At 73.8% G+C, this 55680-nt stretch carries 58 protein-coding genes and 1 riboswitch (2 of these 59 cut by a window edge); of the genes, 29 read left to right on the top strand and 29 right to left on the bottom strand.

The annotated features are described in order from the left end of the window. Positions 1-1233, top strand: the 3' portion of a protein-coding gene (locus IE108_RS18190; RefSeq protein ID WP_064728556.1) for an ATP-binding protein. Its footprint begins 2328 nt before the window's first position; only the last 1233 of its 3561 coding nucleotides appear in the window; its start codon lies beyond the left edge, outside the window; the stop codon is at positions 1231-1233. 19 nt (positions 1234-1252) lie between these two features. Here IE108_RS18190 and IE108_RS18185 read toward each other — a convergent pair whose 3' ends face one another. The 3 genes from IE108_RS18185 to IE108_RS18175 all read right to left on the bottom strand — a co-directional run bounded on the left by IE108_RS18185 (position 1253) and on the right by IE108_RS18175 (position 4948). After that, on the bottom strand, positions 1253-2134 hold the full coding sequence (locus tag IE108_RS18185; protein ID WP_064728555.1) for an aminoglycoside phosphotransferase family protein: 882 nt from the start codon (positions 2132-2134) through the stop codon (positions 1253-1255). Positions 2135-2213: 79 nt separating this feature from the next. Then, positions 2214-3719: an MFS transporter gene (locus IE108_RS18180; protein WP_064728554.1), complete on the bottom strand. Its 1506-nt coding sequence runs from the start codon at positions 3717-3719 to the stop codon at positions 2214-2216. A gap of 62 nt (positions 3720-3781) precedes the next feature. Next, a complete protein-coding gene (locus IE108_RS18175; RefSeq protein WP_064728553.1) occupies positions 3782-4948 on the bottom strand; it encodes an FAD-dependent oxidoreductase in 1167 nt (388 codons plus the stop codon). Positions 4949-5100: 152 nt separating this feature from the next. On the opposite strand from IE108_RS18175, the gene IE108_RS18170 reads away from it, so the two are divergent. Next, entirely contained in the window at positions 5101-5793 is a 693-nt protein-coding gene (locus tag IE108_RS18170) for a pentapeptide repeat-containing protein (protein ID WP_064728552.1), read from the top strand. A gap of 16 nt (positions 5794-5809) precedes the next feature. Here the strand turns inward: IE108_RS18170 and IE108_RS18165 are convergent, their stop codons facing one another. Beyond that, entirely contained in the window at positions 5810-6310 is a 501-nt protein-coding gene (locus tag IE108_RS18165; RefSeq protein WP_064728551.1) for a hypothetical protein, read from the bottom strand. A gap of 40 nt (positions 6311-6350) precedes the next feature. On the opposite strand from IE108_RS18165, the gene IE108_RS18160 reads away from it, so the two are divergent. Continuing rightward, entirely contained in the window at positions 6351-7313 is a 963-nt protein-coding gene (locus IE108_RS18160) for a bifunctional GNAT family N-acetyltransferase/NUDIX hydrolase (protein ID WP_064728550.1), read from the top strand. 14 nt (positions 7314-7327) lie between these two features. Here IE108_RS18160 and IE108_RS18155 read toward each other — a convergent pair whose 3' ends face one another. Together IE108_RS18155 and IE108_RS18150 are read right to left on the bottom strand one after the other, a co-directional pair. Further along, positions 7328-8731, bottom strand: a complete 1404-nt coding sequence (locus IE108_RS18155) for a M1 family metallopeptidase (protein WP_064728549.1) — start codon at positions 8729-8731, stop codon at positions 7328-7330. Between the two features lie 78 nt (positions 8732-8809). Continuing rightward, positions 8810-9379, bottom strand: a complete 570-nt coding sequence (locus IE108_RS18150) for a GlcG/HbpS family heme-binding protein (RefSeq protein ID WP_064728548.1) — start codon at positions 9377-9379, stop codon at positions 8810-8812. Positions 9380-9676: 297 nt separating this feature from the next. Here IE108_RS18150 and IE108_RS18145 point away from each other — a divergent pair, with 297 nt between their 5' ends. Both IE108_RS18145 and IE108_RS18140 read left to right on the top strand, forming a co-directional pair. Further along, positions 9677-10939 carry a sensor histidine kinase gene (locus IE108_RS18145; RefSeq protein WP_064728547.1) on the top strand — a complete coding sequence of 421 codons (1263 nt, stop codon included), beginning with the start codon at positions 9677-9679 and terminating at the stop codon, positions 10937-10939. After that, positions 10936-11601: a response regulator gene (locus tag IE108_RS18140; RefSeq protein ID WP_064728546.1), complete on the top strand. Its 666-nt coding sequence runs from the start codon at positions 10936-10938 to the stop codon at positions 11599-11601. Before IE108_RS18145 ends, IE108_RS18140 begins: the two co-directional genes overlap by 4 nt. Before the next feature lie 94 nt (positions 11602-11695). On the opposite strand, the gene IE108_RS18135 is transcribed toward IE108_RS18140, so the two are convergent. Next, entirely contained in the window at positions 11696-12271 is a 576-nt protein-coding gene (locus IE108_RS18135; protein ID WP_064728545.1) for a TerD family protein, read from the bottom strand. A 158-nt stretch (positions 12272-12429) separates the two neighbouring features. Between IE108_RS18135 and arfB the strand changes: the two genes are divergently transcribed. Then, positions 12430-12867: an alternative ribosome rescue aminoacyl-tRNA hydrolase ArfB gene (gene arfB / locus IE108_RS18130; RefSeq protein ID WP_064728544.1), complete on the top strand. Its 438-nt coding sequence runs from the start codon at positions 12430-12432 to the stop codon at positions 12865-12867. A gap of 103 nt (positions 12868-12970) precedes the next feature. Here arfB and IE108_RS18125 read toward each other — a convergent pair whose 3' ends face one another. Further along, positions 12971-13441, bottom strand: a complete 471-nt coding sequence (locus IE108_RS18125) for a GNAT family N-acetyltransferase (protein ID WP_064728543.1) — start codon at positions 13439-13441, stop codon at positions 12971-12973. 47 nt (positions 13442-13488) lie between these two features. Beyond that, the gene (locus IE108_RS18120) at positions 13489-14088 is read right to left on the bottom strand and encodes a flavin reductase family protein (RefSeq protein WP_079163555.1); all 600 of its coding nucleotides are present in this window, start codon (positions 14086-14088) and stop codon (positions 13489-13491) included. A gap of 312 nt (positions 14089-14400) precedes the next feature. On the opposite strand from IE108_RS18120, the gene cdgB reads away from it, so the two are divergent. Continuing rightward, positions 14401-16065, top strand: a complete 1665-nt coding sequence (gene cdgB / locus IE108_RS18115) for a diguanylate cyclase CdgB (RefSeq protein WP_064728541.1) — start codon at positions 14401-14403, stop codon at positions 16063-16065. 117 nt (positions 16066-16182) lie between these two features. Continuing rightward, complete coding sequence (locus tag IE108_RS18110) at positions 16183-17160, top strand: CBM35 domain-containing protein (RefSeq protein WP_064728540.1); 978 nt, start codon at positions 16183-16185, stop codon at positions 17158-17160. A gap of 16 nt (positions 17161-17176) precedes the next feature. On the opposite strand, the gene IE108_RS18105 is transcribed toward IE108_RS18110, so the two are convergent. The 3 genes from IE108_RS18105 to IE108_RS18095 form a co-directional block, all read right to left on the bottom strand. Next, positions 17177-18109: a 1-phosphofructokinase family hexose kinase gene (locus tag IE108_RS18105; RefSeq protein WP_064728539.1), complete on the bottom strand. Its 933-nt coding sequence runs from the start codon at positions 18107-18109 to the stop codon at positions 17177-17179. A 105-nt stretch (positions 18110-18214) separates the two neighbouring features. Further along, positions 18215-19360, bottom strand: a complete 1146-nt coding sequence (gene nagA / locus IE108_RS18100) for an N-acetylglucosamine-6-phosphate deacetylase (RefSeq protein ID WP_064728538.1) — start codon at positions 19358-19360, stop codon at positions 18215-18217. Beyond that, entirely contained in the window at positions 19360-20331 is a 972-nt protein-coding gene (locus IE108_RS18095) for an ROK family protein (RefSeq protein WP_079163554.1), read from the bottom strand. The genes nagA and IE108_RS18095 overlap by 1 nt, the downstream gene beginning before the upstream one ends. Positions 20332-20429: 98 nt before the next feature. On the opposite strand from IE108_RS18095, the gene IE108_RS18090 reads away from it, so the two are divergent. The 3 genes from IE108_RS18090 to otsB all read left to right on the top strand — a co-directional run bounded on the left by IE108_RS18090 (position 20430) and on the right by otsB (position 22897). After that, a complete protein-coding gene (locus IE108_RS18090; RefSeq protein ID WP_107420199.1) occupies positions 20430-21695 on the top strand; it encodes an extracellular solute-binding protein in 1266 nt (421 codons plus the stop codon). Between the two features lie 30 nt (positions 21696-21725). Then, positions 21726-21950 (top strand): DUF3263 domain-containing protein, encoded by a 225-nt coding sequence (locus IE108_RS18085; protein WP_064728537.1) that lies wholly within the window; start codon positions 21726-21728, stop codon positions 21948-21950. Between the two features lie 77 nt (positions 21951-22027). Continuing rightward, on the top strand, positions 22028-22897 hold the full coding sequence (otsB, locus tag IE108_RS18080) for a trehalose-phosphatase (protein ID WP_064728536.1): 870 nt from the start codon (positions 22028-22030) through the stop codon (positions 22895-22897). Between the two features lie 104 nt (positions 22898-23001). Here otsB and IE108_RS18075 read toward each other — a convergent pair whose 3' ends face one another. Continuing rightward, positions 23002-24390: an alpha,alpha-trehalose-phosphate synthase (UDP-forming) gene (locus IE108_RS18075; RefSeq protein ID WP_064728535.1), complete on the bottom strand. Its 1389-nt coding sequence runs from the start codon at positions 24388-24390 to the stop codon at positions 23002-23004. Positions 24391-24452: 62 nt separating this feature from the next. Next, positions 24453-25397 carry a glucosyl-3-phosphoglycerate synthase gene (locus IE108_RS18070; RefSeq protein ID WP_064728534.1) on the bottom strand — a complete coding sequence of 315 codons (945 nt, stop codon included), beginning with the start codon at positions 25395-25397 and terminating at the stop codon, positions 24453-24455. Positions 25398-25551: 154 nt separating this feature from the next. Next, positions 25552-25699: riboswitch (SAM riboswitch) on the top strand. Positions 25700-25716: 17 nt separating this feature from the next. Between IE108_RS18070 and thrC the strand changes: the two genes are divergently transcribed. The 7 genes from thrC to IE108_RS18035 all read left to right on the top strand — a co-directional run bounded on the left by thrC (position 25717) and on the right by IE108_RS18035 (position 33653). Continuing rightward, on the top strand, positions 25717-27009 hold the full coding sequence (thrC, locus tag IE108_RS18065) for a threonine synthase (protein ID WP_064728533.1): 1293 nt from the start codon (positions 25717-25719) through the stop codon (positions 27007-27009). Positions 27010-27097: 88 nt separating this feature from the next. Next, a complete protein-coding gene (locus IE108_RS18060) occupies positions 27098-27373 on the top strand; it encodes a MoaD/ThiS family protein (protein ID WP_064728532.1) in 276 nt (91 codons plus the stop codon). Between the two features lie 437 nt (positions 27374-27810). Further along, positions 27811-28014: a cold-shock protein gene (locus IE108_RS18055; RefSeq protein WP_004929928.1), complete on the top strand. Its 204-nt coding sequence runs from the start codon at positions 27811-27813 to the stop codon at positions 28012-28014. A gap of 331 nt (positions 28015-28345) precedes the next feature. Next, positions 28346-29971: a chaperonin GroEL gene (gene groL / locus IE108_RS18050; RefSeq protein WP_064728531.1), complete on the top strand. Its 1626-nt coding sequence runs from the start codon at positions 28346-28348 to the stop codon at positions 29969-29971. 223 nt (positions 29972-30194) lie between these two features. Further along, a complete protein-coding gene (locus IE108_RS18045; RefSeq protein ID WP_064728530.1) occupies positions 30195-31325 on the top strand; it encodes an NADH:flavin oxidoreductase in 1131 nt (376 codons plus the stop codon). A 43-nt stretch (positions 31326-31368) separates the two neighbouring features. Next, on the top strand, positions 31369-32904 hold the full coding sequence (locus tag IE108_RS18040) for a carboxylesterase/lipase family protein (RefSeq protein WP_064728529.1): 1536 nt from the start codon (positions 31369-31371) through the stop codon (positions 32902-32904). Further along, on the top strand, positions 32901-33653 hold the full coding sequence (locus IE108_RS18035) for a translation initiation factor IF-2 (protein WP_159394614.1): 753 nt from the start codon (positions 32901-32903) through the stop codon (positions 33651-33653). Before IE108_RS18040 ends, IE108_RS18035 begins: the two co-directional genes overlap by 4 nt. A gap of 10 nt (positions 33654-33663) precedes the next feature. Here IE108_RS18035 and IE108_RS18030 read toward each other — a convergent pair whose 3' ends face one another. Next, positions 33664-33927: a DUF397 domain-containing protein gene (locus IE108_RS18030; RefSeq protein WP_064728528.1), complete on the bottom strand. Its 264-nt coding sequence runs from the start codon at positions 33925-33927 to the stop codon at positions 33664-33666. Beyond that, the gene (locus IE108_RS18025; protein ID WP_064728527.1) at positions 33911-34750 is read right to left on the bottom strand and encodes a helix-turn-helix domain-containing protein; all 840 of its coding nucleotides are present in this window, start codon (positions 34748-34750) and stop codon (positions 33911-33913) included. The genes IE108_RS18030 and IE108_RS18025 overlap by 17 nt, the downstream gene beginning before the upstream one ends. A gap of 118 nt (positions 34751-34868) precedes the next feature. Here IE108_RS18025 and IE108_RS18020 point away from each other — a divergent pair, with 118 nt between their 5' ends. Continuing rightward, positions 34869-35258 (top strand): hypothetical protein, encoded by a 390-nt coding sequence (locus IE108_RS18020; RefSeq protein WP_064728526.1) that lies wholly within the window; start codon positions 34869-34871, stop codon positions 35256-35258. Here IE108_RS18020 and IE108_RS18015 read toward each other — a convergent pair. After that, on the bottom strand, positions 35255-35881 hold the full coding sequence (locus IE108_RS18015; protein ID WP_064731821.1) for a TetR/AcrR family transcriptional regulator: 627 nt from the start codon (positions 35879-35881) through the stop codon (positions 35255-35257). The two genes, IE108_RS18020 and IE108_RS18015, sit on opposite strands and share 4 nt — an antisense overlap. Positions 35882-35976: 95 nt before the next feature. Between IE108_RS18015 and IE108_RS18010 the strand changes: the two genes are divergently transcribed. Beyond that, positions 35977-36729, top strand: coding sequence for an SDR family NAD(P)-dependent oxidoreductase (locus tag IE108_RS18010; RefSeq protein ID WP_064728525.1), 753 nt, complete (start codon positions 35977-35979; stop codon positions 36727-36729). Positions 36730-36738: 9 nt separating this feature from the next. On the opposite strand, the gene IE108_RS18005 is transcribed toward IE108_RS18010, so the two are convergent. The 4 genes from IE108_RS18005 to IE108_RS17990 form a co-directional block, all read right to left on the bottom strand. Continuing rightward, positions 36739-37323 carry a TetR/AcrR family transcriptional regulator gene (locus IE108_RS18005; RefSeq protein WP_064728524.1) on the bottom strand — a complete coding sequence of 195 codons (585 nt, stop codon included), beginning with the start codon at positions 37321-37323 and terminating at the stop codon, positions 36739-36741. A 1-nt stretch (position 37324) separates the two neighbouring features. After that, on the bottom strand, positions 37325-37894 hold the full coding sequence (locus IE108_RS18000) for a hypothetical protein (protein WP_064728523.1): 570 nt from the start codon (positions 37892-37894) through the stop codon (positions 37325-37327). 55 nt (positions 37895-37949) lie between these two features. After that, on the bottom strand, positions 37950-38885 hold the full coding sequence (gene murQ, locus IE108_RS17995; RefSeq protein WP_064728522.1) for an N-acetylmuramic acid 6-phosphate etherase: 936 nt from the start codon (positions 38883-38885) through the stop codon (positions 37950-37952). 129 nt (positions 38886-39014) lie between these two features. Further along, positions 39015-39971: a MurR/RpiR family transcriptional regulator gene (locus IE108_RS17990; RefSeq protein WP_079163553.1), complete on the bottom strand. Its 957-nt coding sequence runs from the start codon at positions 39969-39971 to the stop codon at positions 39015-39017. A 55-nt stretch (positions 39972-40026) separates the two neighbouring features. Here IE108_RS17990 and IE108_RS17985 point away from each other — a divergent pair, with 55 nt between their 5' ends. Together IE108_RS17985 and IE108_RS17980 are read left to right on the top strand one after the other, a co-directional pair. Further along, entirely contained in the window at positions 40027-40404 is a 378-nt protein-coding gene (locus IE108_RS17985) for a DUF8819 family protein (RefSeq protein WP_064728520.1), read from the top strand. Between the two features lie 10 nt (positions 40405-40414). Further along, positions 40415-40714 carry a DUF4031 domain-containing protein gene (locus IE108_RS17980; protein ID WP_064728519.1) on the top strand — a complete coding sequence of 100 codons (300 nt, stop codon included), beginning with the start codon at positions 40415-40417 and terminating at the stop codon, positions 40712-40714. Here IE108_RS17980 and IE108_RS17975 read toward each other — a convergent pair. Next, positions 40696-41775 (bottom strand): GNAT family N-acetyltransferase, encoded by a 1080-nt coding sequence (locus IE108_RS17975; RefSeq protein WP_107420197.1) that lies wholly within the window; start codon positions 41773-41775, stop codon positions 40696-40698. The genes IE108_RS17980 and IE108_RS17975 overlap by 19 nt on opposite strands. A gap of 9 nt (positions 41776-41784) precedes the next feature. After that, positions 41785-42444, bottom strand: a complete 660-nt coding sequence (locus tag IE108_RS17970) for an HD domain-containing protein (RefSeq protein WP_064728518.1) — start codon at positions 42442-42444, stop codon at positions 41785-41787. A 109-nt stretch (positions 42445-42553) separates the two neighbouring features. On the opposite strand from IE108_RS17970, the gene IE108_RS17965 reads away from it, so the two are divergent. The 3 genes from IE108_RS17965 (at position 42554) to IE108_RS17955 (ending at position 44683) form a co-directional block, all read left to right on the top strand. After that, a complete protein-coding gene (locus tag IE108_RS17965) occupies positions 42554-43201 on the top strand; it encodes a TetR/AcrR family transcriptional regulator (RefSeq protein ID WP_064728517.1) in 648 nt (215 codons plus the stop codon). Between the two features lie 33 nt (positions 43202-43234). Further along, positions 43235-43918 carry a maleylpyruvate isomerase family mycothiol-dependent enzyme gene (locus tag IE108_RS17960; RefSeq protein ID WP_064728516.1) on the top strand — a complete coding sequence of 228 codons (684 nt, stop codon included), beginning with the start codon at positions 43235-43237 and terminating at the stop codon, positions 43916-43918. Between the two features lie 75 nt (positions 43919-43993). After that, a complete protein-coding gene (locus IE108_RS17955; protein ID WP_064728515.1) occupies positions 43994-44683 on the top strand; it encodes a copper homeostasis protein CutC in 690 nt (229 codons plus the stop codon). Between the two features lie 96 nt (positions 44684-44779). On the opposite strand, the gene IE108_RS17950 is transcribed toward IE108_RS17955, so the two are convergent. Further along, positions 44780-46846, bottom strand: coding sequence for a HelD family protein (locus IE108_RS17950; protein WP_064728514.1), 2067 nt, complete (start codon positions 46844-46846; stop codon positions 44780-44782). Positions 46847-47120: 274 nt separating this feature from the next. Here IE108_RS17950 and IE108_RS17945 point away from each other — a divergent pair, with 274 nt between their 5' ends. Continuing rightward, a complete protein-coding gene (locus tag IE108_RS17945; protein WP_163016220.1) occupies positions 47121-47306 on the top strand; it encodes a hypothetical protein in 186 nt (61 codons plus the stop codon). A 13-nt stretch (positions 47307-47319) separates the two neighbouring features. On the opposite strand, the gene IE108_RS17940 is transcribed toward IE108_RS17945, so the two are convergent. The 3 genes from IE108_RS17940 to IE108_RS17930 form a co-directional block, all read right to left on the bottom strand. Beyond that, positions 47320-48966, bottom strand: a complete 1647-nt coding sequence (locus IE108_RS17940) for a DNA repair helicase XPB (RefSeq protein ID WP_064728512.1) — start codon at positions 48964-48966, stop codon at positions 47320-47322. A gap of 81 nt (positions 48967-49047) precedes the next feature. Then, the gene (locus IE108_RS17935) at positions 49048-49263 is read right to left on the bottom strand and encodes a hypothetical protein (protein ID WP_064728511.1); all 216 of its coding nucleotides are present in this window, start codon (positions 49261-49263) and stop codon (positions 49048-49050) included. Positions 49264-49675: 412 nt separating this feature from the next. After that, a complete protein-coding gene (locus IE108_RS17930) occupies positions 49676-52219 on the bottom strand; it encodes a helicase-associated domain-containing protein (RefSeq protein ID WP_064728510.1) in 2544 nt (847 codons plus the stop codon). Between the two features lie 138 nt (positions 52220-52357). Between IE108_RS17930 and IE108_RS17925 the strand changes: the two genes are divergently transcribed. Both IE108_RS17925 and IE108_RS17920 read left to right on the top strand, forming a co-directional pair. Beyond that, positions 52358-53374 (top strand): hypothetical protein, encoded by a 1017-nt coding sequence (locus IE108_RS17925; RefSeq protein WP_064728509.1) that lies wholly within the window; start codon positions 52358-52360, stop codon positions 53372-53374. 47 nt (positions 53375-53421) lie between these two features. Further along, a complete protein-coding gene (locus tag IE108_RS17920; RefSeq protein WP_064728508.1) occupies positions 53422-54078 on the top strand; it encodes an HAD family hydrolase in 657 nt (218 codons plus the stop codon). Here the strand turns inward: IE108_RS17920 and IE108_RS17915 are convergent. After that, on the bottom strand, positions 54033-54305 hold the full coding sequence (locus IE108_RS17915) for a hypothetical protein (protein WP_064728507.1): 273 nt from the start codon (positions 54303-54305) through the stop codon (positions 54033-54035). The two genes, IE108_RS17920 and IE108_RS17915, sit on opposite strands and share 46 nt — an antisense overlap. 173 nt (positions 54306-54478) lie before the next feature. Here IE108_RS17915 and IE108_RS35245 point away from each other — a divergent pair, with 173 nt between their 5' ends. Then, entirely contained in the window at positions 54479-54862 is a 384-nt protein-coding gene (locus IE108_RS35245; RefSeq protein ID WP_053132946.1) for a cold-shock protein, read from the top strand. Between the two features lie 13 nt (positions 54863-54875). On the opposite strand, the gene IE108_RS17905 is transcribed toward IE108_RS35245, so the two are convergent. Next, on the bottom strand, positions 54876-55680 hold the 3' portion of the coding sequence (locus tag IE108_RS17905) for a 1,4-dihydroxy-6-naphtoate synthase (RefSeq protein ID WP_064728506.1). The gene runs 44 nt beyond the window's last position; the window shows 805 of its 849 coding nt (coding positions 45-849); the start codon falls outside the window, past its right edge; its stop codon occupies positions 54876-54878.

Genomic DNA, 55680 nt, shown 5'->3' with positions numbered 1-55680 from the left:
GAGACCGGCCGCCACTCCCCGGAGCTGGTGGGCACCGCCGGGCAGGCCCTGCTGGTGCGGTACGCGGCGACGGCCGCGCTGATCTCCGCCGAGGAGGCGATGACCCGGGTACGGGACCTGCTGGCCCAGCCCACCGACCCGCTCGCCGAGCCCTTCCTGCTGGGCACCGCCGCCGCGGTCGCCCAGTGGGCCGACGAACTCGACGAGGCCGACCGGCTGGTGGAGCGCGGCCTGGCCGGACAGCACCCCGCCCTGCTGCACCCGATGCAGCACGCCATGCTCAACACCCGCGCCGACATCGCCGCCGCCCGCGGCGACCTGACCCGGCTGCTCGCCACCGACCCCGGCCGCGCCACCGGCCCCACCAACCGCGACGCCCTCGCCCTGACCGCCCTCGTCCACACCGGCCGCGTCGACGAGGCGCTGCGCTACGCCGACCGGTTCGACCTGCGCGAGGTGCCCGAGAACTGGGAGCTGAACCGCTACCTGTACGCGCGCGGCGTGCTGCGCGCCGCCACCGGCGACCCGGCCGGCGCGCTGCACGACTTCCTGGAGTGCGGGCGGCGCCAGTCGGCCCGTGAGGTGATCAGCCCGGTCGTCACCCCGTGGCGGACGGCGGTCGCGGAGTGCCGGCTGGCGCTGGGCGGCGGACGGGAGGCGCTGGCCCTGGCCACCGAGGAACTGCGCCTCGCGAGGGTGTGGAACACCCCGCGCACCGTGGGCCGCGCACTGAGCGTGCTGGGCACCGCGACCGGCGGGCGCCGCGGCCTCGAACTGGCCGAGGAGGCCGTACGCACCCTGCGGGACGCGCCCGCCGACACTGACATGGAGCTGATCCCGGCGCTCCTGGCCCAGGGCCGCCAGCTCATCGCGGCCGGTGAACGCGGACGCGCCCGCACCCGGCTGCGCGAGGCGGCCGAACTCGCCGAACGCAAGGGCGCCCTGCGCTGGCTCACGCTGGCCGGGCAGGCCCTGCGCGAGGGCGGCGCCCGCGGCTCCGTGTCCTCCCACACCGGCGCCGGGTCGCTGACCGGCAGCGAGCGGCGGATCGCCGAACTGGCCGCCGACGGCCGCACGAACACCGAGATCGCCGACCTGCTGCACCTGGCCCGGCGCACCGTGGAGACCCACCTGACCAGCACCTACCGCAAGCTGCGGATACGGCGCAGGACCGAACTGCCGGCCGCGCTGGACCGCGAACGCGGACGCGAGCGGCCCCGGGCGCAGGGCTGAGGGGGATGTCGCCGGCGGCTCACAGGTCCCGGAGCAGCCGCCCGATCTCCAGCTGCTCGGTCTCCAGCGGGTCGCCGTCCTCGACGTTCCACAGGCAGTTCTGGAGCACCCGGGCCAGGGACCAGGCGCGGGCCCGCTCCCGGTCGAGGCCGAGGACGTCGGTCATCGCGTCGAAGCGCCACCGGGTCTCGGCCGGGTCGTAGCGGTTGTCCAGGGCGGGCAGCAGGTCGAACCCGGGGTCGCCGGCCAGCGGCTTGGGGTCGATGGCCAGCCAGGGGGCGCGCCCGGAGGCGAGGACGTTCTCGTAGTGCAGGTCCCAGTGGAGCAGCCGGTCGCCGGGCTCGCCGGCCACCTCGCGCAGGGCGGCGGCGCAGTCGGCGACCAGCCGCCGGTCCGCCGGGTCCGGGATGCCGGGCAGGGTGCCGGGCGTCCGCGCCAGCATCTCCCGCGCGATGTCCCCGAGGCGGCGCATGCCGGGCGGCGCGGGGGTCGCGGTGAGGTGCGCGAGCAGCCGGGCGATGACGAGGACGGCCGCGCGGGAGTCCTCGACGCGGCTGAGCATGCGGTCCGCGTCCAGCCGCTCCAGGAGCATCGTGCCGGTGGCCGGGTCGTGGTCGAGCAGGCGGACCGCCCCGTCCCCGTCCCACACGCGCAGCGCGACGGGCTCGCCCTCGCTCTCCTCGTCGGCGATCTGGAGCTTCAGCACGGCCGGGGTGCCGTCGGGGCGCAGGACCGGCAGCACCAGCGCCGCCCAGCCGTGCATCGAGGGCCCGTCCGGCCGCAGTTCCCACCGCTCGATGAAGGAGGCGGCCAGCCCCGGCAGCGCCGCGATGAAGGCGCGCCCCGCCTCTCCGTTGTACTTCGCCTGCGCGGCCGCGAGTCCGTCCGGAACGTCGATCACGGGCGTCGACGCTACCGGCGCACGGCACCGGGGTCACGCGGATATCGAGCCTCCGGCCCCGCGGTGGCGCCCGGCCGCCTCAGCCCACCGGCTCGGCCACCGGGCGGTCGGCGGTGGTGCCGTGCTTCGGGGCCTTCGCCGTCACCATCAGGCCCGCGACCAGCGCCGCCAGCAGCATGATGCCGGCGGCGACCCAGATGGCGACGGTGTAGCCGTGGACGATGCCCTCCCGGACGATCCGCCCCCGCTGCGCCGGATCGGTGAGGTGGGAGGCGATGTAGGAGGCGCCGGCACTGGTGGCGATGGTGTTGAGCAGGGCCGTGCCGATCGAGCCGCCCACCTGCTGCGAGGTGTTGACGGTCGCCGAGGTCACCCCGGAGTCCCGCGGGGCGACCCCGGCGGTGGCGGTGGAGAACACCGGCATGAAAGTCAGTCCCATGCCGAGGCCGATCAGCAGCAGCGCGGGCAGGATCTCGGAGACGTACGCGGAGTCCACGGTCATCTGCGTGAGGATGACCATGCCGCCACTGGCCAGGAGCATGCCGGGCACCATCAGCATGCGCGGGCCCACGTGCGGCAGCAGCCGGGCGGAGATCTGCGTGGAGCCGGTGAGGATCGCGGCGGTCATCGGCAGGAAGGCCAGCCCGGTCCGCAACGGCGAGTAGGCGAGGATGACCTGGAGGTAGTAGGTCATGAAGAGGAACATCCCGAACATGCCGATGACGGCCAGCATCATCGTCACCATGCAGCCGGCCCGGTTGCGGTCGCGGATGATGTGCAGGGGCAGCAGCGGCATCGGCGCCCGGGTCTGCCACCACACGAAGGCGGCCAGCAGGACGACGGCCAGGGCGAACAGGGACAGCACCAGCGGGTCGACCCAGCCCCGGGGCTGCGCCTCGCTGAAGCCGTAGACGAGCGAGACCAGCCCGCCGCAGCCGAGGACCGCGCCGCGTACGTCGAGGCGGGCGCCGCCGCCGGTCCCGGGACGGTCGCGCAGCAGGGCGTAGGCGCCGATCACGGCGGTGATCGCGAAGGGCACGTTGACGTACAGGCACCAGCGCCAGTTGAGGTACTCGGTGAGCACGCCGCCGACGATGAAGCCCGCGGCGGCGCCGCCGGCGGCCAGCGTGCCGTAGATGCCGAAAGCCTTGCCGCGCTCCTTCGGGTCGCTGAACGTGGTGCTCAGCAGGGACAGCGCGGACGGTGCGAGGACGGCGGCGAACACGCCCTGCAGGGCGCGGGCGCCGAAGAGCATCGCCGGGTTGACCGCGGCACCGCCGATCGCCGAGGCGGCGGCGAAGCCGACCAGCCCGATGACGAAGGTGCGCTTGCGGCCCACCAGGTCGGCGATCCGGCCGCCGAGCAGCAGCAGCCCCCCGAAGGCGAGGGTGTAGGCGGTGATCACCCACTGGCGGTTGCCGTCGGACATGCCCAGGTCGCGCTGGGCGGACGGCAGCGCGATGTTCACGATGGTCGCGTCCAGGACGACCATCAGCTGGGCCAGGGCGATCACCACCAGCCCCCACCAGCGGTGGGGATCGGCCTCCTGGGGCGCGGCCGGCTCACCTGACGAGGTGCCACTCATGGGGTCAGAAGACCATGGATCAGGGCGTATCGCATCCGTGTGTCCGTCCGGCCGCGCCCGGCTCAGGCGCGCTTGAGGGGCAGTTCCCGCCGGCCCCGGCCGAGGGCGAGGGAGACCGCGGTGAGGGCGCTGTTGAAGGAGACCTCGGAGAGCAGGCCCGGCGCGGCCACCTGGTCGCCGGCGAGGTAGACCCCGTCGCCCCGGTCGACGGCCGGCCGGTCGCGCCAGGTGGTGCCGGGCGGGTCGACGGCACCGGTACGGCCGTTCGCGACCGCCTCGCGCCGCCAGGTGAGCCGCTCGCGCCAGCCGGGCATCCCGAGGTCCAGCAACTGGTCGGCACGGGCGGCGCCGTCCGCCTTCGACTCGTCCGGCGAAAGGGGGATCTGCCCCTGGATCAGCTGCTCGCCCGCCGGTGCCAAGGTGCGGTCCTGCGCGGTGAACCGCTCGATCCAGCCCGGCGCGTCCAGGTCGGAGACCGCGAAGGCGTCGCCGCGCCGGGTCCGGACGGCCAGGTCGACCAGGGCGGTGCGCCCGCTGGGCCAGGTCAGCGCGGGGTCGCCCAGCAGGCGGCGGGCCGCGTCCAGCGAGGTGGCGACGACGACGGGGGCGTCGGTGGGGAGCGCGTCGACCCGGGAGAGGGTCTCGACCCGGACGCCGAGGTTCCAGGCCAGGGCGGCCATCCGGTCGACGACCCCGGCCCAGCCGCCGCGCGGGTAGTGCGCCTCGGGCGGCAGCTTGGCGGCCCGGCGCAGCCGCTCCCGCACGAAGGCCGCCGACAGCGACCCCGGGTCGTGGTGGAACAGGGCGACGGCGCAGTAGTGGGCGGCGGCCCGGGCGCCCTCCTCGCCGGCGACGCCGGTCGCCCAGGTCAGGAAGTCGGTGTCGACGGGCGCCGGTCCGACGCCCCGGCGCAGCAGCTTCAGCATCGCGAAGGGCGGGGTGCGGCGCAGCACGCCCTTGTGGCGCAGCCGCAGCCGGGCCGCCTCCAGCGGCGGGAGCGGCGCGAGCGGGCCGATCAGGTCGCGCTGCCGCAGCCACGACCAGTGCGGGCCGCCGTTGTAGAGGGCGTGCGGGCCGTCGTTGGTCCGGTAGGGGCCCTCGGCGGTCCGGGCGCGTCCGCCGAGCGTGTGGTGGGCCTCGTGGACGGTGACCTTGGCGCCCGCCTCGGCGGCGGTGACGGCCGCGGTCAGTCCGGCGAGGCCGCCGCCGATGACGGTGATGCGTTGCATGGCTCGGGGTCTCCCTCGGGTCGGGGTCTCCTGGTGCGTGACCTGTCTGCCCCTACGACGGTCCGAGGGGTGCCGAATGTGACATCGCCCCGGAGATCGCCCGTTCCCGCGGCCCGGCGCCGGTTGTCAGTGGCGGGGTGCAGCATGGGGGCATGGCGAGGAGAGCGGCGGACGGGCGGAGTGCGACGACGGTGCGGGCGGCGCGGCGCCCCGAGCTGAGGCTGCCGCCGCTGACCCCGTTCGGGCGGGGGGCGCTGGAGCCGGACGGGGACTACGACGCGCTGGAGTTCACCGGGACGGACCTCACCGGCGGCGACGGCGCGGGCGCCCGCTTCATGGACTGCGCGCTGACGGAATGCGCGCTGGACGAGGCCTCGCTGCCCCGGGCCCGGCTGCTCGACACCGTGCTCACCGGCGTCCGGGGCGTGGGCACCGACCTGTCGGAGGCCACCCTGCGGGATGTCGAGCTGCGCGACGCCCGCCTCGGCGGCACCCAGCTGCACGGCGCCGTGCTGGAGCGCGTCCTGATCCGCGGCGGCAAGATCGACTACCTGAACCTGCGCCGGTCCCGGCTCAAGGACGTCGTCTTCGAGGGCTGCGTCCTGGTCGAGCCGGACTTCGGCGGCGCCCGCCTGGAGCGGGTCGCGTTCGTCGACTGCGCCCTCAAGGAGGCGGATCTCAGCGCCGCCACCCTCGTCGACGTCGACCTGCGCGGCGCCGCCCCGCTGGAGCTGGCCCGGGGCGTGGACCGGCTGTCCGGCGCCGTGATCAGCCCGGCGCAGCTCCTCGACCTGGCGCCGGTCCTCGCGGCGGAGCTGGGGGTGCGGGTGCTGGCGGACGGGTAGCGCCGGGCCGGGCGGGTCAGGTCAGGCGGGGGAAGCGTGCCTGGAGCGTCCAGACGGCCGGGTTGTCGCCCAGGTCCTCGTGCATGTCGGTGAGGTCGGCGAGCAGGTCGTGCAGGAAGTCCCGGGCCTCCCGGCGCAGTTCGGCGTGGGAGAAGGACAGCGGGGGCTCGTCGGCCCGCTGCCACTCCGCCTCGATGTCGACCCAGCCGAAGCGGCGCTCGAAGAGCAGACGGTCCGTGGACTCGGTGAAGTCCAGCTCCGCGCGCTGCGGCCGGGCGGCCCGGGAGCCCGCCGGGTCCCGGTCGACGCGCTCCACGATGTCGCACAGCGCCCAGGCGAAGTCGAGCACCGGCACCCATCCCCAGGCTGTGGACAGTTCCCGGTCGGCCTTGGTGTCGGCGAGGTAGACGTCCCCGCAGAACAGGTCGTGCCGCAGCGCGCGGACGTCCGCGCGGCGGTAGTCCGTCTGGGGCGGGTCCGGGAAGCGGTTGGAGAGGGCGTAGCCGATGTCGAGCACGCAGCCGATGGTGTCACGCCCGACCGGATAGGTTGCCCACGTGATCATCGCCCCCCTGCGGCCCGGCCCCGGCCACGACATCCCCGGCCCCCTCCTCACCGAGCTGACCGCCCTCTACGCCGCCCACCGCGACTTCCACGCGCTCAGCGGCGACTTCCCCGACCCGGACGACATCCGCCCGGAGCAGGTGGCGGCGGCGCTGGCCGACGAGCTGGTCCGGCCGGGCGCCGAGGTGCTGCTGGCCCGGGACGCGGGCCGGCTGGCCGGGGTCGCGATCACGCTCGCCCGCCATCCGGACCCGGCCGACCCGGACCCGTGGATCGGGCTGCTGATGGTGGACGCGGGGCAGCTGCGGCGCGGCCACGGCAGGCGGCTGGCCGCGCTCGTCGAGGAGCGGTTCCGGGACGCCGGGCGCACCGCCGTGCGGCTCGCCGTGCTCGACGCGAACCCCGGGGCGCTCGCGTTCTGGACGGCCCTCGGCTACACGGTCGTCGGCCACCGCCCGGACCTGGAGCGCGGCCGCCCCTGCACGGTGCTGCGCAAGGAGCTGGAGAGCACGCTGCCGCGCACCCCGCGCCGGGCCGCCCGGGTCGCCGTCCTCGACCCGCAGGGCGCGGTCTTCCTCCTGCGCTACGACAACGTCGAGGTCGGCGTCCACTGGGCGATGCCCGGCGGCGGACTGGACGGCGACGAGAACCCCCGCGAGGGCGCCCTGCGCGAGGTGCGCGAGGAGACCGGCTGGAGCGACGTGGAGCCCGGCCCGCTGCTCTGCACCTGGGAACACGACTTCACCCACCTGAGCGTCGGCCCGGTCCGCCAGTACGAGCACATCTACGTCGCCCACGCCCCGCGCCGGGAGCCGACCGGCCCCGACCTGGCCGCCGCGCACGCCGCGGACGGGATCCTCGCCTGGCGCTGGTGGAGCCCCGCCGAGCTGGCCGAGGCCCCCGAGCCGCTCTGGCCGCCGGACCTGGCGCTGCTGCTCGACGCCTTCGAGGGCTGAGGCGGCCGGGGGCGTCAGGGGCGGTCCGGCCTGCCGTCCCCGTGGAGCCAGTCGTCCCAGATGACGGTGAAGTCCTCGTCCGGCGCGGACTTCTCGACGTAGGCCGTGAAGTCGGCGGTGTCCGCGTTGCCGTGGCGGTGCGCGGCGGCCCAGCCCCGCAGCAGGGCGAGGAAGGCGTCGTCGCCGACCTTCTGCCGGATCTTGTGCAGGACCATCGCGCCGCGCTGGTAGACCGGGCTCGCGGAGATGTGCTCGGCGTCGGGCGGGTCGGCGGGCGGGAACGCCCAGACCGAGTCGCCGGCGTCCGCGTCGTCGTAGTACGTGCCCGCGTAGAGCGCGTCGAAGGTCTCCTGGGCGGTGTCGCCGCCCTCGTCCTCCTCCCACAGCCACTCGGCGTAGGTGGCGAAGCCCTCGTTGAGCCACATGTCCCGCCAGGTCTTCGGGCTGACGGAGTTCCCGTACCACTGGTGGGCGAGTTCGTGGACGAGCAGGACCGGGTCGGGGGCGCCCGGGAAGTAGGGCCGGTTCTGGGTCTCCAGCGCGTACCCGGCGTCCTCGACGCGGTCGACGATCGCGCCGGCGGAGGAGAAGGGGTAGGGGCCGAAATTCTCCTCGCCCCACTCCAGGACCTCGGGGATCCGCTTCAGCACCCCGCGGCTCGCGTCGGCCTGCCGCGGGTCGACTGCCGTGTACACGGGCAGACCGGCGTCGGTGGTGGACCGGTCGGTCTCCCACTCGCCGACGGCCACCGTGGCCACGTGGCTCGACATCGGCTCCGCCGTGTGCCACGTGAACGTCGTGCGACCGCCGCTGGTGCGCTCGTCGCGCAGCTCGCCGTTGGAGACGACCCCGAAGCCCTCCGGCACGGTCACCGCCAGGTCGTACGTCGCCTTGTCCGAGGGGTGATGGCTGCCGGGGAACCAGGCCATCGAGCCGACCGGCTGGCCGAGCGCCACCGCGCCGTCCGCGGTGGGCAGCCAGCCCTCCTCGGAGTCGTCGGGGTCGGTGATCGTCTCCGGTTCGCCGGAGTAGCGGACGGCGACCCGGAAGGTCTCCCCGTCGTGCAGCTCGTCGGCCGGGCGGACGGTCAGCTCCTGCCCGGCCCGGTTGAAGCGGGCCTCGCGTCCCTCGACGGTGACCCGCTCGACGTCCAGGCCCCTGAGGTCGAGGTCGAAGGCCGACAGGTCCCGGGTGGCGCGGGCGGTGATCGTCGCGGTGCCGCTGAGGTGCTCCTGGTCGGGCTCGTAGTCGAGCGCGAGGTCGTAGTGGCCGACGTCGTATCCGCCGTTGCCCGCCTTCGGGAAGTACGGGTCGCGCACTCCCGAGCCGCCGGGACCGCCGTCCACCGCGCCGCCACCGCTGCACGCCCCGAGGGCGACGACGGTGGCGGCGGCTATGAGCGGACGGGAGATGCGCACGTCATGATCCTATGCGGCGTTTCACGTGAAACGCCCGTTGAGACCGGGTGCGGGGCCCCGCGGCCCAGGTCCGGGCGCCTACTGGTTCAGCGCCTCGGCGCCGGCCCGCGCGAACTTCTCGTCCAGGGTGCCGGAGGGGGCGCCCGCGACACCGACACCGGCGATCGGCGCCTTGCCGGCGGTGACCGGGACGCCGCCGCCCAGGAACAGGGTGCCCGGGATGTCCTTCAGGTTCGGGGCGCTCTCCAGACGGCCCTCCAGCTCGCTGGTCGGCGCGTTCCAGGAGACGGCGGTGAACGCCTTCCTCTCGGCCGACTCGTAGGACTGCGGGCCGGCGCCGTCCCCGCGCATGGTGAGGATCGTGTTGCCGTTGCGGTCGACGACCGCCACCGTCACCCGCTGGCCCTCCTTCTTCGCCGCCTTCAGCGCGGCCTGCGCCGCCTCGGTGGCGGCGTCGATCGTCAGATGCGTGGAGGTGGTGGTGTCGCGCTGCCCGGCCGTCGCGGGGGCGGCGGACGCGGCGGAGTCCCGGCCGGACTCGGGGGCGGAGGCGTTCGCGGCCACCGTGCCGAAGGTGCCGGCGGCGACGGCGGCGAGCACGGCTCCGCCGGTGGCGATACGGGCGCGACGGGAGAGGGTCTTCTTCATGGCGGTCTGCTCCTCGGAGTCGGACGGGATCGGGTGGGATCGGGACGGGATCGGGGGGGATCGGACGGGATCGGGCTTGGTGCTGCGTCCGCTCTCCACCCTCCGGCCCGCCACCCCCGCGCCCGGTCGCCGTTCCGGCTGCTCCCGGCTGACGGAACGGGCGAGGCCGGGGTCGTCCGATCGGCTGACCCGGACACCCCCCGCACAGGGCACCATGGGTGTGTCCGGGCAGCTCAACGGCCTTCTGCGGCACGTTGGAGCCACGAGCGGGCCACGATGCGGAGAGGAGCCCCGCGGATGCCGAAGCCGTACGAGAAGCCGTACGACGCCGACAACCGGTGGCTCGGCGCGGTCATGCACGCGGCGTTCTTCCTGCTCCTGGGGGGCGCCCTGGCCCGGTTCCTGCTGCGCCACCCGGGCGAGCCCCGCACCCCGTGGATCCTCGCCCTGTCCCTCGCCCTGGCCGTGCTGCACCTGCTCGGGCCGGTGCTGAGCGGGCCGGTGCCCGGCGGGCCGGGGCGCGGTTTCGCCCGGCGGCGCCCGGTCTGGACCGGCCCCTGGCTGGGCCTGGTGGTCGTGGTGTGGATGGTTCTGGTCGTCCTCGCGCCCAGTTTCTCCTGGTGCGCGGTGCCGCTCTTCTACACCGGCCTGCGCACCCTGCCGGCCCGGGCGGCGCTCGTACTGGTCGGCGTCCTGACGGTGTTCGTGGTCGCCGCGCAGCTCCGGCTCGCCGGGCGCTTCGACCCGAACCTGCTGCTGGCCCCGCCCGCCGTCGCCGCCATCGCCACCGCCGTCTTCCTGCACACGGAACGGCAGACCGCGCGGCAGCGCGCCCTGATCGACGACCTGATCCGCACCCGCCGCGAACTCGCCGCCTCCGAGCGCCGCGAGGGCACCCTCGCCGAACGCCAGCGGCTGTCCATGGAGATCCACGACAGCCTCGCCCAGGGCCTGTCCAGCCAGCGCATGCTGCTCCAGGCGGCCGAGCGGGTCTGGGAGCCCGACCCGGCCAAGGCCCGCGCCCACGTCCGTCGGGCCGCCTCCGTCGCCGAGCACAACCTCGCCGAGGCCCGCCGCTTCGTCCACGACCTCGCCCCCGCCGACCTCGCCCGCGGCGGGGGTCTGGAGGCGGCGCTGCGCGCACTGGCCGCGCGGGAGACCGGCGACGACCTCACCGTCCGCGTCCACGTCGACGACGGCGCCCGCGTCCCGGCGCTGCCCGACCCCGTCCAGTCGGCCCTGCTGCGCATCGCGCAGGGCGCCCTGGCCAACGTCCGCGAGCACGCGGGCGCGTCCACCGCCGCGCTGAGCCTGACCCTCCTCGACGACCAGGCCGTGCTGGACGTCACCGACGACGGCCACGGCTTCGACCCCGCCGCCGCGACCGGGGCGCCCGGCGTGCGGGGCCACGGACTGCCCGCGATGCGCGCCCGGCTGCGCCAGCTCGGCGGCACCCTGACCGTCGAGTCCGCGCCCGGCGAGGGCACCGTGCTGTCCGCCGCCGTCCCCCTCGACCCGCCCGGCACCGACCCGGCCGACGCCCAGGAGGCACCCCGATGACCGACCCGGCGGCCGGCACCCCCGCGCCCGTGCGCATCCTGGTCTGCGACGACCACGTCGTCGTACGGGCCGGGCTGCTCGCCCTGCTCGACAGCGCCCCCGGCATCGAGGTGGCCGGCGAGGCCGGCACCGGCGAGGAGGCGCTCGCGCTGGCCGCGCGCCTGGAGCCGGACGTGGTGCTGATGGACCTCCAGCTCGGCGAGGGCATCGACGGCGTGGAGACCACCCGCCGCCTGACGTCGGCCCCGGCGGCCGGCTCCGGCGGGCCGCCCCACGTGCTGGTGCTGACGACGTACGACACGGACGCCGACATCACCCGCGCCATCGAGGCCGGCGCCACCGGCTACCTGCTGAAGGCGGAGCGCCCGGAGGAGCTGTTCGCGGCGATCCACGCCGCCGCCCAGGGGCGCACCGCGCTGTCGGGGCCGGTCGCGAGCCGGGTCATGGCCAACATGCGGCGGCCGCGGCCGTCCCTCACCGACCGCGAGCGCGACATCCTGGCGCAGCTCGCCACCGGTCTCGGCAACCGGGAGATCGCCCGCGCCCTGTTCATCAGCGAGGCCACGGTCAAGACCCATCTGCGCCGGATCTACGACAAGCTCGGCGTCGACACCCGCGCGGGCGCGGTCGCGGTGGCCAAGGAGCAGCGCCTGCTGCCGTGAGGCGGACGCCGGAACGGAGCCGGCCGGACACGCCGAAGGCCCCCCGGCCGGACGTCCGGGGGGCCTTCGTACGGAACTGCTCGGCGGGCGAACGTCAGACGTTCACGCCGAAGTCCTGGGCGATGCCGACCAGGCCCGAGGCGTAGCCCTGGCCTACGGCGCGGAACTTCCACTCGGCGCCGTTGCGGTACAGCTCGCCGAAGACCATGGCGGTCTCGGTGGCGGCGTCCTCCGACAGGTCGTAGCGCGCGATCTCGGCGCCGCCGGCCTGGTTGACGATGCGGATGTACGCGTTGCGGACCTGGCCGAAGTTCTGCGAGCGGTTCTCGGCGTCGTAGATCGAGACCGGGAAGACGATCTTCTCGATGTCGGCCGGCAGACCCGCCAGGTTGACGTTGATCGCCTCGTCGTCGCCGGCGCCCTCGCCGGTGCGGTTGTCACCGGTGTGGACGATGGTGTTGTCCGGCGTCTGCTTGTTGTTGAAGAAGACGAAGTGGCCGTCCGAGTAGACCTTGCCCTGCGTGTTGACCGCGATCGCGGACGCGTCGAGGTCGAAGTCGGTGCCGGTGGTGGTGCGGACGTCCCAGCCGAGGCCCACGGTGACTTCGGTCAGGCCCGGAGCCTCCTTGGTGAGCGAGACGTTGCCACCCTTGGACAGGCTTACAGCCATTGTTGGGAGTCCCTTCCCTCGTTTACGTACGGCAAGAAAGCTACAGCTACCCCCATGAACGTCGAGGGGGGTCCGTAAGGTTCCAGCTCTCTTTACTTTCTTTACCGAGTCCGGAGGCGAGGATATTCGGGTGACGTGACGCACGGGGGAACGGGAACATGGACGGCATGTCCGGTCCCCATGTCATCCGCGGCTCCGTCGCCCTGCCCGAGGCCGAGCTGGTCTGGCGCTTCTCGCGCTCCTCGGGGCCCGGCGGCCAGCACGTCAACACCACTGACACCGCGGTGGAGCTGCGCTTCGACCTGGCGCGGACCGAGGCGCTGCCCGAGGTGTGGAAGCGGCGGGCGCTGGAGCGGCTGGCCGGGCGCCTGAGCGACGGCGTGGTCAGCGTCCGCGCCTCCGAGCACCGCTCCCAGTGGCGCAACCGCGAGGCCGCCGCGGTGCGACTGGCCGCGCTGCTCGCCGAGGCCACCGCGCCCCCGCCGAAGCAGCGGCGCCCGACCCGCATCCCGCGCGGGATCAACGAACGCCGGCTGCGGGAGAAGAAGCAGCGCGCCCAGACCAAGCGGGGGCGCTCCGCGCGGGGGTGGGAGTGACAGGTGCGGGGGCGGTCGTCGCTTTCGTCCGCGGGTCCGTCGTGGCTGGGCGCGCAGTTCCCCGCGCCCCTTTCGGGGCGCGATTCGTGTCGGGCAGCAGTGCTCAGCCCAGGGTCAGCACGCCCACCGTCTCGCCCTCGCTCGTCTTCCCGTCGGTGCGGAAGCCCAGGCCCAGGTAGAAGGCCTCGGGGCCGTTCGGGCCCGGATGCCAGGTCACCCAGCACTCCTCGCCGCCGCGGCGGCGGATCTCCGCGGCCACCGACTCCACGGCGAAGCGGCCGTAGCCGCGGCCCTGCTCGCCGGCCGCGATGTTGAGCCGCCACAGGCCCGAGCGCCGGACGCTGCCGTCCTCGTACCAGTCGATGTCGAAGAAGGCCATCAGGAAGCCGACCGGACGGTCGCCGTCCACGATCAGCCGGGGCCAGGCGACGCCGTGGTGGACGTAGGCCTCCGCGAGGGACTTCACCACCGGCTCCACGGCGAACTCCTGCTCCGGGCGCACCCGGATGCCGGTGGCGGCCTCGAAGTTCGCGGAAGTGATCGTCTCCAGGCGGAGACCGGCGCTGCTCGTCATGCGCGCACCCTAGGCAGGGTGCGGGGGAACGGGCGAACGAATTCCGCTCAGCCCAACTGCCGGTAGCGGCCCCGGAAGTACGTCAGCGGGCCCCCGTCGGCGCTCGGCAGCGAGGCGGTCAGCACCCGGCCGACGACCAGGGTGTGGTCCCCGGCCGGCATCCGCTGCTCGGTGCGGCACTCCAGGGTGGCCAGGGCGCCCCCGGCCAGCGGCGCCCCGGTGGCCCCGCCGCGCGCGTAGGGGATGTCGGCGAAGAGCAGGCGGTCGCTGATCCGGCCCTTCATCGAGAAGCGTCCGGCGATGTGCCGCTGGCTCTCGGAGAGCACGGAGACCGCCCACAGCGGCTGCTCGTCGAGCAGGTCGTCCATCCGGGAGCCCGTCCGCAGGCTCACCAGGACCAGCGGCGGGTCCAGGGAGACCGACATGAACGCCGTGGCCGTCATCCCGACGTCCTCGCCGCCCGGCGCCTGCGGGTCGTCGGGGTCGAGCGGCGGCTCCTGGGCGGTCACCAGGACCACGCCCGAGGCCAGCCGGGACATGGCGGCACGGAATTCCTCGTTGCTCACCCCCTCAGCATGCCCGGCGGCGGGCGACGGCAACGGGAGCGCGGGGGACGCGTGGGACGTGAGAGGGGGAGTATTCGGCACACCATCACGCTAATCTCCGGGTTTCCGGCCGGACATCGGACCCCGGTCCCAAGCGGGACCTAGGACCTCGGGCGGAGATGTGCGCACACCTACAAATTTGCGTTCAGTAAACGCGCAGGTAAAACACGGAAACCCCACTCAATTGTTCATCTTTTGCTGTGACTTGAGTCACAAGGGGCGGTAATTGTTGACCCTGTGTACCGAGTGAGGAGCGCGCTGTGATTCAGTGGCGGTGAACCTGGAAGGGCACCATCAGTAAGGGCGCCGAAGAGAACCCTTGATTCACTGCGAGGTCTCGGGGGGAGGGCGAGCATGGAGACCGAGTCGGAGCCCTACGTCCGCCTTGCGTCCCTGCGGCAACTGCACCAGGCCATGGCCGACATGAACAAGGCCCGCAGCCTGGCCGACACCCTGCAGGCCGTCGCCGACGGCGTCGTCCAGGCCCTCGGGTACGAGCTGGCGTGCGTCAACCTGGTCCGTCCCGACGGCGACCTCGTCGTCGCCGCCTTCGCCGGCAACCCGGCCGCCGAGGCCCTCATCACCGGCCGCGCCGGCTCCCGCGACTCCTGGGACCGCCGGCTGAACATGGGCGAGCAGTGGGGCGACCTGATCTTCATACCCCACACCGAGGGCTGGATCCTCGACGACGACGACGTCCCGCAGTGGTACACCGACGGGCCCGCGCCCCGCTTCGAGGACGAGTGGCACCCCTCCGACCGCCTCTTCGCGCCGATGTACGCGCCCGGCCCGCAGGGCGGCGGCAACAGCGGCGAGCTGATCGGCGTCCTGTCCGTGGACCGGCCGCGCAACGGCCGCCGCCCCGGCGCCTGGGGCCGCGAGGCTTTGCAGATGTACGCCTTCCAGGCCGCCATAGCCATCAGCAACGCCCGGCTCCGCTCCAACATGCAGCGCGCCCTGGTCCGCCTGGAGCGCGACCAGCAGGCGCTCCGGGCCAGCGAGGAGAGCTTCCGCCAGGCCTTCGAGTACGCGCCCTCCGGCATGGCCATCGCCGAGATGGGCGGCGACCAGCACGGCCGCATCCTGCGCACCAACGACGCCCTGTGCCGCCTCCTGGGCCGGCCCGCCTCCGCGATGCGCCGCTACGCCTTCTCCGACCTCGTGCACCCCGAGGACATCGGCACCCTGCTGCGCACCTCCGCCGAGGGCGGCCGGGCCGAGCTGCGCCTGGGCCGCCGCGACGGCACCTACGTCTGGGTGTCGCTGCGCAACAGCGTCGTCGCCGACGCCGCCGACGGCCCGCGCTTCCTGCTCACCCACGTCGAGGACATCGAGGAGCGCAAGCGCCGCGAGCTGCAGCTCGCCCACCGCGCCTCCCACGACTCGCTGACCGGCCTGCCCAACTCCGCCGAGCTGCGCTCCCGCCTGGCCGCCCGGCTCTGCCGGCGCCCGCAGTCCCCGCACGCGGCGGTCGCCGACGCGATGGACGCCGCCTACGGGCATCCCGCCGTCTTCGACTCCGGCGGCCACACCTTCGACTTCAGCGCGCCCGCCGAGCCGTACGGGGCCTACGACCACCACGTGCACCTGGTCGCCCCCGCGGACGGCCGGGACGACGGCGCCAAGGGCCTCGCGGTCCTCTTCTGCGACCTGGACGGCTTCAAGTCGATCAACGACCGGTTCGGGCACAACGCGGGCGACGCCGTGCTCATCGAGGTCGCCCGCCGGCTCGGCGGCGGCGTCCGCGACGGAGACACGGTGGCCCGGCTCGGCGGCGACGAGTTCGTGATCCTCGCCAACGGGCTAGGCCGCGCCGACGCCCAGGACCTCGCCGTGCGCCTGCGCAACGAGATCATCCAGCCGATCCGGGCCGAGGGCCGGGCCGTGCGCGTGGGCGCCAGTTTCGGCATCGGATGGGCGCACTGCGGAATGACGGCGGACGAGGTGTTGAAGTCAGCTGACGAACGGATGTACGTCGAGAAACGATCTCGTCCCAAACAGCACCGCCGCGCCGGATGATCTCCAGGTCAGGGCGCTGATGCGGTCCGAGTCACCCGTTTGGGCCAGCCGGAGCGGGTAGGCTCGCCCTCTCACACCTGTACCGCAACGCACCGCATCTGGTTAGGAGACCAAGGGATGACGCCCGGCAACAACGGCGCGAGCACGCCCGAGGACGACGACCCCTTCGGCTATCTCTACGCCGACGGGCAGGCCAACGGGGCCCAGCCGCCGTCCGGTGGCTACGGCTACCCGAACTCCGTCAACCGGGTGCGTCCCGTCGGTGCACGGCAGTACGGGGCACCGCAGTACCAGGGCGCCCAGACCGCCGCCCACGGCCAGGCCGCCCCGCCCCAGCAGGGCGCCTACGGCCGGCCGCAGGGCGCCTACGGGCAGCCGAACGCGCACTACGCGGCGCCGGAGACGTTCCCCGGCGGTGGCGGTTCTCACACCGGCTCGCAGCAGTCCGGACACGGCGGGGGCGGCGGGCGCCGCGGCCCCAACACCAAGGGCCTGCTGATCGGCGCGGTCGCCGTCGTCGCGGCCGTCGTGATCGGCATCGCCGTCGCCATGACGAGCAGCGGCTCGGACGACGACAAGGGCGGCGACGAGGCGGGCGGCGGCCCCACCGCCGGCCAGTCCGAGACCACCGAACCGAGCCCGTCCGCGAGCGAGGGCGGGAAGGACGAGGTCGAGCTGCCCCCCGGCGTCGACGCCAAGGCCCTGCGCCTGTCACCCGGCATGACCACCGCCTCGGACGTCAAGGGCGCCAAGGCGGACGGCGGCGTCTACGTCACGGGCTTCAACCAGGTCGGCGCCAAGGTCACCTGGACCGTCGACGGCATCGAGAAGGCCGGCAGCTACCGCCTGAACGTGCGCTATGGCATCCCCGGGGTCGACGCCGACGCCACGCTGATGGTCAACGGCAAGGCCGACTCGCGCCCGCTGAACATGAAGAACTTCGGCGGCACGCCCCAGGGCGACTGGGAAAAGGGCTGGCAGACCACCTGGGCCAACGTGAACCTCACCGAGGGCACCAACACGATCGAACTCGCCTGCAACGCGGGCAACAAGTGCGACGTGGCCTTCGACCAGTTCTCGCTCTCGACCAAGTAGCCGCCCCCTCGGGGGATCAGGCGGCCCCGGCCTCCGCCGTCACCGCCACCCCGCGCCCCACCAGCTCCTCGTACGCCGCCCGGTCGAACTCCCCGGCCACCGGGGAGAGGACCGTCGCCGCCGACAGGGCGATCGCGCGGGTCAGGCGGTCCGGCCAGGGCAGGTGCTCCACCAGGCCGGAGAGCAGTCCCGCGACCGCCGAGTCGCCCGCGCCGGTCGGATTCCCGTGCACATGGGCGGGCGGCGCGGCCCGCCAGCGGCCCTCCGGGGTCACCGCGAGCAGCCCCTCCGCGCCCAGCGACGCGATCACCGAGCGGGCGCCCCGCCGCCGGGCCGCCTGGGTGGCCCGCAGCGGCTCGTGCGAGCCGGTCAGCTCGGCCAGCTCGTCCGCGTTCGGCTTGATCAGGTCCGGGCGGGCGGCGACACCCCGCCGCAGCGGTTCACCACTGGTGTCGAGCAGCACCGGCACGCCCGCGGCGCGCGCCCCCCGCACCAGTCCTGCGTAGGCGCCCACCGGCACGCCCGGCGGCAGGCTGCCGCACAGGGCCACCGCCGAGGCGTCGGCGAGCAGGGCCTCGTAGGCGTCCTGGAAGGCGTTCCACTCCGCGGGTGCGACGGCCGGGCCGGGTTCGTTGAGCTGGGTGGTGTCGCCGGTGCGTTCGTCGACGACGGCGATGGTGCGCCGGGTGGCCCCGGCGACCGGCACCAGCGCGTCGGCGACCCCGGGCACACCGGACAGCCCGTCGCGCACGACCCCGCCGGTGGTGCCGCCCGCGAAGCCGGTGACCGTCACCTCGTGCCCGAGGGCCGCCAGCACCCGCGCCACGTTCAGCCCCTTGCCGCCGGGCCGCTCCGTGACCTCGGTGACCCGGTGGGACGCGTGCGGACGCAGCGACCGGACCCGGTAGGTGATGTCGAGCGCGGTGTTGAGCGTGACTGTGAGGATCACCGGTGCCGACCTCCCCCGATCGCCTCCGGCTGCCTGTCCCGGAGATGTCTTTTGAAGACACGATCATGCCAAACGGACGGCGGTCGGCCCAGTCCCCGCGTCGGATCAGCCCAGTTGGGGCTCGACCACCCAGGCGCCGTGGCGCATGACGCCCACCAGGTCGAAGGCGTCGTCCAGGACGACGAGGTCGGCGTCCTTGCCGGGCTCCAGGGAGCCGATCCGGTCGGAGCGGCCGAGCAGCCGGGCCGGGTTGGCGGAGATCGCCGCGACGACGTCCCCGACGGGCAGCCCGTCGACCGTCACCGCCCGCTTGAAGGCGCGGTCCAGGGTCAGCGTGGAGCCCGCGATCGAACCGCCCTCCACCAGCCGGGCCACCCCGTCCGCGACCTCGACCTCCATGGGGCCGAGCAGGTAGCGACCGTCGCCGAAGCCGGCCGCGTCCATCGCGTCCGTGATGAAGGCGACCCGGCCCGCGCCCGCGTGGTGGAAGGCCAGCTGGAGGGAGGCCGGGTGCAGGTGCGTGCCGTCGTTGATCAGCTCGACGGTGATCCGCTCGTCCTCCAGGAGGGCGGCGATCGGGCCGGGGGAGCGGTGGCCGAGGGGCGGCATCGCGTTGAAGAGGTGGGTGGCGACGGTGGCGCCCGCGTCGACGGCCTGGACCGTCTGCTCGTACGTGGCGTCCGTGTGCCCGACCGCCGCGATCACGCCGTGCTCCACGAGCAGCCGTACGGAGTCCAGACCGCCGGGCAGCTCGGTGGCCAGCGTCACCATCTTCGCGTGCCCGTGCGCCGCGTCGACCAGCTTGCGGACCTCCGCCGGATCGGGGTACCGCAGCAGCTGCTCGTCGTGCGCGCCCTTGCGGCACGGGGAGATGAAGGGCCCCTCGAAGTGGATGCCGGCGATGTCGCCCTGCTGGGCCAGCTCGGCGAGCACCCCGGCGCGCCGGGCGAGGAAGTCCAGGTCGCCGGTGACGGTGGAGGCGACCAGCGTGGTCGTGCCGTGCCGGCGGTGGGTCTCGACGCCCTTGAGGATGTCCTCCGGCGTGCCGCCGGTGAAGGAGGCGCCGCCGCCCCCGTGGTTGTGGAGGTCGACGAACCCGGGCACCACCCAGTGGCCGGACAGGTCGAGCACGTCCGCCCCGGGGGGCGCCGTGTCCGCGATCCGCGTGCCGTCGACGATCACGCGGCCGTCGTCCACGGTCCCGGTGGGGAGTACCACCCGGGCACCGGCGAGAACCTTGCTTGGGGCCATCAGGTGGTTACCTCCGGGGGAGTCGCGGTCGTGGGGGTGGTGCCGGTCGGTCCGGTGCCGAGCAGATCCCAGGCCAGCAGCCCGGCACCCAGGCAGCCGGCCGTGTCCCCCAGCGCCGCGGGGACGATCTGGGGCAGCTTCTGGAAGGTGACGCGCCGCCGGACGGCGTCCCGCAGCGGTGTGAACAAGGTTTCCCCCGCCTCGGCGAGGCCGCCACCGATGATCAGTACGCGCGGGTCCAGCAGAGTGAGCGCGGTGACGAGGCCGTCGGCCAGCGCGTCCACGGCGTCCCGCCAGACCGCGAGGGCGCGGGCGTCGCCCGACTCGACGGCCTTGGCGCAGTCGGCGGCGTCCGCGGCCGGGTCGCCCGAGGCGTCGGCCCAGGCCTGGCTGACCGCCGACGCGGACGCGAACCGTTCGAGGCAGCCGTACTGCCCGCAGGGGCAGGGGAGACCGCCGGGCCGCACGACGACGTGGCCGATCTCGCCCGCGAAGCCGTGGGCGCCCGACTCCACCCGCCCGTCGATGCCGATGGCGCCCGCGATGCCTGTGCCCAGCGGCACGAACAGGAACCGGTCGGCGCCCCGCCCGGCCCCGATCCGCCCCTCGGCCAGCCCGCCGGCCCGCACGTCGTGGCCGAGGGCGACGGGGACGGCACCGAGCCGTTCGCCGAGCAGGGACCGCAGGGGTACGTCGCGCCAGCCGAGGTTGGCCGCGTAGACGGCGGTGCCGTGCTCCTCGTCGATGATGCCGGGGACGGCCACGCCGGCCGCGCGGGCGGGCTCGCCGAACCGGTCGGCGCCGTAGGCCCGCAGCTCGGCGGCGAAGTCGAGGATGCCCGCGACGACCGCGTCGGGCCCGCGCTCGCGGCCGGTGGCCCGGCGGGCGCGGTGCAGCAGCTCGCCCCCGGACCCCACGAGGGCGGCCTTCATCCCGGTGCCGCCCACATCGAGGGCGATGACGTGTCTCACGGGGACAGTGTGGCCCGTCGACCCGGGAGAGGTCTAGTCCACTGCCGTGGTGTAGACCTTAATCCGTTAAACGAACAGGCACAGGGTTGGGGATTCGGGTGCGGCGGGGCAGGACAGGAACGATCGCGGCGGTGTCCGCACTCGGCATGACGGCGGTCCTCGGCGGCTGTGGGCTGACGGGGGACTCCGACGAGGTGACGCTGAGGCTGGTCGCCGCCGACTACGGCGACAGCAAGGCCAACAGCTCCCAGAACTACTGGAACGAGCTGGTCAAGTCCTACGAGGCCCAGCACCCGGACGTGCACGTCGAGGTGGACGTGTACTCCTGGAACGACGTCGACCGCAAGGTCCGCGAGATGGTCGAGGCCGGTGACGCGCCCGACATGGCGCAGATAGGCGCGTACTCCGACTACGCGGACCGGAACCTCCTCTACCGGGCCGACGACGTCCTCTCCATACCGGTCCAGGCCGACTTCGTCTCCCAGCTCGCGGGCGCCGGACAGGTCAACGGGGTCCAGTACGGGCTGCCGTTCGCGGCCTCCACGAGGGTGCTCTTCTACAACAAGACCCTGTTCTCCGAGGCGGGCGTCACCCCGCCCAAGACCTGGGAGGACCTGGCCGAGGCCGCCGAGGCGCTCGACGCGAAGGGCGTCAAGTACCCCTACGCGCTGCCGCTGGGCGCCGAGGAGGCGCAGGCGGAGACCATGCAGTGGATGCTCAGCGGCGGGGGCGGCTACACCGACGACGTCGGCACGTACTCCGTCGACTCGCCGCAGAACGTCACCACCTTCACCTGGCTCCGCGACGAGCTGGTCGCCAAGGGCCTCACCGGCCCTGTCGCCCCCGGCAAGCTCAACCGCGCCGACGCCTTCGCCGCCTTCGCCAAGGGCGACGTCGGCATGCTCAACGGCCATCCCTCGCTGATGAAGATGGCCTCCGACAAGGGCGTGAAGTACGGCATGGTGACGACCCCCGGCGCCGAGGGGGAGAGCCAGAACACGCTCGGGGTGTCCGACTGGATGACGGCCTTCAAGGAGAACGGCCACCAGGAGGAGATCGGCGACTTCCTCGACTTCGTCTACAGCGACGACAACGTCCTCGACTTCTCCCGCGAGTACGACCTGCTGCCGGTCACCACCTCCGCGTCCCAGGTCATGAGCACGGCGGCGGAGGATCGGAACCTCAAGACGTTCCTGGACGAACTGCTGCTCTCCGAGCTGTACCCGGTCGGCAAGGCTTCCTGGGCCTCGGTCAGCGCGGACGTCAAGAAGGAGATCGGCCAGGCGGTCACCCCCGGCGGCAGCCCCCGGGAGGTGCTCGGCCGCATCCAGGCGACGGCGATGCGGGCGGGCAGCGCGGAGTAGGTGTCGGCGGTGTCGGCTACGGTGCCGTCCATGGACCTGGGGCAGCGGGAACGCGACATCCTCGCACTGGAGCGCCGAGGCTTCCCCGGCCCCGGCGCGAAGGAGCGCGCGATCCGCGAGGAGCTGGGCCTGGCCCCCGTCCGCTACTACCAGCTCCTCAACGCCCTCCTGGACGACCCCCGCGCCCTGGCCGCCGACCCGGTGACGGTCAACCGCCTGCGCCGCGTCCGCGAGTCCCGCCGCGGGGAGCGCTGACCCGGCAGCGGTGCCCGGAGCGATACCCGTCGCCGGGGCGAGGCGTGCGGACGGGGCCGGCGGGATAGGTTCGCCGTATGGGCAGCCACCAGGACTCCAGCCGTGACGACTCCCGGGACCACCTGCCGACCCCCGCCACGGAGGCCGGGCGCGCGGGGCTCGACGCGCTCCTCGCCGAACCCGGCCGCGCGGTCGTCGCCCTCGACTTCGACGGCACGCTGGCCCCGATCGTCGCCGACCCCGACCGGGCACGGGCGCACCCGGACGCCGTGCCGGCGCTCGCGGCGCTCGCCCCGAAGCTCGCCGCCGTCGTGGTGATCACCGGCCGGCCGGCCGAGGTCGCCGTCCGCTACGGCGGCTTCGCGGACGTCCCGGGCCTCGACCACCTCGTCGTCCTCGGCCACTACGGCGCCGAGCGCTGGGACGCCGCCACCGGCACCCTGAGCACCCCCGAACCGCACCCCGGCCTCGCCCCCGTACGGGCCGAGCTGCCGGACCTGCTGGAGAGGTCCGGGGCCGGCGCGGGCACGTGGACCGAGGAGAAGGGCCACGCGGTCGCCGTGCACACCCGCCGCGCCCCCGAACCGCAGGCCGCCTTCGAGGCCCTGCGCGTCCCCCTCACCGAGCTGGCCGCCCGGCACGGCCTGATCGTCGAGCCGGGCCGCATGGTGCTCGAACTGCGCCCGCCGGGCATGGACAAGGGCGCCGCGCTGCGGGCGTACGTCCGGGGCACCGGGGCCGCGTCCGTCCTCTACGCCGGCGACGACCTCGGCGACCTCCCCGCCTTCGCGGCGGTGGACGTCCTGCGCTCCGAGGGCACCCCGGGCCTCCTGGTGTGCAGCGGCAGCGACGAGGTCCCGGACCTCCGCAAGGGCGCGGACCTGGTGGTCGACGGCCCAACGGGAGTGGTGCGCCTACTGCGCGCCCTGTCCACCCGGCTCGCGTAACTCGCCGCCTCCCGCCCCCCCCGTCTGCGGGCATGCGTGCCGCCTGGGGCGGCACGGGTGGGCGCAGGCGGCACCCCGCTACGCCGGGCAGCGCACTTGCCCTCTCAGCCCTGCAACGCCCTCAACTGCTCAAGAAACCACCGCGCCGGAGGCAACGCCGTACCCGCCGCGGCCAGCCGCTTCGAGCGTTCGGCGCGCTCCGCCGGAGGGACGGACAGCGCGGTGTGCAGCGCCTCGGCCGTCCCGGACACGTCGTACGGGTTCACCACCACCGCGTCCTCGCCCAGCTCCTCGTACGCCCCCGCCTCCCGCGACAGCACCAGCACGCAGCCCTCCTCGGAGACGACCGGCACCTCCTTCGCGACCAGGTTCATCCCGTCCCGCACGGGGTTGACGAGGGCCACGTCGGCCAGCCGGTACGCCGCCAGCGACCGCGCGAAGTCGTCCTTCACGTGCAGCACGACCGGCGTCCAGCCCGCCGTGCCGAACTCCTCGTTGACGGCGTCCGCGACGCGCTGCACCTCGGCCGTGTAGTCGCGGTACACGGCGAGGTCCTGCCGCGAGGGGTAGGCGAACGCGACGTGCACCACCCGCTCCCGCCACTCGGGCCGCGTCGCCAGCAGCTCCCGGTACGCCAGCAGCCCGCGCACGATGTTCTTGGACAGCTCGGTCCGGTCCACCCGCACGATCGTGCGGCGGCCCTCGCCGATCTCCTCCCGCAGGGCCGCCATCCGCTCGTCCACGTCCGCCTCGTGCGACCGCTTCCGCAGGAAGTCCGCGTCCGCCCCGAGCCCGTGCACGCCGGTCTCCGTACCGCCGAGCCCGCCCACCAGCGCCTCGCAGCACGCGGTGAACGCGTCGGCCCAGCGCCGGGTGAGGAACCCGAGCCGGTCGGCGCCGAGCATGCCGCGCAGCACCTGCTCCGCGATGTCGTCCGGCAGCAGCCGGAAGTAGTCGACCGGCGCCCACGGCGTGTGCGAGAAGTGGCCGATGCGCAGGTCGGGCCGCAGCTCGCGGAGCATCCCCGGCACCAGCGTCAGGTGGTAGTCCTGCACGATCGCGACCGCGCCCTCGGCGGCCTCCTCGGCCAGCGCCTCGGCGAAGGCCCGGTTGTACGCCTCGTAGGAGGCCCACTGCCGCCGGAACTCCGCGTCGAACACGGGCTCGACCGGCGTCTGGTAGAGCATGTGGTGCACGAACCACAGCACCGAGTTGGCGATCCCGTTGTACGCGTCCGCGTGCACGTCCGCCGGCACGTCCAGCATCCGCACGCCGTCCTCGCCGACCCCGCGCCGCACCGCCTCGCGGTCGCCGTCGCCCAGCGCCGAGCACACCCACAGCGCCCCCGCGTCCGGGCCGATCGACGACAGCCCGGAGACCAGGCCGCCGCCCCCGCGTTTCGCGTGCAGCGACCCGTCCTCACGCACCTCGTACGAGACCGGCCCCCGATTGGAGGCGACCAGCACCTGAGCAGCACCGAAGCTTGAAGCCATACGCCTCAACCTAGCCCGGCCCCCGAACGCTCAAACGTGCCCGCCCGCCACTGCGGTGCCGATCACGCCACCCGCCGCGCCACGTACTCCGCGATCTCCGTCATCGGCGGCCGTTCCTCGGTGTCCACGGCGTGGGTGCGGGGCTCGAAGCCCGCGGGACCCCGCTCGAACTGGGTGAGGGCCGGGCGGACCAGATGGCCGCGGGCCAGCCGGAGCTGCGCGGTGCGGTAGATCGCGGCGGACATCCGGCCCAGCGCCTGGCCGTCCTGGTGGTGGTGGATGCGGACGCCGACGTCGACCTGGGCGAGGGCGTCCAGGCCCACCAGGTGCAGGGCGTCGACCAGCATGCCCAGCTCGACGCCGTAGCCGACGGGGAAGGGGAGCCGTTCCAGCAGGGAGCGGCGGGCCGCGTACTCGCCGCCGAGCGGCTGCACGAAGCCGGCCAGCCGCGGCCAGTGCAGGTTGAGCAGCGGGCGCGCCACCAGCTCGGTGACCCGGCCGCCCTGGCCGGGCCGGGTGCCGAGCGGACGGTCGTACATCGCCTTGACGAGCTGGACGTCCGGTTCGGTCAGCAGCGGGCCGACGGTCCCGGAGACGAAGTCGGCGGAGAACTCGCGCAGGTCGGCGTCGACGAAGCAGACGATGTCGCCGCCGGTGACCAGCAGCGAGCGCCACAGCACCTCGCCCTTGCCCGGCACCGCCGGGATCCGCGGCAGGATCGCGTCGCGGTGCACGACGCGCGCCCCCGCCGCCGCGGCCACCGCCGACGTGCGGTCGCTCGATCCGGAGTCCACGACCACGATCTCGTCGACGAGCGGTGCCTCGGCCATCAGCTCGCGGCGGATCACGGTGACGATCTCGCCGACCGTCGCCTCCTCGTCGAGGGCCGGGAGCACCACGCTGACCGACTGCCCGGTGGCCTGTTTGGCGGCCAGCAGCTGCCGGATCGGCCGGTCCCCGGCGGACCAGGAACGCGCGCTCAGCCAGCGCTCGACTTCTTCCAGCACGGTCCCGGGGCTCCTTCGTGATCCGTTGTGATCCATCTCGCGGTACGGACGACTATCTCAACCGTCCTGGCCTTCGGTTACAGTCTTGAACAACGCGCAGGACCACCGCATGCCGGGGGCACCGCGCGTACCGCGAAGGACAACAACTTCATACCGCTCATCCAGAGGGGCAGAGGGAAACGGCCCGATGAAGCCCCGGCAACCCTCCAGTCGGTTCTTGTCACACGGACGTGGCGAGGCTCCCGGCTAGGGAAGGTGCCAAATCCGTCTCACGGCGAGATGCGTCGTGGGAAAGATGAGGAGAAAGGGCCTCGCCTCCATGGCTGTGCAGACTGCCGAAACCCCCACGAACTCCACCGACGGCACCGTCGACCTCGGCCCCGCCGCCGCGCTGAGCTGCCGCGAATGCGGCCACCGCGTCCCGCTCGGCCCGCTCTTCGCCTGCCAGGAGTGTTTCGGCCCGCTGGAGATCGCCTACGACTTCTCGGCCTACGACACCGAGGAGCTGCGGGGGCGGATCGAAGCGGGCCCCGCGAACATCTGGCGCTACGCCCCCCTGCTGCCCGTCCCCGCCGACGTGGCCGACAAGCCGAACATCAACCCGGGCTGGACCAAGCTGGTCAAGGCCGACAACCTGGCCCGCGAGCTGGGCGTCACCGGCGGCCTCTACGTCAAGGACGACTCCGGCAACCCGACGCACTCCTTCAAGGACCGCGTCGTCGCCCAGGCCCTGGAGGCCGCCCGCGCCTTCGGCTTCACCACCCTGTCCTGCTCCTCCACCGGCAACCTGGCCGGCGCCGTCGGCGCCGCCGCCGCCCGGGCCGGCTTCCGCTCCTGCGTGTTCATCCCGCACGACCTGGAGCAGGGCAAGGTCGTCATGGCCGCCGTCTACGGCGGTGAGCTGGTCGGCATCCAGGGCAACTACGACGACGTGAACCGCTTCTGCTCCGAGCTGATCGGCGACCCGGCCGGCGAGGGCTGGGGCTTCGTCAACGTCAACCTGCGCCCCTACTACGCCGAGGGCTCCAAGACCCTCGCGTACGAGATCTGCGAGCAGCTCGGCTGGCGCCTGCCCGACCAGCTCGTCGTCCCGATCGCGTCCGGCTCCCAGCTCACGAAGATCGACAAGGGCCTCCAGGAGCTGATCAAGCTGGGCCTGGTCGAGGACAAGCCGTACAAGATCTTCGGCGCCCAGGCCGAGGGCTGCTCGCCGGTCTCCACGGCGTACAAGGCCGGCCACGACGTGGTGCGCCCCCAGAAGCCGGACACCATCGCCAAGTCGCTGGCCATCGGCAACCCGGCCGACGGGCCGTACGTCCTGGACATCGCGCGCCGTACCGGCGGCGCGGTGGAGGACGTGACCGACGAGCAGGTCGTGGACGCGATCAAGCTGCTCGCCCGCACCGAGGGCATCTTCGCGGAGACCGCCGGTGGTGTGACCGTCGGTGTCACGAAGAAGCTGGTCGAGAGTGGTGCGCTGGACCCCTCGCTGACCACCGTCGTGCTCAACACCGGTGACGGTCTGAAGACGCTGGACGCGGTGGCCGGTACCGGGCTGACCGCGACCATTCGTCCCAACCTGGAGTCGTTCCGCGAGGCCGGGCTCGCGTAAGACAGCTTGTACGTCGTCTGCGGGGCGGTGGGGGCTGGTCGCGCAGTTCCCCGCGCCCCTGGGTAAGTCATCCTGACCGGAGGTCAAAGTGAGCGTCACCGTCCGCATCCCCACCATCCTGCGCACCTACACCGGCGGCAAGGCCGAGGTCGACGCCCAGGGCGCCAACCTGGGCGAGGTCATCTCCGACCTGGAGAAGAACCACACCGGCATCGCCGCCCGCGTCCTGGACGACCAGGGCAAGCTGCGCCGCTTCGTGAACGTCTACGTCAACGACGACGACGTCCGCTTCGAGCAGGGCCTGGAGACCGCCACCCCGGACGGCGCGGGCGTCTCCATCATCCCGGCGGTCGCCGGCGGCTGATCCCCCTTTCGTTACCGCAGGTAATCGCGGTGACGCAGAGTTCATCGAATTGCCCCCTCCGTGAGAGAAGCGGAGGGGGCAATTCCATTGGATTGAGCGCGGTAGAGTTGGGGAACGCGCTCCCGATCAAGGCATCGGGAACCTTGAATTCCTGCCGCCCGCCCCACAAGAAGTAGCCAAAGTGTGGGTGTGTTTCGCGGCTTTTGTGACTTTTGTGTGCCCCGACTTGACCCACATTCAGGGGAAAGCTCGTCATATTCCGGACCGGGTACGTCCAGATTTCTCGTCCGATTGACCTGTTGCAGACGGCAGTTGGACAGATACATTCAGCCGCGGTCGACGCGTTCCGGCGCACGCCCCCAGTCGTGGGGGGTGAGGTCTGACCCGGGTCCGCGAAGTGCGGATCTGTGCAAGGGCCAGTAATAGGGGAGTTAGGCATGGCTCAGGGCACCGTCAAGTGGTTCAACGCGGAGAAGGGGTACGGCTTCATCGCGGTCGACGGTGGTGCGGATGTATTCGTCCACTACAGCGCGATTCAGATGGACGGCTACCGCACCCTCGAAGAAGGCCAGCGGGTCGAGTTCGAGATCTCGCAGGGTCAGAAGGGCCCGCAGGCCGACATGGTTCGCCTCAGCGCCTGAGACGTTCGGCCACCGCAAGTAAACGGTTCTTCTCCGAAGGGCCCGCACCTCCCCGGAGGTGCGGGCCCTTCGGTCTGCCCGGACCGGGGTGCGCCCGGGTGTTCGCGGGTGGCTGAGCGGGCGGCCGGGATCCCCCGAGGCGCTTGCACTCGATGGGGTCGAGTGCTAATCATTGGCGTTAGCACTCTGAAGGTGAGAGTGACAACGAAGGACCGGGTCGGTGAGGCCCGCAGGCCGGGTGGGGAAGGAACCACGAGGCAGGCGAGCCGTCCGTCGCGGGCGCGGGCGCGGTCCGAAGGAATCACCCCCAGTCCTGGAGGGACCACTTCACATGGCCAAGATCATCGCGTTCGACGAGGAGGCACGGCGCGGCCTCGAGCGCGGCATGAACCAGCTCGCGGACGCCGTCAAGGTGACGCTCGGCCCCAAGGGCCGCAACGTCGTCCTCGAGAAGAAGTGGGGCGCCCCCACGATCACCAACGATGGTGTCTCCATCGCCAAGGAGATCGAGCTCGAGGACCCGTACGAGAAGATCGGCGCCGAGCTGGTCAAGGAAGTCGCCAAGAAGACGGACGACGTCGCCGGTGACGGTACGACCACCGCGACCGTTCTCGCCCAGGCCCTGGTCAAGGAAGGCCTGCGCAACGTCGCGGCCGGCGCCAACCCGATGGCCCTGAAGCGCGGCATCGAGAAGGCCGTCGAGGCCGTCTCCGCCGCCCTGCTCGAGCAGGCGAAGGACGTCGAGACCAAGGAGCAGATCGCCTCCACGGCCTCCATCTCCGCCGCCGACACCCAGATCGGCGAGCTGATCGCCGAGGCCATGGACAAGGTCGGCAAGGAAGGCGTCATCACCGTCGAGGAGTCCCAGACCTTCGGTCTGGAGCTGGAGCTCACCGAGGGTATGCGCTTCGACAAGGGCTACATCTCGGCGTACTTCGCCACCGACATGGAGCGTATGGAGGCGTCGCTCGACGACCCGTACATCCTGATCGCCAACTCCAAGATCGGCAACGTCAAGGACCTGCTGCCGCTCCTGGAGAAGGTCATGCAGTCGGGCAAGCCGCTGCTGATCATCGCCGAGGACGTCGAGGGCGAGGCCCTGTCGACCCTGGTGGTCAACAAGATCCGCGGCACCTTCAAGTCCGTCGCCGTCAAGGCCCCGGGCTTCGGCGACCGCCGCAAGGCCATGCTCGGCGACATCGCCATCCTCACGGGCGGCGAGGTCATCTCCGAGGAGGTCGGCCTCAAGCTGGAGAACGCGTCCCTGGACCTCCTGGGCCGCGCCCGCAAGGTCGTCATCACCAAGGACGAGACCACCATCGTCGACGGCGCCGGCTCGACCGACCAGGTCAACGGCCGCGTCAACCAGATCCGCGCCGAGATCGAGAACAGCGACTCGGACTACGACCGCGAGAAGCTCCAGGAGCGCCTGGCGAAGCTGGCCGGCGGCGTGGCCGTCATCAAGGCCGGTGCCGCCACCGAGGTCGAGCTCAAGGAGCGCAAGCACCGCATCGAGGACGCCGTTCGCAACGCGAAGGCGGCCGTCGAGGAGGGCATCGTCGCCGGTGGTGGCGTGGCCCTGCTCCAGGCCTCCCAGGTCTTCGAGAAGCTGGAGCTGACGGGTGACGAGGCGACCGGCGCCAACGCCGTGAAGCTCGCCCTGGAGGCCCCGCTGAAGCAGATCGCCGTCAATGGTGGTCTCGAGGGCGGCGTCGTCGTCGAGAAGGTGCGCAACCTCCAGGTCGGTCACGGCCTGAACGCCGCCTCCGGCGAGTACGTCGACATGATCGCCGAGGGCATCATCGACCCGGCGAAGGTGACCCGTTCCGCGCTGCAGAACGCCGCCTCCATCGCCGCGCTGTTCCTCACCACCGAGGCCGTCATCGCCGACAAGCCGGAGAAGGCCGCCGCGGCCGGTGCTCCGGGCGGCATGCCGGGCGGTGACATGGACTTCTGATCGACCGGTTCCGGTTGATCGACCGTCCAGCACGGACCGAGGGCGGCACTCCCCGAACGGGGGGTGCCGCCCTCGGGCGTTGCCGCTCCCGGGCCCCGGTGTGCGGAAAGGAACCCGGGAGTCACGGAATGGAACCCGGGGGTGCGGGGTTCACCTTGAAGCGTGTTGAATGCATGCGCACATACCAGCCGGTACCCGGTCCCCGTCCACAAGGAGCCCCCACGTGACCGTCACCTCCGTCGAGGCCGCCTCGCGCGCCGCCCGTGTCCTCGCCCGCCCGGCCACCATCAACGGCCTCACCGTGCCCAACCGCATCGCGATGGCGCCGATGACCCGGATGTTCTCGCCGGGCGGCGTCCCCGGTGAGGACGTGGTGTCGTACTACTCCCGCCGGGCCGCCGCCGGAGTCGGCCTGATCGTCACCGAGGGGACGTACGTCGGCCACGACTCGGCCGGGCAGAGCAGCCGGGTGCCGCGGTTCCACGGCGAGGAGCAGCTCGCCGGGTGGGCGAAGGTCGCCGAGGCGGTGCACGCGGCGGGCGGCACGATCGTGCCCCAGCTGTGGCACATCGGCATGGTGCGCAAGGCGGGCCAGCCGCCCTTCGCGGACGCCCCCGCCGTCGGCCCGTCGGGGCTGCGCATCGGCGAGGACGAGGTCACCGGCACGGCCATGACCCGGCGCGACCTGGACGACGTCATCGGTGCCTTCGCCCAGGCCGCCGCGGACGCCGAGCGCATCGGCTTCGACGGCGTCGAGATCCACGGCGCCCACGGCTACCTGGTCGACCAGTTCCTGTGGTCCGGCACCAACCGCCGCACCGACGCCTACGGCGGCGACGCCGTGGCCCGCACCCGGTTCGCCGCCGAGATCGTGGCCGCCGTACGGGAGAAGGTCTCGCCGGAGTTCCCCGTGATCTTCCGCTACTCGCAGTGGAAGCAGGAGGCCTACGACGCCCGCCTCGCCGAGACCCCCGAGGAGCTGGAGGCGATCCTCGCCCCGCTCGCCTCGGCCGGCGTCGACGCCTTCCACGCCTCCACCCGCCGCTACTGGCTCCCCGAGTTCGACGGCTCCGACCTCAACCTGGCGGGCTGGACCAAGAAGCTGACCGGCAGGACCACCATCACCGTCGGCTCGGTCGGCCTCGACGGCGACTTCACCAAGGCGTTCCTCGGCGAGGGCGCGCCCGTCGGCAGCCTCGACAACCTCCTCGACCGCCTGGAGCGCGACGAGTTCGACCTCGTGGCCGTCGGCCGCGCGCTGCTCCAGGACCCGCTGTGGGCCGAGAAGGTCCTCGCCGGACGCTTCGACACCCTCGCCCCCTACGACGCGGCGTCCCTGAAGACCCTCAGCTGACCCGGCCCGCTCGCGGTGCGCACCACGGCGTACTGTCCGTGGGATGACGATCCCTGGACCCGTGGAGTCAGTGGAACCCGTGGTGCGCACCGCCGCCGGCGCGGTGCGCGGTCGCGTGGAGGACGGTCTGGCCGTCTTCCGCGGCATCCCCTTCGCCGAACCCCCGGTCGGGGCGGGCCGGTTCGCCGCCCCGGCCCCCGTCCGCCCCTGGGACGGCACTCGTGACGCGTACGCCTTCGGGCCGCCGCCCCCGCAGGACCTCGGCATCGCGGGCCCGGTGGGGCCGCCGCCCGGGGGCGACGACTGGCTGACCGCCAACGTCTGGACGCCGGAGCCCGGCCCGGCCGCCCGACGCCCGGTGATGGTGTGGATCTACGGCGGCGCCTACCGGATCGGCCACTCCGGCAGCCCCGGCTACGACGCCCGCCGCATAGCCGCCGACGGCGACCTCGTCGTCGTCACGTTCAACTACCGCGTCGGCATGGAGGGTTTCGCCCACATCGAGGGCGCCCCCGCCAACCGGGGACTGCTCGACCAGGTGGCCGCGCTGGAGTGGGTGCGGGACAACATCGCGGCGTTCGGCGGCGATCCCGGCCGGGTCACCGTCTTCGGGGAGTCCGCCGGGGCCGGTTCGGTGGCCGCGCTGCTGGCCATGCCGTCGGCGGCGGGACTCTTCGGGCGGGCGATCGCGCAGAGCGTGCCCGGCACCTACTTCTCCCCGGAACTCGCCCGGGACATCGGAACCGCCCTCGCCGACGAGGCGGGCCTGCGCCCCACCGTCGCCGACCTGGCCGCCGTCGCCCCCGAGCAGCTCGTCAAGGCCGGTCAGGCCCTGGCCCCGAAGATGCCCGGCCGCGTCGACCGCTGGGGACAGGCGGCGCCCACCGTCACGCCGTACGCCCCGGTCGTGGACGGCGAGGTGCTGCCGGTCACCCCCTGGCGGGCGCTGGCCTCCGGCGCCTCCCGCGACGTCGACCTGGTCGTCGGTCACAACCGCGACGAGAACCGCCTGTTCACCATGCTGGCGGGCAAGCTCGGCATGATCGGCGAGGAACGAGCGGGCGCCGCCCTGCGTCTGTACGCCCCGGGCGGCGAGGCGGCCTACCGCGCGGCGTTCCCGGACCTCTCCCCGAACGACCTCTACGAACGCGTCCAGACGGACTGGCTGTTCGGCATGCCCTCCCTGCACCTGGCCGAGGCCCACCTCGCGGGCGGGGGCCGCGCCCACGTCTACGAGCTGACCTGGCCGGCCCCGGCCCACGGCGGCGCCCTCGGTGCCTGCCACGCCCTGGACGTCCCGCTGCTCTTCGGCACCTTCGCGGCGGACCTCGGCGCCCTCCTCTTCGCCGGTGCGGAGCCGTCGCCGGAGGCGCTGGCCCTGTCGTCCCGTTTCCGCTCCTCCTGGACGGCGTTCGCGCGCACGGGCGACCCCGGCTGGCCGGCCTACGACACGCAACGGCGCCTGGTCCAGGTCCTCGACGCCGAGCCGGTCGTGACGCCGTACCCGGAGGAGGCGTCGCGGCGCCTGTGGGAGGGCCGGGAGTTCCCGGCGCTGCCCCTGGCGGGACAGGACGCGTGAGCGCCGGACGGGTTCTGCGTCCGCTGCTGCTGCTCGCGCCCCTGGCGCTGCTCGCCGTGGGCTGCGGGGCGGCCGAGCCCTCCGAGGCGAAGGCGGCGGACGCGGCCCGCGAGGCGGCCAGGACGGTGGGCGAGCGCCTCTACGGGCAGCGTCCGCGCACGGCGGAGGAGGCGGGGCGCGAGGCCGCCGGCATGGACGGGGTGGAGGTGATGCGCGTCGCCGGCACCTCGACCCACGACGGGAAGGGCCTCGTCCTGGTCGTGCGCACCTCGGGCTCGGCGTACAACTCGACCTTCGACCTCGAGGAGGTCGTCGTACGGCGGTGTTTCGCGGTCCGCGTGTCACCCGGGTCCGAGTGGCGCGAGGAGCCGCGTGACGTGGACTGCCCGGAGAGTCTTCCGCTGGTCTTCGGCCCGGCGCCGGAGCCGCCCGAGCTGCCCGCCGCGGAACTGCGCGCGAAGCTCCCCCGGGTCCCGGAGGGCGGCCGCGCGGACGAGACGGAGGTGCGGCGCGTGCTCTCGGCGCTGGACATGGACCCGGCGGTCCGCACCGAGGTGCAGGCGGAGGACGGGCGGGTCGGCGTGCTCCTGCTGGTGCCGGGCGACGGTTTCGGCGCGCAGGACTGCGTCCTCGCCCGCGTGGGCCCCGGCGAGACGGAGGTGTGGGTGCCGCCCCGGGTCCAGCGGATGCGGGGGGAGGCGGGCTGCACGGTGTCCAACGCCCTGCACCCGGCGCCGCTGCCGCACTGACGCCACGCGGTCAATCGGCCCTGTCCGGCGACGCCTTGAGGGCGTCCACGAAGGCGGACCAGGCGGCGGCTCGGAAGCGGAGGGTTGGTCCGTCGGGGGTCTTGGAGTCGCGGACGGGGGTGGTGGCGCGGTTGCCGAGCCCCATTTCCAGGCAGTTGTCGCCGCTGCCGCCGCTGTACGTGGACTTGCGCCAGCGAGCGATCTCCAGGCAATTGCCGCCGCTGCCGCCGCTGTAGCTGGACCTGTGCCACGCGTACTCAGAGGTCGTCTCCATGGGCGTAATTCTGCGCCAGCTCCTCGATCATGGACAGGGAATTCGTGGGCGAGAGCGCGGAGACCATGAGGAGTTCGTAGTAGAACCTGTAGCGCCCGACGGTGGCCGGGTCATCGTCCACCCGCCCGGTGCCCACCCCTTCGAGGTACACGAGTGGAGGGGCGCCCGCGAAGTCCATCAGCTTGACGCAGCCCTGCATCGCGGGGTGTGCTCCCGCATCAAAGGGCAGCACCTGCACGATGACCCGGTTCTCGCGCATGAGGGCGGCGATGTGGCGTAGTGCCCCTGCCATCACTTCCCGGCCGCCGGTGGCGCGGCGCAGCGCGGATTCGTCAATGACGGCCCACAACATGGGCTCTGTTGGATCGGCGAGCATGCGGGCTCGCTCCATCCGTGCCGTCACCAGCTCGTCGATCACTTCGTCAGTCGCCGTCGGCTGGTAGGCGCGGCAGACGGCCCGGGCGTAGGAGGGCGTCTGCAACAGCCCGGGGATCAGCATCGACGCGTACTCCTTGATCGCCGCAGCGGAGCCTTCCGCCTCCGCCGCCTCGGCAAAGTGCTCCGGATACTTCGACTTCGCCGACGCCGCACAGTTGCGCCGGAAGAAGTCCTCCGTCCCGAGGGCGTCGTCCAGCAGCGCCGCGTACTCGCGCTGCATCCTCCTCGTACCGGACTCCAACTGGCCGATGAACGACCCGCTGACGAACAACCGCCCGCCCAACTCCTCCTGGCTCAGCCCGGCCTTCTCCCGTGCGTGGCGCAACTCCGCACCCAGCAGGGCGCGGGGGGACGTCGACGGGTCGAGGTCTTTCGGTCCAGGCATGGCAGCGGAACTCCCGGTCGTACAGCTGGGGTTGTTGGGGCGTCCTCCCTGGCCAGGTTAGAGGCGGACCGGACACGCTGTGTCGCGAATCACGAACTCAGCGTGGAGGTGGAGAAGGGTGCGTTCGACCGAGGAAGTCGTCGAGTCCCTGCGGCAGGCCCTCGTGGGCGCGGGCGTCGTCCTGCCGTCCCTGTGCGTCGATCCGGTGACCGGCGCGAGCGACGAGCCGTTCGCGCTGGTCGACCTGGGCCGCTGCAACGTCCGGGTCGCCGAGCGGCTGGCGTCGGTGGTGCGGGGTGAGAGCCCGCCCGTCGGCACGCATGCCGTGGACGCGCGGGACGGCCGGGTGGGGGAGGTGATGGGGCACGTCGGCGGCAGCGTGCAGCTGCGTCCGGTCGGCGGCGGCCGGGAGTGGGACTGCCCGCACGGGTCGGTCGCGGCGGCGGCGACGGACGAGGTGATGCGGGCCAGACTGCGGCGCACGAACCACGAGAGCGCGCGGGGCTAGCGAGTACCGTGTAGGACCGGCGGCCAGCCCCGCAGGGCGATGTCGGCCACCTGGCGCAGGTCGTCCCGGGTGGCGCCGCCGGCCGCCTGGACGGCGATGCCGTTGGCGACGGTCATGAGGTAGCGGGCCAGGAGGGCGGGGTCGGTGTCCTCGGGCAGGTCGCCCTCGTCGACGGCGCGGCGGAACCGGTCGCGGAGCCGGTCGACGCCCCCGTTGCGCCAGTCGGCGAGCAGGTCGCGGGCGGCCCGGGCGGACTCGCCCGCGGCGAGGGACCCCTGGACGCCGAGGCAGCCGCTGGGGCGGCCGGGGCTGGTGGTGGTGCACACCGAACCGTTCAGGAAGGCGGTGGCGACCTCGCGGGCGGTCGGCTCGTCCAGGGCGCGGGCCAGGTAGGACGCGGGGCCCTCCTCGTAGCGCTCCAGAGCCTTGCGGAACAGCGCCTCCTTGTTGCCGAAGGCCGCGTACATGCTGGTGCGGGTGATGCCCATGGCCTGGGTGAGGTCGGTCAGGCCTGCGCCCTCGTAGCCGTGCTCCCAGAAGACCCGCATGGCGCGCTCCAGCGCCTCGTCGGCGTCGAAGCCGCGCGGCCGGCCGACCGGCGCCCTCTTCCGTCCCGTCTCCATGCCCTCGAGCATACCTCTTCTGTACCGATCGGTTTTGAAGTGCTACGGTCGCTCTTCAGTACCGATCGGTACTTAATTCGACGGAGGTCATTCCCATGGGGCAGTTCGACGGCAAGACCGCGGTGATCACCGGCGGCAGCAGCGGCATCGGTCTGGCGACCGCCGTGCGGCTGGCGGCGGACGGCGCGCACGTGTTCGTCACCGGGCGGCGCAAGGCGGAGCTGGACGCCGCCGTGGAGAGGATCGGCGCGGAGCGGGCGACCGCGGTGGTGGGGGACATCGCCGAGCAGGCCGACCTGGACCGGCTCTACGAAGCGGTGCGGGCCCGCGGCCGGGGGCTCGACGTGCTCTTCGCGAACGCGGGGTCCGGCGCCTTCGCGACCCTGGAGGAGACCACCGAGGAGCACTACGACCAGATCTTCGGGGTCAATGTGCGCGGCACCGTGTTCACCGTGCAGAAGGCGCTGCCGCTGCTCAACGACGGCGCCTCCGTCGTCGTCAACACCTCGGTCCGCGCCGACGACGGCGTCGAGGCGTTCGGCACCTACGCGGCGACCAAGGCGGCGGTCCGTTCGTACGTCCGGACCTGGGCCAACGAGCTGAAGGGTCGGGGCGTGCGGGTCAACGCCGTCTCCCCGGGCACCATCGCGACCCCCGCGGCCGACGCCGTGGCCGCCGGCACCCCGGACCCGGAGGCGACCAAGGCGCGGTTCGCCGCGAACGTTCCCCTCGGCCGGGTCGGGCGGCCCGAGGAGGTCGCGGAGGTGGTGGCCTTCCTGGCCTCCGAGCGCAGCAGCTTCGTGCTCGGCGTCAACTGGCACGTGGACGGCGGCGAGAACCAGCTCTGAGCCGCCGGGTCAGTTCCGGTCCGGCACCACGATCCGCTCGACCGCCGCCGTCACCAGCCGGTCGCGCTCCTCCTCGGTGAACACGTCCGGGAGGGTGAGCTGTTCGACGATCAGCCAGTTCAGCGCGAGGTAGAGCAGCTTGACGGCCGTGGCGTCGCCGGGGAGGCCGGATCCCTCGTGGTAGGCCACGTTGGCGTCGACGTCCTCGCGGATGCGCTCGGTCAGGACCGCGCGCAGGCCGGGGCGCCGGGTGGCCTCCAGGCGCAGTTCGAGCAGCGCGAGGTAGCCGGAGCGGAAGGACGAGACGCGGTCGACGAGTTCGCGCATGAGCCGGACGTAGGTGTCGCGGTCGGCCCCGGCCGCGCGCTGGCGGGCGATCGTCGCCTCGTCCGGGTGGAGACGCTCGTAGACGCGGGCGCCGGTCTGGGTGAGCAGGTCGTCGCGGTTGGCGAAGTAGTTGGACGCGGTGCCGGCCGGGACGGCGGCCTCGCCGTCCACCGCCCGGAAGGTCAGGCCCCGCGCGCCCTGCGCGGCCAGTACCTCGATGGCGGCGTCGACGAGGGCGGCGCGCCGCAGGTCGTTCCGTCTGACCACCTCAGAGGCCGCCCATCGGTTCGATGTCCACCCGCACCGGCGTGCCCCACACCCGCAGCACCTCGTAGTCCGTGAACTCGTGGACCAGCCGGTACGCCATCGCCGCGCGCGGGGCGCGCAGTTGGGCCGCGATGTACAGCTCGGCCTCGCGGCGGTCGCGGCGCGGGGTGCCGCACAGCTGCCACGTCTGCCCGTTCCACAGCTCCGGCAGCCAGCGCTGCTGGGGCTGCGGACGGTCGCCCCGCACCCCGTACCGGGACTGGACCGGCTCGGCGGTCCGGGCCGGCAGGGGCTCGCCGTTGTACTCCGCGCGGCGTGCGGTGCGGCGGCGGGTCTCGCACAGCAGGCAGAGGTCGGGGGCCGCCTTGTCGACCGGGCCGTTCGGGTGCTCGGGGCAGCGGGTGCTGGGGGCCGCCGACTCGACGCTCTCCTCCAGCAGGTCCAGCGCGCGCTTCACGTCCGCGCGCACCTCGTGCAGCTTGGCGTCGGGGGTGTCGCCGGTCAGGGCCTCGCCGTGCTCGCCGAGGAGACGCAGGGCGCGGCCCAGGGCGGTCAGCTGGGCGTGGTTCATGTCCTTCAGAATCGCACAGCCGCTGACGGTCCCGGGCCGCGGACCCCGGCCCGGGTCAGCCGTGCGCCGTCGCCAGCGCCGCCCGCAGGTGGCCGTCCGAGTCCGCCAGGAGGCGGGCCGCGGTGGGGCCGTCCACGTCGGCGAGGAGGACCAGGATGGCGTGCTTGACCTCGCCGTCGGTGGCGGTCAGCGCGCGCTCGATGTCGGCGTCGGCGGCGCCGGTGGCGAGCGCGACGATCCGGCGTGAGCGGGCGCGCAGCTTCTCGTTGGACGCGCGCACGTCCACCATCAGGTTCCCGTAGGTCTTGCCGAGCCGGACCATGGTGATCGTCGACAGCATGTTGAGGACGAGCTTCTGCGCCGTGCCGGCCTTCAGCCGGGTGGAGCCGGTGATCAGCTCGGGCCCGGTGACGACCTCGATGCCGTGCTCGGCGGCGGCGGCCAGCGCGCTGCCCGGATTGCAGGCGAGCCCCACGGTCAGGGCGCCGACCGAACGGGCGTGCTCGACGGCGCCGACGGCGTACGGGGTGCGGCCGGAGGCGGAGACGCCGACCACCGCGTCGTCGGCGGTGAGGCCGAGGGCGTCCAGGTCGGCGCGGGCCAGCTCCGGCGAGTCCTCGGCGCCCTCGACGGAGGTGACCATGGCGTCCGGGCCGCCCGCGATCAGGCCGACGACCTGTCCCGGCGCGGTGTTGAAGGTCGGCGGGCACTCGGAGGCGTCCAGCACGCCGAGCCGTCCGGCGGTGCCGGCGCCCGCGTAGACCAGCCGCCCGCCGCGCGCCATCCGGGCGGCCACGGCGTCGATCGCGGCGGCGATCTCGGGCAGCCGCGCGGCCACGGCGGCGGCGACCGTGGCGTCCTCGGCGTTCATCGTGCGCGCGATGTCGAGCGTGGCCAGCTGGTCGATCTCGGCCAGCTCGGGCCGGAACGCCTCGGTGGCGAGGGTCTCCAACTGGGAGCGGAGGTCGGGGTGATGGGGGGTTGCAGTCATCAGGAAACGGCTCTTTCCAACGTCGGTCTCTGTATTGCCCCAGGGGCGCGGGACTGTATCGATGTGCGGCTCCGCCGCGTGGGCGCGACCAGCCACAACGGACCCGCAGCCGCCCACGACGATCAAGCCCTACGGTCTCCCGCGCGACCCCCCATGCCGATGGGCCAGCGCTTCATAGGACGCCGCCAGAGCCGGCGCAGCCGAGTCGTACGTCCGCTGCGCCACCCCCACGAACAGGCAGTCCACCACCAGCAGCTGACTCGTCCGGGAGGACATCGCCGCCGGCCGCAGCTCGCTCTCCCGCGAGGTGGACGTGGTCAGCACGTGGTCGGCGTACTGGGTGACGGGGCTGTCGGGGCGCCCGGTGATGGCGACCGTCGTCGCGCCGCGCTCGAAGGCGGCCCGCAGGGGTTCGATGACGTCCCCGGTCGACCCTGAGTGGGTGATCGCGAGGGCGACGTCCCCGGCGCGCAGCTGCACCGCGTTGGTCACGGCGAGGTGCGGGTCGTTGTGGGCGTGGGCTATCAGCCCTATGCGCAGGAGTTTCTGGGTGAGATCCTGGGCGACCAGGCCGGACGCGCCGATCCCGTACACGTCGGTGCGGCGGGCGGCGGCCAGGGCGGCGACGGCCGCGCCGAGCTGGCCGGTGTCCAGTCCGGCGGCGGTGTCCGCGAGGGTCTGCTGCTCGTCGTAGGCCAGCTTGGCGACGACGTCGGCGATCGGGTCGTCCACCGCGATGTCCGTCGTGATGGCCGGTGCGCGTCCGGACTGCTGCTGGGCGGCGAGCCCGGCCAGGGCGAGGCGCAGGTCGCGGTAGCCGGGGTAGCCCAGCAGCCGGGCGGTGCGGACGACGGTCGCCTCGCTGGTGCCGGTCAGCTCGGCGAGACCGGTGACCGTGAGGGCGGCGCAGCCGGCCGGGTCGCCCGCGACGGCCTCGGCGACCCGCTGCATGGAGCGGGTCATCGACGGCGCCAGCGTGCGCACCTTGGCCGCGAGGGCGGCGGGCGCGGGCGGCGCGGTGCCGCCGCCCCCGGCGCGGCGGCCCCCGGACGCGTGCGCGAAAGTTTCCTTCACTTCATCGGTCACTCATGAAAGATATTTTCGTTTCGGTCCGCGGGTCAAGAGTGCGCACAATGGGGGCATGGACCCCATCAGCCCCCTGGAGCAGGTGCTGCACGCCGCGCGCGCCCTCGTACTCGCCGATCTCGTGGCCGGCGAGGTCGCCGAGCCGGACGTGGTGTCGCTGGTGGAGGAGTCCGTCGCCGAGCGCCGCTGGTGGGTCGAGCAGTGGCCGGAGGGCGCCGAGTTCGTCGCCGGGCTGGTCGCGCAGGACGTGCAGGACGCGCTGCTGGAGCGGTACGGCCGCTGGCCGCTGTGCCCGGTCTGCGGCTCGGGCGACCCGCACGCGCTGGACGTCGAGCCGGAACTCGGTCCCGATCCGCACTGGGTGTGCGGCAAGGCGGGGGTGAAGGTGGCCGCGGTCGGTTCGCTGGGCGCCACCGGCGGCCCGGCCGCGTGAGGGCGCCGCGGTGACCGTCTACATCGACCCCCCGACCTGGCCGGGCCACGGCCGCCTGTGGTCGCACCTGGTCAGCGACGTCTCCTACGCCGAGCTGCACGCGTTCGCCGCGGCCCTGGGCGTGCCGCGCCGCGCCTTCGAGCGCGACCACTACGACGTCCCCGCCCAGCGCTACGCCGACGCCGTGTCCGCCGGCGCGCTGGAGGTCAGCAGCCGCGAGGTGGTGCGGCTGCTGCACGGGGCGGGGCTGCGGCACCGCAAGGGCACGGGGCCCGTGCCGGGTGCCGGGGCTCAGCGGCGCAGCTCGTAGGCGAGCTGCCCCTCGGCGCCGTCGACGGCGCCGTCGACCGGGCTGAAGCCGGCGCGGGCGATCACGGCCTGGGAGGCGAGGTTGGCCCGCTCGGTCCTGGCGAGCACCGACGCCACCCCCTCGCGGTCCAGGGCCCACGCGGACAGTGCGCGCAGGGCCTCGGTCGCGTAGCCGTGGCCGCGGGCGGCCTCGACGAGGTCGTAACCGATCTCCACGCGGCCGGCCTCGTCCGGGGTCCCGTGGAAGCCGATGCCGCCCACCGCGCGGCCGTCCTCGCGGCGCACCAGCGCGAACACACCCCACTCCGGCAGGTGCACTCCCGCCTCGTACGCCTTCAGCAGCATGGCGGCGGCGTCCCGGGTGCCCTGGAAGGGGCCGTCGCCGAGCCAGTCGAAGCCGCCGTCGCCGCCCGCGGCGAGGCCGGCCGCCGCGGCGGGCGTGACGCCCTGGAGGGTGAGCCGGCCGGCCGGGAGCACGAGGTCGTTGCGCCAGCGCCACTCGGTGACCGGGGGCCGGCCGGGCAGTTCGCCGCGTCCGGTGGCCCACAGCAGGGTGCGCCAGGGGTCGGTGCCGGGCCGGACGTGCGGGAAGATCCGGGCGAGGACGTCCGCGCACCGCTCGGCGGGCGGCTCGTAGGCCAGCCCGAGAACCCCGGCGATGTCGTGCGTGTGCAGGAACACCTCGGCGATCCCCATCGCGGCGAACCCCTCGCGGTTCGCGCTGCGGTGCGGGTACGGGTGGAAGGCGCGGACCTCGCGCGGGGTGGTGCGCACCGTCGCGGCGAGCAGTGCGCCGCTCGTCTCGATCACGTGGAGCACGTCCTCGTTGCCGGTGCCCTCGTCCAGGGTGATCTCGAAGGGGACCCACGCCTCGGTGGCGCGTCCGGCCAGCTGGCCCGCGTAGGCGATGAGGACGCCCGCCACGTGCTCCGCCGTGTAGCGGCAGCTCCATTCCGGCCCGCCCGCCCGCGCCGTCTCCCAGTCCCGGCCGGCCGCCGTCCGCAGCAGCGCGACGGCGCCCGCGACGGCTTCCTCCACCTGTTCCCCGCCCATGGTTCGCATGCCGGGAGGCTAAGCGTCCGGGGTGTCGCCGAGCGACAGCATTTCCAGCTCGCCGGTGATGTTGTGGCGTGCGGTCGCCTCCCACTCCCGGCGGCCGTGCGGGGTGTGGAACAGCCGGGGCAGGGCGAGGAGCTGCCGCAGGACCGTGGCCCGGCCCGCGCGGAAGTCGTCGTTCGGCACGAAGTGGTACTCCTCGCGCACGGCGACCGTGTACGCCGCGTACGCCGAGGGCGGCGAGGCGAGGACGGCGAGGTCGGCGTCGCACAGCACCTGTCCGTCGCGGTCGTCGTCCGCCGGGGCGTGGGTGACGGTGAGGCGGACCAGCCGGGCCACCTCGGCGGTGCGCTCCGCCGGGACGCCGGCCTCGGCCAGGGCGCGCTCGGCGAGCCGGGCCGAGCGCTCCTCGTTCTCGGAGCGCTCGGGCAGGTAGACCGCGTCGTGGAACCAGGCGGCCAGGCGCACCGCCGCCACGTCGTCCGCGTACTCGGCCAGGGTGTCGACGTGGTCCAGTACGGCGGTCAGGTGGGCGAGCGTGTGGTAGCGCCGGTGCGGCTCCCCCCAGCGCGCGAGCAGGCGGTCGGCGTACGGCGCCGGGTCCGGGGCGGAGCCGGGAGCGGCTTCCTCCAGGGCGCGGGCGAAACGGGCGCGCAGGGCGTCGAGGTCGGCCATGCGGCCATTGTTCCAGCGGGGCCGGACCGCGCCGCGTCCGGCGGGGGCGCCGCGCGCTCGGTGATACCCTCTCGCACAATCTTGAAGCTGAAGCGGAGGGTGGCGGACCATGCCGGAGGCGCACACGAGGACCCCGCGCGAGCGCTACCGCACCCAGGTGCGCGCGGAGATCAAGGAGCACGCGTGGGAGCAGATCGCGGCGGCGGGGGCGTCCGCGCTCTCCCTCAACGCGATCGCCAAGCGCATGGGCATGAGCGGCCCCGCGCTCTACCGGTACTTCGCCGGCCGCGACGAGCTGATCACCGAGCTGATCCGGGACGCCTACCGCAGCCTCGCCGACACCTTCAAGGAGGCCGCCGACGCGGGCGCCGACCTCGCCGGGCTCGCGCACGCCCTGCGCGCGTGGGCCCTCGCCGACCCCCACCGCTACTTCCTGGTCTACGGCACCCCCGTCCCCGGCTACCACGCCCCCGAGGACGTCAGCGAGATCGCCTCCGAGACCATGGCCGTCATCCTCGACGCCTGCGCCGCCCTCCCGTCGGACGCTCCCGCCGCCCCCTTCGACGCCCACGTCGACGCCCACCGGCAGTGGGCCGACGGCCCCCCGCCCCCCGCCCCGGCCCTGCACCGCGCCCTGGTCTTCTGGACCCGCCTGCACGGCGTCCTCTCCCTCGAACTCGCCGGGCACTTCACCGGGATGGGCTTCGACCCCGCCCTCCTGTTCGCCGCCGAACTCGACGACCTCTCGGAACACTGACCGCGGACGCCGCCCGGCCCTAACGTGGGGTCCATGACGACTCCTGCCGACGTGAACGACGTACGCGACCCCGAACTGCCCGGCCGGCTGCTGACCATCGAGCGGGACGCGCTGGTGCCCCTGCTGCGGGCGCGGACGGACGCGGACTTCGCGCTGCCCGTGCCCGCGTGTCCGGGCTGGACCGTGCGCGACCTGCTCGCCCACAGCTCCGGCGCGCTGATCCGGGTCGTGGAGAACCGCTTGGAGGACGGCGTCTTCTCCCCCGAGTCCAACGACCGCGACATCGCCGAGCGCGCGGACTGGTCGCACGCCCGCGTCGTGGACGAGCTGGAGCGCGGCATGACCGAGGCCGGTCCGGTGATCGCCCGCGCGGGCGGCGCCCTGGACGGCATCGCGCTCGGGGAGTGGGTGCACGCCGGCGACGTGCGCACCGCACTCGGCGAGCCCGGCGCCTACGGCGGGCCCGCGCTGCCCGCCGTGCTCGCGCTGCTCGGCACGCTCACCCGCGAGCGCGGCCACGTGCCGCTCCACGCCGACCTCGACGACGTGGACGAGCCCCTGAAACTCGGCGAGGTGAGCGGCGAGCGGCCCCCGGGCCGGTTCATCGGCGACGCCGCCACCCTCGTCCGGCTGTACGCGGGCCGGGCGCCGGGCGACGGGGCCGGGTACGAGCTGGCGGGTGTGGAGGCGGCCGAACTGAACCTCTTCGGCGGCTGAGGGGGAGCCCCGGCCTGTGTCTGGGCGTAGTCTTGGATTGGACTAGACCTGTAGCAGGCCGACGAATGGGGTCCCATGAGCAAGCGTGCAGTCCTGGAGGTGATCGCCCTCGACGTCGAGGACGCGGTCGCCGCCCAGGCCGGAGGCGCGGATCGCCTCGAACTGGTCACCGACATGGCGGCCGACGGACTCACCCCGTCGGCCGGGACCGTCGCCGCGATCCGCGCCGCCGTCGACATCGACCTGCGGGTGATGCTGCGGCTCGCGGACGGGTTCGCCGCCGGGGACGTCGACCGGCTGACCCGGCTCGCCGGACGGCTGCGGGAGGCCGGGGCCACGGAGTTCGTGCTCGGGTTCCTCGACCCGGACGGGGAGGTCGACCTCCACGCCGTGGAGCGGATCGCCGGAGCGCTGCACGGGTGCCGCTGGACCTTCCACCGCGCGATCGACCGCGCCGCGAACCGGGACGCGCTGCGCAAGCAGCTCGGCGACTTCCCCGGCCTCGACACCTACCTGACGGCCGGCGCCGCGGGCGGCGTCGACGAGGGCATGACCGTACTCCTCGCCGAGGCCCGGCGGCGCGGCGAGCCGGGGTATGAGCAGCAGCTCCTCGTCGGCGGCGGCCTGCGCCTGGAGCACGTGCCGGGCCTGCTGGCGGCGGGCATCGACGCGTTCCACATCGGGGGCGCGGCCCGGCCCTCCGGGTGGGAGGGGCCGGTGTCGGCGGAGGCGGTCCGGGAGTGGCGCGGGGTGCTGGGGGACTGATCCCGCGGCTAGGGCCTGTCGTTTGGATCATGCCGGCTGAGAAGGACGGTCCCTCCCGGCCCACCCGCGACGCCGGCATGATCCAAACGACAGGCCCTAGGAGGCCAGCTGCGGCGGCAACTCCGCGGTGTGGGTCACGATCAGGCCCGACACCGCACGGGTCAGCGCCACGTACAGCCGTCGCAGCCCCGTCCGCTCGTCCGGCTCGCCGTCCACCACGGCCCGCGGCTCCTCCAGCACCACGTAGTCGTACTCCAGGCCCTTGGCCAGCGAGGCCGGCACCAGGGTCAGCCGCGTGTCGTGCGTGGTCTCCTCGCCCGGCCCGACGTACCCGATCCCGGCCGCGCCGAGCGCCGCCGCCAGCTCCGGCACCCGCGCGTCCGCCGCGATCAGGCCGACGGAGCCCTCGCGCGCCAGCAGCTCGCCGCAGGCCGCCAGCGCCGCGGCCGTCCCCTCGCCCGGCGTCCCCTTCCCGGGCGTCCCGCGGACCTCGAAGAAGCCGGGGTTCTCGCGGATCGACGCCACCGGCGTCAGGCCCGGCGCGATGTGCGGCAGCAGCCGGGAGGCGTACGCGATGACGTCCGTCGGCACGCGGAACCCGGCCGTCAGCTCCTCCACCACCGCCTCGCCCTTGCCCAGGTGCCCGAGCGCCTCCGCCCAGCTCCGCGTCGCCCACGGAGTGGTGCCCTGCGCCAGGTCGCCGAGGACGGTCGCCGAGCCGGTGGTGCAGCGCCGGCCCACCGCGCGGTACTGCATCGGGGAGAGGTCCTGCGCCTCGTCGAGGACCACGTGCCCGAGCGAGTGGGTGCGCTCCACCAGGTCGGTCGCCTCGTCGATCAGCACGGCGTCCGCGGGCGACCACCTGGCGGACTTCACCGAGCGGGCCGGCTTCGCCCACAGCACCGCCTTGCGCTCCTCCTCGGTGAGGACGCCGTCGGCGTGCTCGGCGAGGAAGTCCGCGTCCGTCAGAAGCCGCAGGACCAGCTTGGCCGGGTCGACCGGCGGCCAGATCTCCTTCACCGCGGCCTTCACCGCCGTATTGCGCGCCACCGCGTCCTGCACCCGGTCGTCCGGCGCCTCGCCCGCCCGCTCCATCTGCACCAGCACGGCGTGCGCGATGCGCCGCGGCAGCGCCTCGCGGGCGGCGCCGTAGCGGATGTCGCGCGCCAGCAGCTCGCGGACGATCTCCTCCAGCTCGTACACCGGCACCCGCCAGCGCCGCGAGCCGCGCACCACGACGACGCCCTCGGCGGGCGCCGACACGTGCGAGTACAGCGCCCGGCGCAGCACCTCGGCCATCCGCGCGTCGCCCTTGACCACCGCCGTCGCCGCCTCGTCCGCGCCGCGCACCTCGACGTGGCCGACCAGGTCCTCCACGGTGGCCTGGCGGACCGTCAGCTCGCCGAGGGCCGGGAGCACCTGCTCGATGTAGTGCAGGAAGGACCGGTTCGGCCCGATGACCAGCGTCCCGGTGCGGGCCAGCCGCTCGCGGTGCGCGTACAGCAGATAGGCGACCCGGTGCAGGCCGACGGCGGTCTTGCCGGTGCCGGGGCCGCCCTGCACGCAGACCGAGCCGGACAGCCCGGCGCGGACGATCTCGTCCTGCTCGGGCTGGATCGTCGCGACGATGTCCCGCATCGGCCCCACGCGCGGCCGCTCGATCTCCCGCTGGAGCAGCCTGCTGGTGCGCGCCGCCTCGCCCGGATCGGACAGGTGCTCGTCCTCGTACGCCGTGAGGTCCCCGCCCGTGTAGCCGAAGCGCCGGCGCAGCGAGACGTCCTGCGGGTCCTTCTTCGACGCCCGGTAGAACGGCTGCGAGACCGGCGCCCGCCAGTCGATCACCATCGGGTCGCCGTCCGCGTCGTGCACGTGCCGGCGCCCGACGTAGAAGCGCTCGCCCTCCGCGCCCTCCGCCCGCTCGGCGCCGGGAGCGTGCAGGTAGTCGAGCCGGCCGAAGAACAGCGGGGTCTCGCTGAGGTCGGCCAGCGCCTTGATGCGGTCCTCGATCTGGCGTTCCAGGACCGCGGCGTTGACCCAGTTCGCGGTCACGTCGGAGATGTCGAGGGCCTGCACGTCCTCGCGCATGGCGCGCAGGGCGGAGCGCGAGGCGGCCAGGTGGGCGCGCTCGCGGGAGAGGGGGTCGTCGTGGACGGGCGTGGACAAGGCGGTGCCTCCGGGTGACCTGCGGTGCGGTGGGCGCGGACGCGCGAAAAGCCGACCGGTTTCCGTCCGGACGACGGCACTCCGTGAGGGAGGCGGGCAAGAGCGGAGATTTTAGGGGAGGGGGCGGCAGACGGGCCAACTCTTTTTCCGCCCCCTAGGGGACGGGCCCTCCGACCTGAGGGGCAGCCGTCCCCCGGGAGGTGTACCCGGGGGACGCGCGGGTTCGGTCCCGAGACCGATGCCGGTCGGGGCCGCGCGGTCGCACCATGGAGACATGAGCGCAGCAACCATGTACCCCGCCCCGGCACCGGTCCGTGCGTCCGGTGCCACGCCCGTGGCCGGCAGCCACCGGCACCGGCTCGGCGACGCCGTGCGCGCCGTGCGGGTGTTCGCGGGCGCCGCCTTCGACGTCGTGATCCTCGGCGAGTACGGGGAGGAGGCCGGCGTCCGCCGCCGCTGACGCCCCGGACCGGTCAGACCCCTTCGCCGAGCACCTCGTCCGCGTCCATGATCCGGTACGCGTAGCCCTGCTCCGCCAGGAAGCGCTGGCGGTGGGCCGCGAAGTCCTGGTCGAGGGTGTCGCGGGCGACGACCGAGTAGAAGTGCGCCTGGTGCCCGTCGGCCTTCGGCCGCAGCACCCGGCCGAGCCGCTGCGCCTCCTCCTGCCGGGAACCGAAGGTGCCCGACACCTGGATCGCGACCGTCGCCTCCGGCAGGTCGATCGAGAAGTTCGCGACCTTGGAGACGACCAGGACGCTGATCTCGCCCTGCCGGAAGGACTCGAAGAGCTTCTCCCGCTGCGCGTTGGACGTCTCGCCCTTGATCACCGGCGCGCCCAGGTGCTCGCCCAGCTCGTCGAGCTGGTCGATGTACTGGCCGATGACGAGGATCTGCTGCCCGGCGAAGCGCCGCACGATCGCCTCCGTCACCTTGCGCTTGGTGTCGGTCGTCGCGCAGAAGCGGTACTTCTCCTCCGCCTCGGCGGTGGCGTACGCCAGCCGCTCGGCGTCGGTGAGGTTGACCCGGACCTCCACGCAGTCGGCGGGCGCGATGTAGCCCTGCGCCTCGATCTCCTTCCACGGGGCGTCGAACCGCTTCGGGCCGATCAGCGAGAAGACGTCCGACTCCCGGCCGTCCTCCCGCACCAGCGTCGCGGTCAGGCCGAGCCGCCGCCGGGCCTGGAGGTCGGCGGTGAACTTGAAGACCGGCGCCGGCAGCAGGTGCACCTCGTCGTAGACGATCAGCCCCCAGTCCCGGGAGTCGAACAGCTCCAGGTGCGGGTAGACGCCCTTCCGCCGGGTCGTCAGCACCTGGTACGTGGCGATGGTGACCGGCCGGATCTCCTTGCGCGTGCCGCTGTACTCGCCGATCTCGTCCTCGGTCAGCGACGTGCGCTTCACCAGCTCGTGCTTCCACTGCCGGGCGGAGACGGTGTTGGTGACCAGGATCAGCGTCGTCGACCTGGCCTGCGCCATCGCCCCCGCCCCGACCAGCGTCTTGCCCGCGCCGCAGGGAAGGACGACGACACCGCTGCCGCCGTGCCAGAAGTTCTCCACGGCCTGCTTCTGGTACGGGCGCAGCGCCCAGCCGTCCTCCGCCAGGTCGATCGGGTGCGCCTCGCCGTCGACGTACCCGGCGAGGTCCTCGGCCGGCCAGCCCAGCTTGAGCAGCGTCTGCTTGATCTGCCCGCGCTCGGAGGGGTGCACGGCGACCGTGTCGGCGTCGATGCGGGCGCCGACCAGCGGCGCGATCCGCTTCGACTTCAGGACCTCCTCCAGCACGGGGCGGTCGGTGGTCGTCAGGACGAGGCCGTGCGCCGGGTGCTTGGAGAGGGTGAGGCGGCCGTAGCGGTCCATCGTCTCGGCGATGTCCACGAGCAGCGCGTGCGGCACGGGGTAGCGGCTGTACTCGACGAGGGCGTCCACGACCTGCTCGGCGTCGTGGCCGGCCGCCCGCGCGTTCCACAGGCCCAGCGGCGTCACCCGGTAGGTGTGGATGTGCTCGGGCGCCCGCTCCAGCTCGGCGAAGGGCGCGATGGCCCGGCGGCAGTCACCGGCCCGCTCGTGGTCGACCTCCAGGAGCAGGGTCTTGTCGGACTGGACGATCAGCGGACCATTCACGGGCGGCACCCTTTCGCGCACAGGCCGACGGCGACTGGACGGATCGGCCAAACGTCCAGTGTGCCTGATCGCGCCGCCGGGCTACTTGAGACCGATGTTGTTGATCAGCGGGCCCTCGATGGTGACGCCCTCCGTGACCAGCGGCTCCACCCCGGCGACCGGCAGCGGGAGCGGCAGCGCGGCGGCCTTCGGGGCCAGCGCGCCGAACAGGGCCGCGCCGGTGATCAGGGCGGCCACGGAGACGGCGACGGCGGAACGGGCGGTGGAGCGGAGGGGTTCGGCGGTCTTGGGACGCATCAGGAGCCTTCCGGGGCGAGGGAGAGGGGGAGGGGGGAGAGGGGGGAGCGGAGAAGAGGGGGAGGGTGATCCGGAGCGGGCCGGGCCCAGGGGGACTGGGAGCCCGGCCCGCCGGAAGGGGACGTGACGGATCAGCCGGCGGTCAGAGGGTGACGCCTCCACCGAGGTCGATGCCGATCGCGGCGGCCTCGGCGGCGAACGCCGCGAGGAGCGTCGCGGTGGAGGTCAGGACGGTGGCGACTCGACGAACGGCAGTACGCATCGGGTTCTTCCTTTCGGTTCCGGTTCAGGACACCGGGTGGCTGCCCGAGGGCCGAAAGCTCGATGCGGTTTATGAAAAAAGCTCCCTCTCAGGTGCGAATCACCCGGCGTGGCGTGCATGAACCCGCCCGTACACCCGGACGAGGGCGTGTCACGTCACGTCGTCGGCCAGTTCCGCCACGCCCGTGACGCGGTGCAGCGGATAGGTGCGCACCTCGTCGGCCGTGTGGTCGTACGCCGTCACGAAGCCGCCCTCCACCCGGATCGGGGCGATCACGCGCTGGCTGGCGGCGCCCTCCGCGTTCACGTAGCCGATCCACAGCGCCTCGCCGGTCAGCACGGCCGCCTGCATGGTCGCCAGCGTCTCGGCGGCGCCCGTGCGGGGCAGTTCGCCGCCCGGGGCGCCGCCCCCGGCGCCCGGCTTGCGCGGCGCCGTCGAGGCCAGGTCGCCCGCCCGGACGGCCCGGATCGCGGCCGCGAGCAGCGTGTCGTCCGGCGCCGGCGGACCGTCCGGGACCGGCTCCGGCGCCGCGCGCGGCGGCGTGCGGTGGGCGTCGGCCCGCGCGATCACGACGTCGCCCGCCGCGGACTCGGCGGCCGGCGCGAAACCCATCGCCCGCAGCCCCTCCAGGAGCGCCGCCGGATCCGCCTGCGCGGCCAGCACGGTCGGCGCGAGGCGGCGCAGGCCCAGACCCGCGCCCCGCCGGTCGGCGAGGATCTCGTCCAGCGTCGCGTCGTCGTCGCAGCGCACGTACGCCGAGGCCGCCCCCACCCGCAGCCGCCCGTGCCGCCGGGCCACGTCGTCGATCAGGTACGTCAGCGGCTGCGGCACCGGCGTGCGGGAGTGCCGGGCCAGGAAGGCGTGCAGGTCGGCGGCGGCCTGACCGGCGTCCAGCGCCCGGCGCACCGAACCCGGCGTGAACCGGTAGACGGTCGCCCCGCCCTTGGACTCCACGTCCGCGAGCACTCCGAGCACGTCGGCCAGCTCACGCTCCAGCAGCCCCGGCGCCACCGCCGTCAGGTCGGCCTGGAGCAGCACGTGGTCCAGCGGCTCCGGCAGCAGCGGCGCCAGCAGCCGGGCCGCGGCCGCCTCGGCGGCGGCCCGCTCGCCGGGGGCCGGGGGAGCGGGCGGCGCCGGCGTGCGGTGGTGGACGGGGAGCTTGTCGCCGGGGCCCTCCGGCGCCGGCGCCGGGTGCGACGGCTCGGGCGCCCCGATCAGCGCCCGGCCCGGCGCCGACAGCGCGCCGCGGCCGGTGACGCCGAGCAGCTCGGCCTCGGACAGCGTCCACCGGGCGAGACGGGACCGCAGGTCCTCCTCCCGCCGCTCCCGCTCGGGGCCGCGCAGCGGACGCTCCCAGCGCAGCCGGGCCAGCACCGACTCCTCCGTGGGCGAGGCCCCCTCGGGCAGCCCCGCCAGCAGGGCCAGCACCCGGTGCCGCACCTCCGGCGCCGCCGAACGGTCCAGGTTCGGGCCCAGCGCCGACAGCGTCCGGTCCTTCGCGTCCCGCCCCCCGACCACGCCCGGCGTCCTGGTCGCCGTCAGCCACGTCCGCACCAGGCCCGCCCAGCGCTCGGCCGGCGGCAGCTCCCGCCACTCGTCGTACGCCGGGGTCGGCGCGTACCGCTCGTCCGCCTCGCCGTCGGAGGCGATCAGCCCGGCGGCGTAGGCCAGTTCGAGCCAGAACGCGGCGACCGGCTCGGGCAGGTCCAGGACGACGGCCGTGCGCTTGAGGTCGCGCACGCTCAGCCCGCCGGCCCGCAGCACCGCCGGGCCGCCCTCGTCCCACTCCTTCAGCAGCTCCGCCACCGTCCCCAGCGCCGCCAGCGCCTGCCCCGCCGCGGTGGCGTCCACAACCTGTGGACGGTGGGTGGCGGCGGCCTCCACCGCCGGTGGCACCGGCTCCGGCGCCCGGTGCGCCCGGCCGGCCCGCAGGTGCAGGGCGACCTCGCGGGGCAGCACGACCGTGCCGGGCGCGGTCGGCAGCAGGAGGCCGCGGTCGAGGAGCGCGCGCAGATGGGCCGCCGGGTCATGGGTGACCTGCCCGTACGGCGGCCCCCACACCAGCCGGGCCAGCACCTCCCGCGACTCCTCGGACAGCCCCGCGAGCAGCTCCGCCATCCGCCGCCGGTCCTCGAACAGGCCGCCGAGCGCGGTCACCGCGGACACCGAGTCGTGGGTCGAGGGGAGGCCGGCCGCGGCCAGGATCTCCTGGATCCGCCCCGGCGACATCCCCGCCGTCGCCTCCCGCACGGTCGGGCCGAGCCCCGTCGGGGACGGGTGCTGCGGGGAGGGCGCCAGCAGCTCACGGGCGGTGCGCACCAGCCGCAGCCGGTCGTCGGCGCCCCACACCAGCGCCTGCTCGCGCAGCAGGGCGACGGCCCGGGGCAGCGCCGCGCGGACCGCCGGGTCCTCGTCGTCACCGCCCATCAGCCGCAGCAGCTCGGCGTACGTCGCGGGGTCCGGCGCCACGGCCAGCGCCTCCGCCGTCTGGAGCGCGAACCGGTCCAGCCGCTCCAGCGCCCGCACGACCGAGGCCCGCGTGCCCGCCCGGGTCGCGAGCTGCGTGAGGTCCGTCGGCACGGGGGTGATGAGGTCGGGACGGCTGCGCAGGAGGGCGGCCAGCGACACGTCGTCCCGCACCCGCAGCGCCTCCGCGAGGGACCGGGGTGCCGCGGACTTCTCCTCGGTGCTCATCCGGCCCACGTTAGCGGGTGGGGGTGACGTCGGGGGGTCGCGTGCGCCGGTGACGTGCGCGGGGGTGTCCGCCGCCCACGGCAGGATTCGGTACCTTCGTCCGACGGGCTGTCACAACACACCGCCCCGGAGGGGTCCGTGGGGATCGAGAGCGACCAGGTCGTCTACGAGTATCTGAGCCGCGTCGGCGACGTGGCGCAGCAGCGCCAGCTGCCGTCGGCCGCGCGGATGCGGCTCGTCTCCGAGCTGCGCAACGAGATCGACCGGCACCGGGCCCGGACCACCGTGGACAGTCCCGCAGCCGTCCGGCGCATCCTGGACCGGCTCGGCAGCCCCGACGACCTGGTCGACGCGGCGGGCGGCGCGAGCGGGGTCCGCCGGGCGCCGGTGCCGCCGCCGACGGCCGTGCCCGAGCAGCGGGACGCCGAGCCGCGCGGGCGGGAGCGGCGCAAGGGCCTGCGACGGTCGGCGCCCGAACCCGCGCCCGAACCGCCGGCCGCCGCGCCGCCGCACCTCGCGAGCGCCCAGGAGCTGGGCGGCGACGCCGGACCCCGGCCGGACTGGTGGCGGGTGGAGAACGGCCCGTTCGCCGGTGTGGGCGACAGCGTGCCCGGGTTCGTCGGCGGGGTGGAGATCCCGGAGCTGCTCAAGCCCCCGCCCAGGGCGGAGGAGCAGACCGAGAAGGACGAGAGAGCCCGGCAGGCCGGGAAGAAGGACGCCGCCGCGGTGAAACCCGCCGTGGAGGCGGTCGTGGAGCCCGTCCCGGAGGGCCGGGTGCGCCGCCTGCGCCGGCTGCCCCGCCCGTGGCCCGAGGGCGGCTGGAACAACCCCCTGCTGCTGCTCGCCGCCGGACTGCTGGTCCTCGGCGCGGTCCTCGGCAACCTCGTCGCCCTGGGCCTGGGCTGGCTGATCGCCTACCTCTCGCGCCGTCTCACCCCGGCCCAGTCGAAGTGGGCGGTCCTCGGCCTGCCCGGCACGGTCGCCGCCGCCGGGGTGGTCTGGCTGTGGGGCCGTACGGAGGGCCGCTGGGGCGACCCGGTCGCCGAGGGCCACATGAACGACGCGGTCGCCGAGACCTGGCCCTGGGTCCTGCGCGGCGCGGCCGTCGCCACGGCCCTGTACCTGCTCTGGCGCTCCCGCCGCCCGCGGGGCTGAGAGGGGGCCGCCCCGAGACGCGGGGCGGCGCCTGCACAATGGGGGGCATGGCCTTCCGTACCCGTACCGCTCCCACCGTCGGGTTCGATCTCGACATGACGCTGATCGACTCGCGGCCCGGCATCCACGCCTGCTACGTCGCGCTGAGCGAGCGGACCGGGACGTACGTCGACGCCGACCTGGCCGTGACGCGGCTCGGCCCGCCGCTCGCGGAGGAGCTGGCCCACTGGTTCCCGGCCGAGGAGATCCCCGCCGTCGCCGACCTGTACCGCGAGATGTACCCGTCGTACGCGATCGGGCCGACCCTCGCGATGCCCGGCGCCCGGGAGGCCGTCGCCGCGGTGCGCGGGGCCGGTGGCCGGGCGCTCGTCGTCACCGCCAAGTTCGAGCCCAACGCCAAACTGCACCTGGCACACCTGGGCATCGAGCCGGACGCCGTGGTCGGCGACCTGTGGGCCGAGCAGAAGGCCGTCGCGCTGCGCGAGCACGGCGCGCGCGTCTACGTCGGCGACCACGTCGGCGACGTCCGCGGGGCCCGGGCGGCGGGCGCGCTCTCGGTGGCGGTGGCCAGCGGTCCGTGCGACGCCGGGGAACTGCGCGCGGCCGGCGCGGACGTGGTCCTGGCCGGCCTGGCGGAGTTCCCGGACTGGCTCGCCGGCTACGAGGACGGCGAGGCCGACGGAGTGGCCGCCGCGCGGGCCTGACGGCGCCCGGCCGCGATCGACCGGAACACCCCCGCCCCGGCGACGAGGAAGCCCACGCCCATGAGCATGCTCAGGCCGAACATGTAGGTGGGGAACGGCGTCGTCCCCAGCAGCAGCGGGGCCACCGTGACCAGAGTGGCCACGGCGCCGACGAAGAAGACGATCGCACCGGCGCGGATCAGTCGGTCACCGGGCGCGGCGGAATTCGATTGGGTTTGTTCACGCACTCGACCAGGGTAGTTCCCAGCCCTGGGAACAACCCAGGGACGTCTTGTCAGCCGCCCGAAGACCATTAGCCTTGGTGGCGGCGGGTCAGGACGACCCGCCCAAGTGCTATCCAGAGCCGTTTCCGAGCAGATTTCCGAGCATTTTCCCGACGAGCACGAGGACGAGGACAGACGTGCCTACCGGCAAGGTCAAGTGGTTCAACAGCGAGAAGGGCTTCGGCTTTCTCTCCCGCGACGACGGCGGTGACGTCTTCGTGCACTCCTCGGTCCTTCCCGCCGGAGTCGAGGCGCTGAAGCCCGGCCAGCGCGTGGAGTTCGGCGTCGTCGCCGGCCAGCGCGGTGACCAGGCCCTGTCCCTGACCCTGCTGGACCCGGCCCCGTCGGTCGCGGCGGCGCAGCGCAAGAAGCCCGACGAGCTGGCCTCGATCGTCCAGGACCTGACGACCCTCCTGGAGAACATCACCCCGATGCTGGAGCGCGGCCGCTACCCGGAGAAGACCGCCGGCAAGAAGATCGCAGGCCTGCTGCGCGCCGTCGCCGACCAGCTCGACGTCTGATCCCGCCCGCCCGTCAGGGGAACGCCAGCGCGTCCGGGCCGAGGGCCGGTACCAGCCCCTCGGCCGCCGCGCGCGTCAGCAGGCCCCGGATCGCCGCGTGGCCGGCCTCGCCGAGGTCGGCCGTGAACTCGTTGACGTACAGCCCGATGTGCTGGTCGGCGACGGCCGGGTCCATCTCCTGGGCGTGCTCCATGACGTAGGGCCGGGAGGCCTCCGGATCGTCCCAGGCCGCGCGGACCGAGGCGCGGACCGCGTCGGCCAGCCGGGTCAGGGTCTCGGCGCCCAGCGACCGCCGGGCGATGATCGCGCCGAGCGGGATGGGCAGGCCGGTGGTCAGCTCCCAGTGCTCGCCCATGTCGGCGAGCTTGTGCAGCCCGTAGTTCTGGTACGTGAAGCGCGCCTCGTGGATCACGAGTCCCGCGTCGACCTTCCCGTCCCGCACGGCCGGCATGATCTCGTGGAACGGCATCACCACGATCTCGCCCACCCCTCCGGGCACGGTGTCCGCCGCCCACAGGCGGAAGAGCAGGTACGCCGTCGACGTCTCGCTCGGCACCGCCACCGTGCGGCCGCGCAGGTCCGCGTCCGCCTCCCGGGTCAGCACCAGCGGCCCGCACCCGCGGCCCAGCGCGCCGCCGCAGGGCAGCAGGGCGTACTCGTCGAGGACGTAGGGCAGCACGGCGTACGACACCTTCAGCACGTCCAGCTCGCCGCGTTCGGCCATGCCGTTGGTGATGTCGATGTCCGCGAAGGTCACGTCGAGCGCCGGGGCGCCGGGCACGCGGCCGTGGGCGAGGGCGTCGAAGACGAAGGTGTCG

This window comes from Streptomyces parvulus (assembly GCF_014648855.1).
In the GTDB taxonomy this organism is placed as follows: Bacteria; Actinomycetota; Actinomycetes; order Streptomycetales; family Streptomycetaceae; genus Streptomyces; species Streptomyces parvulus.
Note: the sequence above shows the minus strand (reverse complement) of the source record. Positions and strands in the feature narration are given on the sequence as shown.

Bases quoted from the DNA above. Each gene is read 5' to 3' on its own strand.
- IE108_RS18180 (WP_064728554.1), bottom strand. From the start codon at position 3,719: ATGAGTGGCACCTCGTCAGGTGAGCCGGCCGCGCCCCAGGAGGCCGAT.
- IE108_RS18175 (WP_064728553.1), bottom strand. From the start codon at position 4,948: ATGCAACGCATCACCGTCATCGGCGGCGGCCTCGCCGGACTGACCGCG.
- IE108_RS18170 (WP_064728552.1), top strand. From the start codon at position 5,101: ATGGCGAGGAGAGCGGCGGACGGGCGGAGTGCGACGACGGTGCGGGCG.
- IE108_RS18150 (WP_064728548.1), bottom strand. From the start codon at position 9,379: ATGAAGAAGACCCTCTCCCGTCGCGCCCGTATCGCCACCGGCGGAGCC.
- IE108_RS18145 (WP_064728547.1), top strand. From the start codon at position 9,677: ATGCCGAAGCCGTACGAGAAGCCGTACGACGCCGACAACCGGTGGCTC.
- IE108_RS18140 (WP_064728546.1), top strand. From the start codon at position 10,936: ATGACCGACCCGGCGGCCGGCACCCCCGCGCCCGTGCGCATCCTGGTC.
- IE108_RS18135 (WP_064728545.1), bottom strand. From the start codon at position 12,271: ATGGCTGTAAGCCTGTCCAAGGGTGGCAACGTCTCGCTCACCAAGGAG.
- arfB (WP_064728544.1), top strand. From the start codon at position 12,430: ATGGACGGCATGTCCGGTCCCCATGTCATCCGCGGCTCCGTCGCCCTG.
- IE108_RS18125 (WP_064728543.1), bottom strand. From the start codon at position 13,441: ATGACGAGCAGCGCCGGTCTCCGCCTGGAGACGATCACTTCCGCGAAC.
- cdgB (WP_064728541.1), top strand. From the start codon at position 14,401: ATGGAGACCGAGTCGGAGCCCTACGTCCGCCTTGCGTCCCTGCGGCAA.
- IE108_RS18110 (WP_064728540.1), top strand. From the start codon at position 16,183: ATGACGCCCGGCAACAACGGCGCGAGCACGCCCGAGGACGACGACCCC.
- nagA (WP_064728538.1), bottom strand. From the start codon at position 19,360: ATGGCCCCAAGCAAGGTTCTCGCCGGTGCCCGGGTGGTACTCCCCACC.
- IE108_RS18085 (WP_064728537.1), top strand. From the start codon at position 21,726: ATGGACCTGGGGCAGCGGGAACGCGACATCCTCGCACTGGAGCGCCGA.
- otsB (WP_064728536.1), top strand. From the start codon at position 22,028: ATGGGCAGCCACCAGGACTCCAGCCGTGACGACTCCCGGGACCACCTG.
- IE108_RS18075 (WP_064728535.1), bottom strand. From the start codon at position 24,390: ATGGCTTCAAGCTTCGGTGCTGCTCAGGTGCTGGTCGCCTCCAATCGG.
- thrC (WP_064728533.1), top strand. From the start codon at position 25,717: ATGGCTGTGCAGACTGCCGAAACCCCCACGAACTCCACCGACGGCACC.
- IE108_RS18055 (WP_004929928.1), top strand. From the start codon at position 27,811: ATGGCTCAGGGCACCGTCAAGTGGTTCAACGCGGAGAAGGGGTACGGC.
- groL (WP_064728531.1), top strand. From the start codon at position 28,346: ATGGCCAAGATCATCGCGTTCGACGAGGAGGCACGGCGCGGCCTCGAG.
- IE108_RS18040 (WP_064728529.1), top strand. From the start codon at position 31,369: ATGACGATCCCTGGACCCGTGGAGTCAGTGGAACCCGTGGTGCGCACC.
- IE108_RS18030 (WP_064728528.1), bottom strand. From the start codon at position 33,927: ATGGAGACGACCTCTGAGTACGCGTGGCACAGGTCCAGCTACAGCGGC.
- IE108_RS18025 (WP_064728527.1), bottom strand. From the start codon at position 34,750: ATGCCTGGACCGAAAGACCTCGACCCGTCGACGTCCCCCCGCGCCCTG.
- IE108_RS18015 (WP_064731821.1), bottom strand. From the start codon at position 35,881: ATGGAGACGGGACGGAAGAGGGCGCCGGTCGGCCGGCCGCGCGGCTTC.
- IE108_RS18010 (WP_064728525.1), top strand. From the start codon at position 35,977: ATGGGGCAGTTCGACGGCAAGACCGCGGTGATCACCGGCGGCAGCAGC.
- IE108_RS18000 (WP_064728523.1), bottom strand. From the start codon at position 37,894: ATGAACCACGCCCAGCTGACCGCCCTGGGCCGCGCCCTGCGTCTCCTC.
- murQ (WP_064728522.1), bottom strand. From the start codon at position 38,885: ATGACTGCAACCCCCCATCACCCCGACCTCCGCTCCCAGTTGGAGACC.
- IE108_RS17985 (WP_064728520.1), top strand. From the start codon at position 40,027: ATGGACCCCATCAGCCCCCTGGAGCAGGTGCTGCACGCCGCGCGCGCC.
- IE108_RS17975 (WP_107420197.1), bottom strand. From the start codon at position 41,775: ATGCGAACCATGGGCGGGGAACAGGTGGAGGAAGCCGTCGCGGGCGCC.
- IE108_RS17970 (WP_064728518.1), bottom strand. From the start codon at position 42,444: ATGGCCGACCTCGACGCCCTGCGCGCCCGTTTCGCCCGCGCCCTGGAG.
- IE108_RS17965 (WP_064728517.1), top strand. From the start codon at position 42,554: ATGCCGGAGGCGCACACGAGGACCCCGCGCGAGCGCTACCGCACCCAG.
- IE108_RS17960 (WP_064728516.1), top strand. From the start codon at position 43,235: ATGACGACTCCTGCCGACGTGAACGACGTACGCGACCCCGAACTGCCC.
- IE108_RS17955 (WP_064728515.1), top strand. From the start codon at position 43,994: ATGAGCAAGCGTGCAGTCCTGGAGGTGATCGCCCTCGACGTCGAGGAC.
- IE108_RS17945 (WP_163016220.1), top strand. From the start codon at position 47,121: ATGAGCGCAGCAACCATGTACCCCGCCCCGGCACCGGTCCGTGCGTCC.
- IE108_RS17935 (WP_064728511.1), bottom strand. From the start codon at position 49,263: ATGCGTCCCAAGACCGCCGAACCCCTCCGCTCCACCGCCCGTTCCGCC.
- IE108_RS17930 (WP_064728510.1), bottom strand. From the start codon at position 52,219: ATGAGCACCGAGGAGAAGTCCGCGGCACCCCGGTCCCTCGCGGAGGCG.
- IE108_RS17920 (WP_064728508.1), top strand. From the start codon at position 53,422: ATGGCCTTCCGTACCCGTACCGCTCCCACCGTCGGGTTCGATCTCGAC.